General features: G+C 64.1%; 53 protein-coding genes, 1 tRNA gene, 1 pseudogene and 1 riboswitch. Of the genes and pseudogenes, 51 read left to right on the top strand and 4 right to left on the bottom strand.

Annotated elements, in window-relative coordinates; genetic code table 11:
- The 12 genes and pseudogenes from QCE69_RS13470 to ugpQ all read left to right on the top strand — a co-directional run.
- Nucleotides 1-383 (top strand): annotated as a pseudogene (locus tag QCE69_RS13470) (hypothetical protein); the annotation flags it as partial.
- Complete coding sequence (locus tag QCE69_RS13465; protein ID WP_309931147.1) at nt 380-1,057, top strand: PilN domain-containing protein; 678 nt, start codon at nt 380-382, stop codon at nt 1,055-1,057. The pseudogene QCE69_RS13470 and the gene QCE69_RS13465, both read left to right, overlap by 4 nt.
- The gene (pilO, locus tag QCE69_RS13460) at nt 1,054-1,965 is read left to right on the top strand and encodes a type 4a pilus biogenesis protein PilO (protein WP_309931146.1); all 912 of its coding nucleotides are present in this window, start codon (nt 1,054-1,056) and stop codon (nt 1,963-1,965) included. The genes QCE69_RS13465 and pilO overlap by 4 nt, the downstream gene beginning before the upstream one ends.
- Nucleotides 1,962-3,500, top strand: a complete 1,539-nt coding sequence (locus tag QCE69_RS13455; RefSeq protein ID WP_409021184.1) for a type IV pilus secretin PilQ — start codon at nt 1,962-1,964, stop codon at nt 3,498-3,500. Before pilO ends, QCE69_RS13455 begins: the two co-directional genes overlap by 4 nt.
- Nucleotides 3,501-3,685: 185 nt before the next feature.
- Nucleotides 3,686-4,192 carry a shikimate kinase gene (locus tag QCE69_RS13450; protein WP_309919847.1) on the top strand — a complete coding sequence of 169 codons (507 nt, stop codon included), beginning with the start codon at nt 3,686-3,688 and terminating at the stop codon, nt 4,190-4,192.
- Entirely contained in the window at nt 4,192-5,289 is a 1,098-nt protein-coding gene (aroB, locus tag QCE69_RS13445; RefSeq protein ID WP_309918804.1) for a 3-dehydroquinate synthase, read from the top strand. The genes QCE69_RS13450 and aroB overlap by 1 nt, the downstream gene beginning before the upstream one ends.
- Nucleotides 5,290-5,333: 44 nt before the next feature.
- A complete protein-coding gene (locus QCE69_RS13440; protein ID WP_309931143.1) occupies nt 5,334-6,554 on the top strand; it encodes a deoxyguanosinetriphosphate triphosphohydrolase in 1,221 nt (406 codons plus the stop codon).
- A 47-nt stretch (nt 6,555-6,601) separates the two neighbouring features.
- On the top strand, nt 6,602-7,933 hold the full coding sequence (gene ugpB, locus QCE69_RS13435; protein ID WP_309918799.1) for a sn-glycerol-3-phosphate ABC transporter substrate-binding protein UgpB: 1,332 nt from the start codon (nt 6,602-6,604) through the stop codon (nt 7,931-7,933).
- A 59-nt stretch (nt 7,934-7,992) separates the two neighbouring features.
- Nucleotides 7,993-8,877, top strand: coding sequence for a sn-glycerol-3-phosphate ABC transporter permease UgpA (ugpA, locus tag QCE69_RS13430; RefSeq protein WP_309810293.1), 885 nt, complete (start codon nt 7,993-7,995; stop codon nt 8,875-8,877).
- The gene (ugpE, locus tag QCE69_RS13425; RefSeq protein WP_309931141.1) at nt 8,874-9,719 is read left to right on the top strand and encodes a sn-glycerol-3-phosphate ABC transporter permease UgpE; all 846 of its coding nucleotides are present in this window, start codon (nt 8,874-8,876) and stop codon (nt 9,717-9,719) included. The genes ugpA and ugpE overlap by 4 nt, the downstream gene beginning before the upstream one ends.
- 17 nt (nt 9,720-9,736) lie before the next feature.
- Nucleotides 9,737-10,822 (top strand): sn-glycerol-3-phosphate import ATP-binding protein UgpC, encoded by a 1,086-nt coding sequence (locus QCE69_RS13420; RefSeq protein ID WP_309931139.1) that lies wholly within the window; start codon nt 9,737-9,739, stop codon nt 10,820-10,822.
- Nucleotides 10,823-10,832: 10 nt separating this feature from the next.
- Nucleotides 10,833-11,588, top strand: coding sequence for a glycerophosphodiester phosphodiesterase (ugpQ, locus tag QCE69_RS13415; protein WP_309931137.1), 756 nt, complete (start codon nt 10,833-10,835; stop codon nt 11,586-11,588).
- Nucleotides 11,589-11,592: 4 nt separating this feature from the next.
- Here ugpQ and QCE69_RS13410 read toward each other — a convergent pair whose 3' ends face one another.
- Entirely contained in the window at nt 11,593-11,970 is a 378-nt protein-coding gene (locus QCE69_RS13410) for a DUF883 family protein (RefSeq protein ID WP_309810280.1), read from the bottom strand.
- 303 nt (nt 11,971-12,273) lie between these two features.
- Nucleotides 12,274-12,999, bottom strand: a complete 726-nt coding sequence (locus QCE69_RS13405) for an OmpW family outer membrane protein (RefSeq protein WP_309811703.1) — start codon at nt 12,997-12,999, stop codon at nt 12,274-12,276.
- Between the two features lie 205 nt (nt 13,000-13,204).
- Here QCE69_RS13405 and QCE69_RS13400 point away from each other — a divergent pair, with 205 nt between their 5' ends.
- The 3 genes from QCE69_RS13400 to QCE69_RS13390 all read left to right on the top strand — a co-directional run bounded on the left by QCE69_RS13400 (nt 13,205) and on the right by QCE69_RS13390 (nt 20,493).
- The gene (locus QCE69_RS13400) at nt 13,205-13,912 is read left to right on the top strand and encodes a transposase (protein ID WP_309810277.1); all 708 of its coding nucleotides are present in this window, start codon (nt 13,205-13,207) and stop codon (nt 13,910-13,912) included.
- A gap of 330 nt (nt 13,913-14,242) precedes the next feature.
- Complete coding sequence (locus QCE69_RS13395; RefSeq protein ID WP_309918789.1) at nt 14,243-18,946, top strand: glutamate synthase-related protein; 4,704 nt, start codon at nt 14,243-14,245, stop codon at nt 18,944-18,946.
- A gap of 80 nt (nt 18,947-19,026) precedes the next feature.
- Nucleotides 19,027-20,493: a glutamate synthase subunit beta gene (locus QCE69_RS13390; protein ID WP_309918786.1), complete on the top strand. Its 1,467-nt coding sequence runs from the start codon at nt 19,027-19,029 to the stop codon at nt 20,491-20,493.
- Nucleotides 20,494-20,664: 171 nt separating this feature from the next.
- Here QCE69_RS13390 and QCE69_RS13385 read toward each other — a convergent pair whose 3' ends face one another.
- A complete protein-coding gene (locus QCE69_RS13385; RefSeq protein ID WP_309931135.1) occupies nt 20,665-22,407 on the bottom strand; it encodes an ABC transporter ATP-binding protein/permease in 1,743 nt (580 codons plus the stop codon).
- 276 nt (nt 22,408-22,683) lie between these two features.
- Nucleotides 22,684-22,808: riboswitch (TPP riboswitch) on the top strand.
- 224 nt (nt 22,809-23,032) lie between these two features.
- On the opposite strand from QCE69_RS13385, the gene QCE69_RS13380 reads away from it, so the two are divergent.
- From QCE69_RS13380 to tatC, 29 genes are all read left to right on the top strand, one after another.
- A complete protein-coding gene (locus QCE69_RS13380; RefSeq protein ID WP_309931134.1) occupies nt 23,033-24,193 on the top strand; it encodes an FAD-dependent oxidoreductase in 1,161 nt (386 codons plus the stop codon).
- Nucleotides 24,194-24,208: 15 nt separating this feature from the next.
- Nucleotides 24,209-24,406: a sulfur carrier protein ThiS gene (thiS, locus tag QCE69_RS13375; protein WP_309918776.1), complete on the top strand. Its 198-nt coding sequence runs from the start codon at nt 24,209-24,211 to the stop codon at nt 24,404-24,406.
- A gap of 38 nt (nt 24,407-24,444) precedes the next feature.
- Nucleotides 24,445-25,251: a thiazole synthase gene (locus QCE69_RS13370; RefSeq protein WP_309918773.1), complete on the top strand. Its 807-nt coding sequence runs from the start codon at nt 24,445-24,447 to the stop codon at nt 25,249-25,251.
- A complete protein-coding gene (thiE, locus tag QCE69_RS13365; protein WP_309931132.1) occupies nt 25,248-26,342 on the top strand; it encodes a thiamine phosphate synthase in 1,095 nt (364 codons plus the stop codon). The genes QCE69_RS13370 and thiE overlap by 4 nt, the downstream gene beginning before the upstream one ends.
- Nucleotides 26,343-26,439: 97 nt before the next feature.
- Nucleotides 26,440-27,255 (top strand): ABC transporter ATP-binding protein, encoded by an 816-nt coding sequence (locus tag QCE69_RS13360; protein WP_309918766.1) that lies wholly within the window; start codon nt 26,440-26,442, stop codon nt 27,253-27,255.
- On the top strand, nt 27,252-28,019 hold the full coding sequence (gene mlaE, locus QCE69_RS13355; protein ID WP_309918763.1) for a lipid asymmetry maintenance ABC transporter permease subunit MlaE: 768 nt from the start codon (nt 27,252-27,254) through the stop codon (nt 28,017-28,019). The genes QCE69_RS13360 and mlaE overlap by 4 nt, the downstream gene beginning before the upstream one ends.
- Before the next feature lie 92 nt (nt 28,020-28,111).
- On the top strand, nt 28,112-28,687 hold the full coding sequence (gene mlaD / locus QCE69_RS13350; RefSeq protein WP_309918760.1) for an outer membrane lipid asymmetry maintenance protein MlaD: 576 nt from the start codon (nt 28,112-28,114) through the stop codon (nt 28,685-28,687).
- Between the two features lie 10 nt (nt 28,688-28,697).
- Complete coding sequence (locus QCE69_RS13345) at nt 28,698-29,639, top strand: VacJ family lipoprotein (protein WP_309931129.1); 942 nt, start codon at nt 28,698-28,700, stop codon at nt 29,637-29,639.
- 124 nt (nt 29,640-29,763) lie between these two features.
- Nucleotides 29,764-30,393 (top strand): ABC transporter substrate-binding protein, encoded by a 630-nt coding sequence (locus QCE69_RS13340; RefSeq protein WP_309931128.1) that lies wholly within the window; start codon nt 29,764-29,766, stop codon nt 30,391-30,393.
- Nucleotides 30,390-30,677 carry an STAS domain-containing protein gene (locus tag QCE69_RS13335; RefSeq protein WP_309918751.1) on the top strand — a complete coding sequence of 96 codons (288 nt, stop codon included), beginning with the start codon at nt 30,390-30,392 and terminating at the stop codon, nt 30,675-30,677. Before QCE69_RS13340 ends, QCE69_RS13335 begins: the two co-directional genes overlap by 4 nt.
- 207 nt (nt 30,678-30,884) lie before the next feature.
- The gene (locus QCE69_RS13330; RefSeq protein WP_309931127.1) at nt 30,885-31,811 is read left to right on the top strand and encodes an ABC transporter ATP-binding protein; all 927 of its coding nucleotides are present in this window, start codon (nt 30,885-30,887) and stop codon (nt 31,809-31,811) included.
- Complete coding sequence (locus QCE69_RS13325; protein ID WP_309833534.1) at nt 31,808-32,563, top strand: ABC transporter permease; 756 nt, start codon at nt 31,808-31,810, stop codon at nt 32,561-32,563. Before QCE69_RS13330 ends, QCE69_RS13325 begins: the two co-directional genes overlap by 4 nt.
- Before the next feature lie 16 nt (nt 32,564-32,579).
- Nucleotides 32,580-32,819 carry a BolA family protein gene (locus QCE69_RS13320; protein ID WP_309810225.1) on the top strand — a complete coding sequence of 80 codons (240 nt, stop codon included), beginning with the start codon at nt 32,580-32,582 and terminating at the stop codon, nt 32,817-32,819.
- A 132-nt stretch (nt 32,820-32,951) separates the two neighbouring features.
- Entirely contained in the window at nt 32,952-34,223 is a 1,272-nt protein-coding gene (gene murA, locus QCE69_RS13315) for a UDP-N-acetylglucosamine 1-carboxyvinyltransferase (protein WP_309918748.1), read from the top strand.
- Nucleotides 34,220-34,912, top strand: a complete 693-nt coding sequence (hisG, locus tag QCE69_RS13310; protein ID WP_309810219.1) for an ATP phosphoribosyltransferase — start codon at nt 34,220-34,222, stop codon at nt 34,910-34,912. The genes murA and hisG overlap by 4 nt, the downstream gene beginning before the upstream one ends.
- A 45-nt stretch (nt 34,913-34,957) precedes the next feature.
- Entirely contained in the window at nt 34,958-36,280 is a 1,323-nt protein-coding gene (hisD, locus tag QCE69_RS13305) for a histidinol dehydrogenase (protein ID WP_309918744.1), read from the top strand.
- 71 nt (nt 36,281-36,351) lie between these two features.
- Nucleotides 36,352-37,434 carry a histidinol-phosphate transaminase gene (hisC, locus tag QCE69_RS13300; protein ID WP_309931125.1) on the top strand — a complete coding sequence of 361 codons (1,083 nt, stop codon included), beginning with the start codon at nt 36,352-36,354 and terminating at the stop codon, nt 37,432-37,434.
- Nucleotides 37,435-37,466: 32 nt separating this feature from the next.
- The gene (gene hisB / locus QCE69_RS13295; RefSeq protein WP_309810210.1) at nt 37,467-38,054 is read left to right on the top strand and encodes an imidazoleglycerol-phosphate dehydratase HisB; all 588 of its coding nucleotides are present in this window, start codon (nt 37,467-37,469) and stop codon (nt 38,052-38,054) included.
- A 39-nt stretch (nt 38,055-38,093) separates the two neighbouring features.
- Nucleotides 38,094-38,714: an NAAT family transporter gene (locus tag QCE69_RS13290; RefSeq protein ID WP_309810208.1), complete on the top strand. Its 621-nt coding sequence runs from the start codon at nt 38,094-38,096 to the stop codon at nt 38,712-38,714.
- Nucleotides 38,711-39,352, top strand: coding sequence for an imidazole glycerol phosphate synthase subunit HisH (hisH, locus tag QCE69_RS13285; protein WP_309931123.1), 642 nt, complete (start codon nt 38,711-38,713; stop codon nt 39,350-39,352). The genes QCE69_RS13290 and hisH overlap by 4 nt, the downstream gene beginning before the upstream one ends.
- Nucleotides 39,353-39,509: 157 nt before the next feature.
- Nucleotides 39,510-40,262 (top strand): 1-(5-phosphoribosyl)-5-[(5-phosphoribosylamino)methylideneamino]imidazole-4-carboxamide isomerase, encoded by a 753-nt coding sequence (hisA, locus tag QCE69_RS13280; RefSeq protein ID WP_309810203.1) that lies wholly within the window; start codon nt 39,510-39,512, stop codon nt 40,260-40,262.
- An 84-nt stretch (nt 40,263-40,346) separates the two neighbouring features.
- Nucleotides 40,347-41,120, top strand: a complete 774-nt coding sequence (gene hisF, locus QCE69_RS13275) for an imidazole glycerol phosphate synthase subunit HisF (protein WP_309810200.1) — start codon at nt 40,347-40,349, stop codon at nt 41,118-41,120.
- Nucleotides 41,121-41,123: 3 nt separating this feature from the next.
- Nucleotides 41,124-41,528 (top strand): phosphoribosyl-AMP cyclohydrolase, encoded by a 405-nt coding sequence (hisI, locus tag QCE69_RS13270; RefSeq protein ID WP_309810197.1) that lies wholly within the window; start codon nt 41,124-41,126, stop codon nt 41,526-41,528.
- Nucleotides 41,525-41,893 (top strand): phosphoribosyl-ATP diphosphatase, encoded by a 369-nt coding sequence (locus QCE69_RS13265; RefSeq protein WP_309810192.1) that lies wholly within the window; start codon nt 41,525-41,527, stop codon nt 41,891-41,893. The genes hisI and QCE69_RS13265 overlap by 4 nt, the downstream gene beginning before the upstream one ends.
- A 34-nt stretch (nt 41,894-41,927) precedes the next feature.
- A complete protein-coding gene (locus QCE69_RS13260) occupies nt 41,928-42,311 on the top strand; it encodes a hypothetical protein (RefSeq protein WP_309810190.1) in 384 nt (127 codons plus the stop codon).
- A 14-nt stretch (nt 42,312-42,325) separates the two neighbouring features.
- Nucleotides 42,326-42,688: a histidine triad nucleotide-binding protein gene (locus QCE69_RS13255; protein WP_309918737.1), complete on the top strand. Its 363-nt coding sequence runs from the start codon at nt 42,326-42,328 to the stop codon at nt 42,686-42,688.
- Between the two features lie 155 nt (nt 42,689-42,843).
- Complete coding sequence (gene tatA, locus QCE69_RS13250; RefSeq protein WP_309918734.1) at nt 42,844-43,080, top strand: Sec-independent protein translocase subunit TatA; 237 nt, start codon at nt 42,844-42,846, stop codon at nt 43,078-43,080.
- A 36-nt stretch (nt 43,081-43,116) separates the two neighbouring features.
- Nucleotides 43,117-43,656 (top strand): Sec-independent protein translocase protein TatB, encoded by a 540-nt coding sequence (gene tatB / locus QCE69_RS13245; RefSeq protein WP_309931120.1) that lies wholly within the window; start codon nt 43,117-43,119, stop codon nt 43,654-43,656.
- 41 nt (nt 43,657-43,697) lie between these two features.
- Nucleotides 43,698-44,474, top strand: coding sequence for a twin-arginine translocase subunit TatC (gene tatC / locus QCE69_RS13240; RefSeq protein WP_309918725.1), 777 nt, complete (start codon nt 43,698-43,700; stop codon nt 44,472-44,474).
- Between the two features lie 104 nt (nt 44,475-44,578).
- Here the strand turns inward: tatC and QCE69_RS13235 are convergent, their stop codons facing one another.
- Complete coding sequence (locus tag QCE69_RS13235; RefSeq protein WP_309810178.1) at nt 44,579-45,805, bottom strand: Do family serine endopeptidase; 1,227 nt, start codon at nt 45,803-45,805, stop codon at nt 44,579-44,581.
- 20 nt (nt 45,806-45,825) lie between these two features.
- Here QCE69_RS13235 and QCE69_RS13230 point away from each other — a divergent pair, with 20 nt between their 5' ends.
- The 7 genes from QCE69_RS13230 to QCE69_RS13200 all read left to right on the top strand — a co-directional run bounded on the left by QCE69_RS13230 (nt 45,826) and on the right by QCE69_RS13200 (nt 50,946).
- Complete coding sequence (locus QCE69_RS13230) at nt 45,826-46,572, top strand: Nif3-like dinuclear metal center hexameric protein (RefSeq protein ID WP_309810175.1); 747 nt, start codon at nt 45,826-45,828, stop codon at nt 46,570-46,572.
- Nucleotides 46,573-46,798: 226 nt separating this feature from the next.
- Nucleotides 46,799-47,419, top strand: a complete 621-nt coding sequence (gene petA / locus QCE69_RS13225) for a ubiquinol-cytochrome c reductase iron-sulfur subunit (protein ID WP_309833512.1) — start codon at nt 46,799-46,801, stop codon at nt 47,417-47,419.
- Nucleotides 47,420-48,802: a cytochrome bc complex cytochrome b subunit gene (locus QCE69_RS13220; RefSeq protein WP_309810173.1), complete on the top strand. Its 1,383-nt coding sequence runs from the start codon at nt 47,420-47,422 to the stop codon at nt 48,800-48,802.
- A 23-nt stretch (nt 48,803-48,825) separates the two neighbouring features.
- Nucleotides 48,826-49,584, top strand: a complete 759-nt coding sequence (locus QCE69_RS13215) for a cytochrome c1 (RefSeq protein WP_309918722.1) — start codon at nt 48,826-48,828, stop codon at nt 49,582-49,584.
- 92 nt (nt 49,585-49,676) lie between these two features.
- Nucleotides 49,677-50,288 carry a glutathione S-transferase N-terminal domain-containing protein gene (locus tag QCE69_RS13210; protein ID WP_008344155.1) on the top strand — a complete coding sequence of 204 codons (612 nt, stop codon included), beginning with the start codon at nt 49,677-49,679 and terminating at the stop codon, nt 50,286-50,288.
- Nucleotides 50,289-50,354: 66 nt separating this feature from the next.
- Nucleotides 50,355-50,852 carry a ClpXP protease specificity-enhancing factor gene (locus QCE69_RS13205; protein ID WP_309918717.1) on the top strand — a complete coding sequence of 166 codons (498 nt, stop codon included), beginning with the start codon at nt 50,355-50,357 and terminating at the stop codon, nt 50,850-50,852.
- A gap of 18 nt (nt 50,853-50,870) precedes the next feature.
- Nucleotides 50,871-50,946: transfer RNA gene (locus tag QCE69_RS13200), tRNA-Thr, on the top strand.
- Nucleotides 50,947-51,240 lie beyond the last annotated feature (294 nt).

The following is a 51,240-nucleotide window of genomic DNA, read 5'->3' as shown; positions in this document are numbered from 1 at the left end:
GCTCGGTGGAGCTCGATGAAGACGCGCGCTATATGGTCTGCTGGCTGGAGAACTCAGGATTGCATGGCTGGCTCGTCGGCGCGCGGGGTGTCGAGAACGAGGCGCGCTATCCTGCGCTCGAATATCGCAGCATGGCCGAGGCGCTGCAGGATCTGGCGGGTGACGGCGCGCCGCTCGACTGCGTTTATGCGGGCGGCCGGATCGAACTGTTGGGTCATGCGGGTCTGGCGCTGCCCGTTTTGGGCAAGAGCCTGGGCTGTCCCGCGCTGCCGTTCGAGGCGGCGCCGTATTGCAACGGCGCGTCGGCGATCGTCGCGGCGCACCGGCATTCGCCACGCTTCGCGGCGGCGTTCGGACTGGCGTTACGCGAGGTGATGCAATGAGCGCCGCCATGCTGGACGGATTCAATCTGCTGCCGTATCGGGCGCGGCGGCGGCGCGAGGTGAGGCGCCGGCGGCTCGCGCTGCTGGCGGCTGCGAGCATCGCGGGATGCGCCGCAGTGGGCGTGGTCGCGGGACGCGATGCCTTCGAGCATGCGCGGCTGACCGAGCGCCGCGCGGCGCTGGAGGCCTCGCTGCTGGCATCGAGCGCACCGGTCGACGAACATGCGCGGTTGGTGCGTGCCGCCGAGGAACGGCGGCGCGCCCGTGAAAGCGCCCAGCCGCTTGCTGCGCCGCGCGAACGCTTTCTCGCGCTGCTGGAAGCGCTTGCCGACGTGCCGGCGCAAACCGGCGTGGCGCTGCAACGCGTCTCGCAGCGGACGGACGAGGTCGAACTCGCGGCGCGGGCGCCTGATTCGCAGGCTGCGGCGCACTGGCTCAAGCGGCTGGAACAGGTGCGCGGGGTGGAGGCGGTGGAGGTCGTCGAGATGAAGCGGCGCAGCGCTGTGGCTACGCGAGGGGTTCGTGGCGCGCCGCCGTCTGAGGGAGCAGGGCACTACGAGTTCGTCGCGCTCGTGCGTTACGAGTCGGACCGCTCCGGCCATGAGGACGCTTCGCGTCGTGCCCGGCCGGTACTCACGGCGGGCCGCCCGGGCGCGCAAGGGAGGCGCCCATGAACGCGATGCCGATGAATCTCTTGTTGCACCGGGATAAACGCCGGAACATGCGCGTGGCTGCGCTGCTGCGGCCGCTCGATGCCTGGTCGCGTACCCGGCTTGCGGCAAGCGCGCTTGCGCTGACTCTGCTCGTGGGTGTGGCGGGCACGACTGCGTGGCGAATGTCGGATCCGGGCGGACTCGAACTCGCACGCGCCGAATTGACGGCGGCACAAACCCGCGAGCACGAAGTCAGGCGCATCAGGGCGGAGTTGCCTGGCCTGAAGGCGCGCGCGCTTTCTGCCCGCCTGCAGCCGGAGCAGTGGAGCACGGCGGATGCGCTGCGTGCCGTCGTGGAACTGGCGGCACAGAGCGGGCTCCGCGACGTGTCGATCGAGCCGGCCGCGCGCGCGGGCGCCGGTCCGGAAGCGCCGTCGCAAGTTGAGTCCGGGCGGCCGCTCAAGCTTCGCGCGGAAGGTTCTTTCAACGAGATTCACCGTTTCCTGGAGGCATTGGCCGGTTTGCCGCGGCTCGTGGTGCCGGAAGGCGCGCAGATCAGGCAGCCCGCCGGCGTGCGTTCATCGGGCGGGCTCGCGGATGCGCTCGCGGTCGAGGCGTCGCTCCGGGTGTTCGAGAATCAGCCCGGTATTCCGCTGACCGTCGCTGCGCCGCGCGCCAGTTCGTTCGTCATCGATCCTTTTGGCGGCGGGGATGCGCTCGCCCAGGGTGGCGATATCCTGCTGGTGGGCACGCTGGTCGGCACCCGGCGCGCGATGGCGCTTCTGCAAAGCGGCAGCGAAGTCAGCGGCTACGCGCCGGGGCAGAAGATCGGCGCTGAACGGCTTGCGTGGGTCGTGCCGCGTGTCGTGGAGCTCATGCCCGACCGCGGTCCGTCGCGGAAACTGACGATGGCGGAGGATCGCAAGTGAACCCGCGCGCGCAGTTCTTTCGCGGCGTCGCCAGGCCGGTCCTGTCCGTAGCGGCCGTCGCGTGTCTGTTCGCTCAGGCATCGCTTGCCGTGGGAAGCGATGACGCGCCCGTCGCACCGCTGCCGCCGCTACCGGCCGCGTTCGACGAATTGACCACGGAGCAGGCGACGACCGACGCGAATCTTCCGTCCGAACCACCCGCTCCGGATGTGCCCGCCGCCAAGCCCGTCGCCGAACCTCCGGCTGCGCCCGACGCGCCGCTCGAAGGACCGCCGGTGCCGTTGCGGCCCGTCGAGCGCCTGAGCGACGCCGATCCGGTTCCCGGCGGCGACGGCAAGACCATCACGCTCGACCTGAAGAACGCGGAACTGCGCGCCGCGCTGCACACGTTCGCGCAGTTCACCGGCCTGAATATCGTCGCGAGCGAGAAGGTGCGCGGTCAGGTTTCTCTGAATCTTGCCGGCGTGCCGTGGCGGCGCGCGTTTGACACGCTGCTCGAAGTGAACGGTCTCGCGATGGAACAGCACGGCAACGTGATCTGGGTCGCGCCGCTGGCCGAACTCGCGGCGCGCGAGAAACTGCGCTACGAAGCGCACGCCCGCGCCGCCGACCTGGAACCGCTCTCTAGCCGTACATTCGTACTGCGCTATGCCCGCGCCGAGGACATGCGCAAGATGCTGAGCGGCTCCGGCAGCCAGCGCGTGCTGTCGAAACGCGGCTCCGCCATGGCCGACGCGCGCACCAACCTGCTGTTCGTCACCGATCTCGACGCGCGCGTGCGGCAGATCGCGGATCTTCTCGCGCTGATCGACCGGTCGACGCCGCAAGTGATGATCGAGGCGAAGATCGTCGAAGGCGAGGCCGGGCTGTCGCGCAATCTCGGCGTCAAGTTGAACATTGCGGCGCAAAACGATCCGGCGAGCGGTTTCGCGGGCGGCAAGGACGGTGTGGTATACGATTTGTCGGCGGGACCGCTCAACGGCTTCGACGCCGCCACGGCCGGGCTCACCCTGTTCGTCGCGCACGCAACGCGGTTGCTCAATCTGGAACTGAGCGCGCTCGAGGCGGAAGGGCGCGGGCAGATCGTGTCGCGGCCGCGCGTGGTCACGGCGGACCGGGTCAAGTCGATCGTCGAGCAGGGCATGGAAGTGCCGTACCAGGCGAAAGTGGGCAACGGCATGTCGGGCGTGCAGTTCCGGCGCGCCACGCTCAAACTGGAGGTCGAGCCGCAGATCACGCCGCACGGGCACGTCATTCTCGATCTCGACATCACGAAAGACAGCCTGGGCGAGCAGACCGCGAACGGGCCGGCGATCCATACGAAGCACGTCCAGACGCGCGTCGAAGTGGAGAATGGCGGGACGGTGGCGATCGGCGGCATTTATTCCGACGACGAGCGCGACGACACGACCGGCGTGCCGGGATTGTCGAAACTGCCGCTGCTCGGCTGGCTGTTTCGCCATGAGGCCCGGCGCCGCTCGAAAAGCGAGCTGGTCATCCTGATCACGCCGCATGTCATCGCAAGCGGCGGATGAGCGGATGAGCGCCGATGAGCACACGACACATGCCGGACCCGCGCCGGACCCGCGCCACGGCTGGCGCGACTCGACAAAGCGGGCGGTTTGCCCTTAAGCTGCCGCACGAACAAATTGCATCGGACTGGAAGGAAAACGAGTTGCAGGAAGGGCACGCGAACGCGAACATCTTTTTCGTCGGACTCATGGGAGCGGGTAAAACCACCGTGGGCCGTGCGGTTGCGCGCCGTCTGCAGCGCTCGTTCATCGACTCGGATCACGAGATCGAAGCACGTACCGGCGCGCGCATTCCGGTCATCTGGGAGCTGGAAGGTGAGACCGGCTTCCGGCAGCGCGAGGCGAACGTCATCGACGACCTGTCGCAGCGCAGCGGCATCGTCCTCGCCACGGGCGGCGGCGCGGTGCTGCGGCCCGAGAATCGCGAACATCTGAGGAATCGCGGCATCGTCATCTATCTGCGCGCCAATCCGCACGATCTCTGGCAGCGCACCCGGCGCGACAAGAACCGTCCGCTGCTCCAGACCGAAGACCCGCGCGGCAAGCTCGAAGCGCTGTTTCAGTCACGTGATCCGCTCTATCATGAAACCGCTCATTTCGTTGTCGAGACCGGGCGGCCGACCGTCAACGCGCTCGTCAACATGGTCCTGATGCAACTGGAGGTGGCCGGCGTCGTCAAACCGGCTCAGTCATAATGTCCGCCATGAATGCCCCAACCATTACCGTCAGCGTCGACCTGGGCGAGCGCGCCTATCCCATCCACATCGGTGCGGGCCTGATCGGCCGCACGGAGTTGTTCGCGCCGCACATCAAGGGTGCGTCGGTGGCCATCGTCACCAACTCCACCGTGGATCCCTTGTACGGCGAGCAGTTGCGCGCGGCCCTCGCGCCGCTTGGCAAGAAGGTGACCACCGTCGTGCTGCCCGACGGCGAGGCGTACAAGAACTGGGAAACGCTCAACCTGATCTTCGACGCGCTGCTGACCGGGCGCGCCGACCGCAAGACCACGCTGATCGCGCTCGGCGGCGGCGTCGTGGGCGACATGACCGGCTTCGCCGCCGCCAGCTACATGCGCGGCGTGCCGTTCATCCAGGTGCCGACCACGCTGCTTTCGCAAGTGGATTCGTCCGTGGGCGGCAAGACCGGCATCAATCATCCGCTCGGCAAGAACATGATCGGCGCGTTCTACCAGCCGCAGGCCGTGATCGCCGACATCGGCGCGCTGCGCTCGCTGCCGGAACGCGAGATGGCGGCGGGCATCGCGGAAGTCATCAAGACCGCGGCGATCGCGGACGCCGCATTCTTCGACTGGATCGAAGCGAACGTCGGCGCGCTCAACCGTCGCGACCTCGACGCGCTCGTGCACGCCGTGAAGCGTTCGTGCGAGATCAAGGCATCGGTCGTCGCGTCGGACGAACGCGAAGGCGGCCAACGCGCCATTCTCAACTTCGGCCACACGTTCGGCCACGCCATCGAAGCCGGCTTGGGCTACGGTGAATGGCTGCACGGCGAGGCCGTCGGCTGCGGCATGGTGATGGCGGCGGATCTTTCGGTGCGGCTCGGCCGGCTCGACGAAGCCGCACGCCAGCGTCTGGTGCGCGTGATCGAGGCGGCGAAACTGCCCGTCAAGGCGCCGAAGCTCGGCCCCGACCGCTACGTCGACCTGATGAAGGTCGACAAGAAAGCCGAAGCCGGCGAGATCAAGTTCATCTTGCTGACGCGCTTCGGCGCAACTGAGATCACCAGCGCGCCTGACGGGACCGTGCGCGAAACCCTCGCGGCCAGCGTCTGATCCACGCGAGCGGCGGCGAGAATCAAGACGATGCGGAGCAGCCGGTGAGCGAACAAGAATTGAATCTTCCGGCGAGCGCGCCCTCGTCGCTGGCACTCGAAGCGCATCTCGCGCCGTACGCCGCGCATTCGTCGCAGTCGCGCGGACGGCGCTTTGCCGAGACGCCGCCCGCCGCGCGCACCGAGTTCCAGCGCGACCGCGACCGCATCGTGCATTCCACCGCGTTCCGCCGGCTCGAATACAAGACGCAGGTGTTCGTCAATCACGAAGGCGACCTGTTCCGCACGCGTCTCACACACAGTCTCGAAGTGGCGCAGATCGCGCGGTCGGTCGCACGCAATCTGCGGCTCAATGAAGATCTCGTCGAAGCCATCTCGCTGGCGCACGATCTCGGTCATACGCCGTTCGGCCATGCCGGACAGGACGCGCTGAACGAATGCATGCGCGATCACGGCGGCTTCGAACACAATCTGCAGAGCCTCGCCGTTGTCGACCAGCTGGAAGAACACTATGGCGCGTTCAACGGACTGAACCTCTGCTTCGAAACGCGCGAAGGCATTCTCAAGCACTGTTCGCGGGACAACGCCCGCAGGCTCGGCGATCTCGGCGAGCGTTTCCTGACCGGCAAGCAGCCGTCGCTGGAAGCGCAGATCGCCAATGTCGCCGATGAAATCGCCTACAACAATCATGATGTCGACGACGGCCTGCGCTCCGGCCTCATCACGCTCGAACAGCTGTCCGAGGTGAGCCTCTGGCATACGCATTTCGACGCCGCGCGCAGCGAGTATCCGGACATCGAAGGGCGGAGGCTGATTCACGAAACCATTCGCCGGATCATCAATACGCTGATCGTCGATCTGATCGATTCCACGAGCCGCAATCTGCAACGCGTGATGCCGCAGTCGCTCGACGACGTGCGCGCGGCGCCGACGCTCGTCGCGCACAGCGACGAGGTCGCCGCGCAGGCCGCGCAGCTCAAGCGCTTCCTGTTCAAGAACCTGTACCGGCACTATCGCGTGATGCGGATGGCGAACAAGGCGCGGCGCGTCGTGGCCGGCCTCTTCGAAGCCTTCACCGAAGATCCGCGCCTGCTGCCGCCTTCCTATCAGGCGCGCGAGCCGGTGGCCGAGGAATCGGCGAACGACGCGCCTGCCGTCAGCCGCGACAGCGCCCAGGCGCGGCTCATCTCGCATTACATCGCCGGCATGACCGACCGCTATGCCTTGAAAGAGTATCAACGCCTGTTTGTCATCGACAACAATTAATATCGCGCGTTTCAGAGCGCGAACCCTGTCACAAAGGAGACTCATCGATGAGCTGCAAGCCCTTGTTCCGCACGATCTCCGCCGCGGCCGTTCTGGCCTTCGGCGCCAGCACCGCGGCGCACGCCGCCACGGAAATCCAGTTCTGGCACGCGATGGAAGCCGCGCTCGGCGAGCGCGTGAACGACATCGCCAACGATTTCAACAAGTCGCAGAGCGATTACAAGATCGTCCCCGTGTTCAAGGGCACCTACGACCAGGCGCTGGCGGCAGGCATCGCGGCGTATCGCAGCGGCAACGCGCCGGCCATCCTGCAGGTCTATGAAGTCGGCACGGCCACGATGATGCAGGCCAAGAAGGCCGTCGTTCCGGTGTACGACGTCTTCAAGCAGGCCGGCGTGCCGCTGGACGAGAAAGCCTTCGTGCCCACCATCTCCGGCTACTACAGCGATGCGAAGACCGGCCATCTGCTCTCGATGCCCTTCAACAGCTCGACGCCCGTGCTGTACTACAACAAGGACGCGTTCAAGAAGGCCGGTCTCGATCCGAACCAGCCGCCCAAGACCTGGGCCGATGTCGAAGCCGACGCGAAGAAGCTGAAGGCGGCCGGCTACTCGTGCGGCTATTCGTCCGGCTGGCAGAGCTGGATCCAGCTCGAGAACTACAGCGCGTGGCATGCGGCGCCGTTCGCGACGAAGAACAACGGCTTCGACGGCCTCGACGCGAAGCTCGAATTCAACAAGCCCTTGCAGGTGGCGCACATCCAGTTCCTGCAGAACATGGCGAAGGAAGGCACCTTCACGTATGTCGGCCGCAAGGACGAGCCGGTGTCGAAGTTCTATAGCGGCGACTGCGGCATCATCACGAATTCGTCGGGCTCGCGCGCGACCATCGCGAAGTTCGCCAAGTTCGATTACGGCGTCGGCATGATGCCCTACGACGCGAACGTGAAGGGCGCGCCGCAGAACGCGATCATCGGCGGCGCGAGCCTGTGGGTGCTGTCGGGCAAGGACCCGGCCGTGTACAAGGGCGTCGCGAAGTTCCTCGCGTATCTGTCGTCGCCGGAAGTCGCCGCGAAGTGGCACCAGGACACGGGCTATCTGCCGGTCACGCAGGCCGCATATGAACTCACGCAGAAGCAGGGCTTCTACGCGAAGAACCCGGGCGCGGACATCGCCATCAAGCAGATGTTGAACAAGCCGCCGCTGCCGTACACCAAGGGCTTGCGTTTGGGCAACATGCCGCAGATCCGCACGATCGTCGATGAAGAGCTGGAACAGGTCTGGGCGGAGAAGAAGACGCCGCAACAGGCGCTCGACGCAGCGGTCTCTCGCGGCGACGAACTGCTGACCCGCTTCGAGAAGGCCGGGGCCGGCAACTAGGCACGTGCAAGCATGTGCGCCCGCGCGCGGCGCGGGCGCCTTCGTTCAGGACACATCGCATGGAAAAACGGTCTCGTTTCGATACGAGCGTGTTGCCGTATCTGCTCGTCGCCCCTCAGCTCGCCATCACCGCGCTGTTCTTCCTGTGGCCGGCGGGCGAAGCGCTCTGGCAGGCCACGCAGAGCCAGGATGCGTTCGGCACGTCAAGCGAATTCGTCGGGCTGGCGAACTTCAGGCAGCTGTTCGCGGACCCGCTGTATCTGTCCTCGTTCAACACGACGATGATCTTCTGCGCGCTCGTCACGGTGTCGGGCCTCGTGATTTCGCTGCTGCTCGCGGCGTGCGCGGATCGCGTGACGCGAGGCGCGAAGGCGTACCAGACGCTGCTGATCTGGCCGTATGCGGTCGCGCCCGCCATCGCCGCCGTGCTCTGGTCGTTCCTGTTCAATCCGAGCATCGGGCTCGTCACGTATGCGCTGGCGAAGCAGGGCATCCAGTGGAATCATGCGCTCAACGGCACGCAGGCCATGTTCCTCGTCGTGCTCGCCTCGGTCTGGAAGCAGGTGAGCTATAACTTCCTGTTCTTCTATGCCGGCCTGCAAGCGATTCCGCAATCGCTGATCGAAGCGGCCGCCATCGACGGCGCCGGTCCCGTGCGACGCTTCTTCGGCATCGCGCTGCCGCTGCTGTCGCCGACAAGCTTTTTCCTGCTGGTCGTGAACCTCGTCTATGCGTTCTTCGATACCTTCCCGGTCATTGACGCGGCCACCGGCGGCGGACCCGCGCAATCCACCAAGACGCTGATCTACAAGATCTTCGCGGAAGGCTTCCAGGGACTCGACATCGGCAGTTCGGGCGCGCAGTCGGTCGTGCTGATGGTGATCGTCATCGTGCTGACCGTGGTGCAGTTCCGTTTCGTCGAACGCAGGGTGCAATACTCATGATCGAGAACCGTCGCGGCTTCGATATCTTCTGTCACGCGGTGCTGCTGGCAGGCGTCGCGCTGATCGTGTTTCCGGTGTATGTCGCGTTCTGCGCCGCCACGATGAACTCGAAGGAAGTGTTCAGCGTGCCGCTCTCGCTCGTGCCGAGCTCGCATCTGTTCGAGAACATCGCGCACGTCTGGACCTACGGCAGCGGCAACGCGGCGGCGCCCTTCGGGCTCATGCTGCTGAACAGTCTCGTGATGGCGCTCGTGATTTCCATCGGCAAGATCGCGGTGTCGATCATCTCGGCCTATGCCATCGTGTTCTTCCGTTTTCCGTTGAAGAACCTCGCGTTCTGGCTCATCTTCATCACGCTGATGCTGCCCGTCGAAGTGCGCATCTTCCCGACCGTGCAGGTCGTGTCGTCGATGCATCTGTCGAACACGTATGCGGGCCTCACGCTGCCGCTGATCGCGTCGGCGACCGCGACCTTCCTGTTCCGGCAGTTCTTCATGACGCTGCCCGACGAGCTGATGGAGGCCGCGCGCATTGACGGCGCCGGGCCGCTGCGCTTCTTCTGGGACGTCGTGCTGCCGCTGTCGAAAACGAACATCGCGGCGCTCTTCGTCATCACGTTCATCTACGGCTGGAACCAGTATCTCTGGCCGATTCTCATCACCAACGAGGTATCGCTGCAGACGGCGGTGGTCGGCATCAAGAGCATGATCGCGTCGGGCGACACCGCGACCGAGTGGCATCTCGTCATGACCGCGACGCTGCTCGCGATGCTGCCGCCGCTCGCCGTCGTGCTGACGATGCAGCGCTGGTTCGTGCGCGGCCTCGTCGACGCGGAAAAATAACCGGAGACTCTGGATAGATGGCTGCGCTGAATCTCAAGGGCGTGAAGAAGACCTACGACGGCTCGCAGTACGTGCTGCACGGCATCGACGTGGCAGTCGCCGATGGCGAGTTCGTCGTGATGGTGGGCCCGTCGGGCTGCGGCAAGTCCACGCTGCTGCGCATGGTGGCGGGACTGGAGAGCGTCTCCGAAGGCGCAATCGAAATCGGCGGCAAGGTCGTGAACAAGCTGGAGCCGAAGGATCGCGACATCGCGATGGTGTTCCAGAACTACGCGCTCTATCCGCACATGAGCGTGGCGCAGAACATGGCGTATGCGCTGAAGATCGGCGGCGCGGACCGCAAGACGATCGACGCGCGCGTGGCCAATGCAGCGCGCATCCTCGAACTCGAGCATCTGTTCGCCCGCAAGCCACGCGAACTGTCGGGCGGACAGCGGCAGCGCGTCGCGATGGGCCGCGCGATCGTGCGTGAACCGGCGGTGTTCCTGTTCGACGAACCCCTGTCCAACCTCGACGCCAAGCTGCGCGTGCAGATGCGTCTCGAGATCCAGCGCCTGCACGCGCGTCTCGCGACCACGAGCCTCTATGTCACGCACGATCAGATCGAAGCGATGACGCTCGCGCAACGCGTCATCGTGATGAACAAGGGCCATGCCGAGCAAATCGGCGCGCCGACCGAAGTCTACGAGCGGCCGGCGACGGTGTTTGTCGCGAGCTTCATCGGCTCGCCCGCGATGAACCTGCTCGAAGGGCGCCTTGCGGACGATGGCGCGACGTTTCATGTGGCCGGCGATGGGCCTGCACTGCCCGTGTCGGGAGCGAACGGCGTCACGCGCGAGATGCACGGGCGCGAGTGGACGCTCGGCATTCGTCCCGAGCACATGACGCCGGGCGTCGAAGGCGTGCCGAGTGCAACGCTGGAGGTCGATTCGGCGGAACTGCTCGGCGCCGACAACCTGGCCCACGGCAAGTGGGGCAAGCACGATGTGGCGGCGCGGCTGCCGCATGAGCATCGGCCGCGGCGCGGCGAGCAACTGGCGCTGTCGCTGCCGGCGCGCCATCTGCATTTCTTTGATGCAGCAAGCGGAAGGCGCGCCAACTGAAGGAGCCGCGATGAGAACCTGGCCTTATCCCGCCATCGTCGCGCATCGCGGCGGCGGCAAGCTTGCGCCGGAGAACACGCTGGAAGCCATCGACGTCGGCGCGCGTTACGGACACCGGATGATCGAATTCGACGCGAAGCTTTCCGCCGACGACCTCGTCTTCCTGCTGCATGACGACGATGTCGACCGCACGTCGAATGGCCAGGGCGCGGCGCAGGCGCTCAGCCTGGCGCAATTGCAGGCGCTCGATGCAGGCGCGTGGTTTGGCGCGACGTTCGCGCACGCGCGCATGCCGACGCTCGCCCAGGTTCACGAGCGCTGTATGCGTCATGGAATGGCGGCAAACATCGAGATCAAGCCGAGCACGGGACGCGAAGTCCGGACCGGCGAGATCGTGGCGCGCCAGGCGGCGAGCCTGTGGGCGGACGCCGATCCGGCGCCGCTGTTGTCGTCGTTCTCTTATGCGGCGCTCGAAGCCGCACGCGATGCCGCGCCCGACCTGCCGCGCGGCATGCTATACGAGCGCGTGCCGGCGGACTGGCACGCGCAGACGGCGGCGCTTGCATGTGTGTCGCTGCATGCGAACCATCGCGCGCTCGATGAAGCGCTGGTGGCGCAAATCAAGGATGCCGGGCTGCGCATCCTCGCCTATACCGTCAACGATCCAGCGCGTGCACGCTTGCTCGCGCAATGGGGCGTCGATGCGATCTGTACGGATCGCATCGACATCATTGGCGCGGACTTTCTGGAGGCGGCGTCGGACTAGAAGGTCAACGCACGCGGGCGAGCAGAATCCCGGCGACGAGCGCAAGGCCGCCGACCAGCGCGATCGTCTGCCAGGGCTTTTCGTGGATGAATGCGTCGGCATCTTCGAGCGCGGCACCCGCGCGCTGACGCAGCACGGCGTGGGTATCGTTGAGGCGTGCACGGGCGCTGTCGAGCCGATCGCTGATCTGCGCGCGCAACGCGGCGGCATCGGCCGAAGTGCCCTCAGACAGCGCGCTTTCCAGTTCGCTCAGCAATGAGCGCAGTTCCGAGCCGATATCCTCGGCTGCTTCACGGCCATGCCGCGCCATGCGTCGAGCCCGGCGGCTGGTCGTGGTCCATGAATCTCCGATGGCGTCACGCGTGTTGGGCAGTGCGTTCATAGATCGCTCCGTCGATGGATGAGTCGTGGATAGCCCGCCCTTGAATCAGCGGGAAAAACCCATGACTGAGCAAGTTCGGTGCCGGTGTTTCATAAACCGCTGACGGGACGCGTGGCCGCGCCCGACGAGACATGGTACATGCTCGCGACACGTAACATGTGCAAGCGATGCAATGCATCGAAGGTCACATTTACAAGCATTGCGCAAATGAAAACGCCAGCATGTGAAAACATGCCGGCGTTATCTTTGTTAATGCGCTTTCGCTTCGATCTTTTCAATCTCGCATACGCAGCAACACGCTTTTTAGAAGCGATAACCTACGCGCAAATACGTCACGATCGGATTGAGCGTGATTTTTGCCTGCGATTGCACATTGAGCGTACCCACCGGCGTTTGCGCGGCAGTGTTGAGCTTGGCGGTTGCCTTCAGCGGAATGAACGAAACCGAAAATCCGGCGAACCAGTGCTCCGTGAAGTTGTAGGTTGCGCCGACGTTAAAGACAGGCGCCCAAGAACTATCCGTGTCGACGCTGGTCGGACCATGCAGGACCGAGCCTTCGAACTGGTCATTGGTGATCTTGGCGTCGGTGAACCAGGTGCGCGTCACGCCAATGCCGACGAACGGACGGAACTTCGCTTGAGGAGCATTGAAGAAGTATTTGAAGAGCAGCGTCGGGCTCCACTGCTTCGCGCTGCCAAGCTTGCCGTAGCGCGAAAGCGTGCCGGTGCCTTCGAGGTCGAACGTGGGCGGGATGCCCATCTCGAGTTCAGCGGCGATGTGATCGGTTGCGAAGTAACCGAACGTGAAGCCGGCGGTATCAGCGCTTGAAATGCCGGCGCCCGTGCCGGGAACATCGATATTGACGGGAGATCCGCCTACACTTGTTTCTTTGAGCGGACCGCTGCTGTCTTGCGGGGCAAAATGAAACCAGCCTCCAGTGACATAGAAGGATCCGGCTGATTGCGCATGCGCCGCTGTGGACACACACGCCAATGCCGCGATCCCCGTGATGACCTGTTTTATTTTCAATTTGTGCTCCTCCGAAAAAGCACGCTCATTATGAACACAACATTTCAAAGTAACCATAGCGGTGCCGTAGAGCATTTGCCCTAGGGCACAGAGCGGCTTCGGATCCTCGTTGCACGGCATTTGCATGGCTTTTGCACATGATGCCGGAATGGCTCCCAAGGACCCCTGCCGGGGTAACACAAACGCGACCAACGGAATATCCAGAATGGCACGGCTTGCACGACTCTACGTTCCCGAACAGCCGCAGCATGTCATCCTGCGTGGTCTCGACCAGCAGCCCGCCTTCGTTGATGACCAGGACTATGAGCTCTTCATCGACTGCCTGAGAACGGCTTCGCGTGATCATCACCTCTCCATTCACGCCTATGCATTGATGCCGCAGGCGGTGCATCTGCTGGTCACGCCGCGCGACGAATCCAGCTTGCCCAAGGCGATGCAGGCAGTCGGACGTCGTTACGTAGCGCACTTCAATCGACGTTACATGCGACGCGGCACACTCTGGGAAGGCCGCTACCGGGCGACCGTCATCGAGGGCGAGCGCTACTTCCTGCTCGCCACGCGCGTTGTCGAAATGGCGCCGGTGCGTGCGCAACTCGTCGCGGCGCCGCAGGACTACAAGTGGTCGAGCTTCCGTCATCACATCGGCCTTACGCTCGATGGACTGATCACCGACCATCCGTTGTTCTGGTCGCTCGGCAACACGCCTTTCGAACGTCAGCACGCCTACAAGGAATTGTGCGAACAACCGCTCGACGAACGCGAAACCACGCGTCTCCTGCAAGCGACACTCAAAGGCTGGGTGCTCGGCAGCGATTCCTACCGGGAATGGGCCGCGCGGGCAGCCAATCGCCGGGTGTCGCCGCTGCCGCGCGGCCGGCCGCGCAAGGTTCGCGAGACTCCACAGGCCCAATAACGACCCGTCAATACAAAGCTGAAGGAAAAAACGAAACGGCGTCTCGGATTTCATCGAAACGCCGTTTTTCTTGGCGGTTTTTGAATGTGGCCCCAAATAAATGGGGCAACTTTGCACCATATCGATAATAGGTGCCAGACCACCACATTTTGTTTGCCATCTTTTTGATTCGTCGCGTATATTTCGATTTCCGGCGATTGCCGCGGTGCAGCGTGCCGCGCACGACCGTGCAGTGCGACCTGATTCGTTGAAACAAAACGGTCGCACAGCAACAAGAAAATGGTTCAACGGCCGCGTCAGTCGGCCCCTCACAGTAGAGACGGTGTCCCCATGAACGATCATCAGCAACCGGCAGTCGGTTCGCTTCCCGCCGCGCAGGGCATGTACGACCCTGCCAACGAGCATGACGCCTGCGGCGTCGGCTTCGTCGCCCACATCAAAGGGAAAAAGAGCCACGAGATCATTCAGCAGGGTCTCAAGATTCTCGAGAATCTGGACCACCGCGGCGCAGTGGGCGCCGATCCGCTGATGGGCGACGGCGCCGGCATCCTGATCCAGGTGCCGGACGGTTTCTATCGCGAGGAAATGGCCAAGCAGGGCGTGACGTTGCCGCCGGCGGGCGAATATGGCGTCGGCATGATCTTCCTGCCGAAGGAACACGCCTCGCGTCTCGCGTGCGAACAGGAACTCGAACGTACCGTGAAGGCAGAAGGCCAGGTGGTGCTCGGCTGGCGCGACGTCCCCGTCGACTCCACCATGCCCATCTCGCCCGCCGTCAAGGCCACCGAGCCGCTGATCCGCCAGATCTTCATCGGGCGCGGCAAGGACATCGTCGTGACGGACGCGCTCGAGCGCAAGCTGTACATCATCCGCAAGACCGCCAGCCACCGCATCCAGGCGCTCAAGCTCAAGCACGGCAAGGAATACTTCGTGCCGTCGGTGTCGTCGCGTACCGTGGTCTACAAGGGGCTGCTGCTCGCGGGCCAGGTCGGCGTGTATTACCGCGACCTGCAGGACGAGCGCGTCGTCTCGGCGCTGGCGCTCGTGCACCAGCGCTTCTCCACCAACACATTCCCGGCGTGGGAGCTCGCGCACCCGTATCGCATGATCGCGCACAACGGTGAAATCAACACCGTGAAGGGCAACGTCAACTGGCTGAACGCGCGCACCGGCGCGATCGCCTCGCACGTGCTCGGCGACGACCTGCCGAAGCTCTGGCCGCTGATCTACCCGGGCCAGTCGGACACGGCTTCGTTCGACAACTGTCTCGAACTGCTCGTGATGGCCGGCTACCCGCTCGTCCACGCGATGATGATGATGATCCCGGAAGCGTGGGAGCAGCACACGCTGATGGACGACAACCGCCGCGCGTTCTACGAATATCACGCCGCGATGATGGAGCCGTGGGACGGTCCCGCCGCGATCGCGTTCACCGACGGCCGTCAGATCGGCGCAACGCTGGACCGTAACGGCCTGCGTCCGGCGCGCTATCTCGTCACCGACGACGACCTCGTGATCCTCGCGTCGGAGTCGGGCGTGCTGCCTATTCCCGAGTCGAAGATCGTCCAGAAGTGGCGCCTGCAGCCGGGCAAGATGTTCCTGATCGACATGGAGCAGGGCCGCATCATCCAGGACAAGGAACTCAAGGACAACCTCGCGAACGCCAAGCCGTACAAGAGCTGGATCGAGGCCGTGCGCATCAAGCTCGACGAGATCGAGCCGAAGGCGGAAGACGTCGAGACGCAGCGCCGCGAAGCCGCCGTGCTGCTGGACCGCCAGCAAGCGTTCGGCTACACGCAGGAAGACCTCAAGTTCCTGATGGCGCCGATGGCGCAATCGGGCGAGGAAGCCATCGGCTCGATGGGCAACGACTCGCCGCTGGCAGTCATGTCCAACAAGAACAAGACGCTGTACAACTACTTCAAGCAGTTGTTCGCGCAAGTGACGAACCCGCCGATCGACCCGATCCGCGAGAACATGGTGATGTCGCTGGTGTCGTTCATCGGCCCGAAGCCGAACCTGCTCGACACGACCAACATCAACCCGACGATGCGCCTCGAAGTGTCGCAGCCCGTGCTCGACTTCAAGGACATCGCGAAGATCCGCGCCATCGACCAGTACACCGGCGGCAAATTCAGCTCGTACGAACTGAACATCTGCTACCCGGTTGCATGGGGCAAGGAAGGCATCGAGGCGCGCATCGCGTCGCTGTGCGCGGAAGCCGTGGACGCCGTCAAGTCGGGCTACAACATCCTGATCGTGTCGGATCGCCGCGCGGATCGTGACAATGTCGCGATCCCGGCGCTGCTCGCCACCTCGGCCATTCACTCGCATCTCGTTGCGCACGGTCTGCGCACGAGCACGGGTCTGGTCGTCGAAACCGGCTCGGCGCGCGAGACGCATCACTTCGCGCTGCTCGCGGGCTACGGCGCGGAAGCCGTGCACCCGTACCTCGCGCTGGAGACGCTCGCCAACATGGCCGAAGGCCTGAAGGGCGATCTCTCGGCTGAGAAGGTCATCTACAACTTCACGAAGGCGGTCGGCAAGGGCCTGCTCAAGGTCATGTCGAAGATGGGCATCTCGACGTACATGTCCTACACCGGCGCGCAGATCTTCGAAGGCGTGGGCCTGTCGGCGGATCTGGTCGAGAAGTACTTCAAGGGCACGGCGTCGAAGGTCGGCGGCATCGGCATCTTCGAAGTGGCCGAGGAAGCGATTCGCCTGCATCGCGATGCGTTCGGCGACAACCCGGTCCTCGCCAACATGCTCGACGCGGGCGGTGAGTACGCGTACCGCGTGCGCGGCGAAGAGCACATGTGGACGCCTGACGCCATCGCCAAGCTGCAGCACTCGGCGCGCAGCAACTCGTACCAGACGTACAAGGAATACGCGCACATCATCAACGACCAGACGAAGCGTCACATGACGTTCCGCGGTCTGTTCGAGTTCAAGGTCGACCCGGCCAAGGCGATTCCGCTCGAAGAGGTCGAATCGGCCAAGGACATCGTCAAGCGTTTCGCGACCGGCGCCATGTCGCTCGGCTCGATCAGCACGGAAGCGCACGCCACGCTGGCGGTCGCGATGAACCGTATCGGCGGCAAGTCGAACACCGGCGAAGGCGGCGAGGACGAAACGCGCTATCGCAACGAACTGCGCGGCATTCCGATCAAGAACGGCGACACGCTGCAATCGATCATCGGCAAGGAGGTCGTCACCGACATTCCGTTGAAGGAAGGCGATTCGCTGCGCTCGAAGATCAAGCAGGTGGCATCAGGCCGCTTTGGCGTGACGGCGGAGTATCTCGCGTCGGCGGACCAGATCCAGATCAAGATGGCGCAGGGCGCGAAGCCCGGCGAAGGCGGTCAGCTGCCGGGTCACAAGGTGTCGGATTACATCGGCAAGCTGCGTTACTCGGTGCCGGGCGTCGGTCTCATTTCGCCGCCGCCGCACCACGACATCTATTCGATCGAAGACCTGGCGCAGCTGATCCACGATCTGAAGAACGTGAACTCCGGTTCGAGCATTTCCGTCAAGCTGGTGTCCGAAGTGGGCGTCGGCACGGTGGCGGCCGGTGTCGCGAAGGCGAAGGCGGATCACGTCGTGATCGCGGGCCATGACGGCGGCACGGGCGCTTCGCCGCTGTCGTCGCTCAAGCATGCGGGCACGCCGTGGGAACTCGGTCTCGCCGAAACCCAGCAGACCCTGGTGCTGAACCGTCTGCGCGGCCGTATCCGCGTGCAGGCCGACGGCCAGATGAAGACCGGCCGCGACGTCGTGATCGGCGCGCTGCTCGGGGCGGACGAGTTTGGCTTCGCAACGGCGCCGCTCGTCGTCGAAGGCTGCATCATGATGCGCAAGTGCCATCTGAACACGTGCCCGGTCGGCGTCGCGACGCAGGACCCGGTGCTGCGCGCGAAGTTCTCCGGCCAGCCGGAACACGTCGTCAACTTCTTCTTCTTCGTGGCCGAGGAAGTGCGCGAAATCATGGCGCAGTTCGGCATCCGCAAGTTCGACGACCTGATCGGCCGCGCCGAGCTGCTCGACACGAAGAAGGGCGTCGAGCACTGGAAGGCGAAGGGTCTCGATTTCTCGCGCGTGTTCTATCAGGTGCCGGTGGAAGCCGATGTCGCGCGCAAGCATGTGGACGTGCAGGACCACGGTCTGGACAAGGCGCTCGATCACATCCTGATCGAGAAGTCGAAGGCCGCCATCGAGAAGGGCGAGCATGTGTCGTTCATCCAGCCGGTGCGCAACGTGAACCGTACGGTCGGCGCCATGCTGTCCGGCACGATCGCGAAGAAGCATGGCCACGACGGCCTGCCCGACGACTCCATCCACATCCAGCTGAAGGGCACGGCGGGTCAGAGCTTCGGCGCGTTCCTCGCGAAGGGCGTGACGCTGGATCTGGTCGGCGACGGCAACGACTACGTCGGCAAGGGCCTTTCGGGCGGGCGCATCATCATTCGCCCGACCAACGACTTCCGCGGCAAGTCCGAGGAAAACATCATCTGCGGCAACACGGTGATGTACGGCGCGATCGAAGGCGAAGCGTATTTCCGCGGCGTCGCGGGAGAGCGCTTCTGCGTGCGCAACTCGGGCGCGACGGCGGTCGTCGAGGGCACCGGCGACCACGGCTGCGAATACATGACCGGCGGCACGGTGGTCGTGCTCGGCGAGACTGGCCGCAACTTCGCGGCGGGCATGTCGGGCGGGATCGCCTTCGTGTACGACCCGGATGGCAGCTTCGCGGGCAAGTGCAACAAGTCGATGGTCGCGCTCGATCCGGTGCTGCAGCAGGCCGAACAGGAGCGCACGGTGGATCGCGCGCTGTGGCACGCCGGCAAGACCGACGAAGCGCTGCTCAAGGGGCTGATCGAGCGTCACTTCCAGTTCACCGGCTCGCCGCGCGCGAAGGCCTTGCTCGAAAACTGGGACGCGTCGCGCCGCCAGTTCGTCAAGGTCTTCCCGACGGAGTACAAGCGCGCGCTGGCTGAAATTGGCGCGAAGAAGTCGAAGGACGCCATCGCGGCTTGACGCCTCGTTCACACAGAAACAAGCGCGCTCTGCCGCAAAGACGTCGGAGCGCGTGATCCTCACCAAATACAGAGAAAGAAATGGGCAAGGCAACCGGTTTTCTCGAGTTCGAGCGCCAGCACGAGGCGTACGAAGCACCGCTGACCCGCGTCAAGCACTACAAGGAATTTGTTGCGGCGCTGACCGATGAAGACGCGAAGGTTCAGGGCGCGCGCTGCATGGACTGCGGCATTCCGTTCTGTAACAACGGCTGTCCGGTCAACAACATCATTCCGGACTTCAACGATCTGGTGTTCCAGCAGGACTGGAAGAGCGCGATCAACGTGCTGCATTCCACCAACAACTTCCCGGAGTTCACGGGCCGCATCTGCCCGGCGCCGTGCGAATCGGCGTGTACGCTGGGCATCAACGACGATCCGGTCGGCATCAAATCGATCGAGCACGCGATCATCGACAAGGCCTTCGCCGAAGGCTGGGTCGTGCCGCAGCCGCCGAAGCACAAGACGGGCAAGAAGGTTGCCGTGGTCGGTTCCGGTCCCGCGGGACTCGCTGCCGCGCAGCAGCTGGGACGCGCGGGACATGACGTCGTCGTGTTCGAGAAGAACGACCGCATCGGCGGCCTGCTGCGCTACGGCATTCCCGACTTCAAGCTGGAGAAGTGGCTGATCGACCGCCGCATGCGCCAGATGGAAGCGGAAGGCGTGTCGTTCCGCACCAATGTGTTCATCGGCAAGGAAGCGATGCCGGAATACATCGCCAACACGGCGAAGGAAACCATCACGCCGGACGAGCTGAAGGAACAGTTCGACGCCGTGGTGATCGCGGGCGGGTCGGAAACGCCGCGTGATCTGCCGGTGCCGGGCCGCGAGCTCCAGGGCATCTACTACGCGATGGAATTCCTGCCGCAGCAGAACAAGGTCAATGCCGGTGACAAGGTCCCGGACCAACTGCTGGCCAAGGGCAAGCATGTGGTCGTGATCGGCGGCGGCGATACGGGTTCGGATTGTGTCGGCACGTCGAACCGGCATGGCGCGAAGGGCGTGACGCAGTTCGAACTGCTGGCGCAGCCGCCTGAAGAAGAGAACAAGCCGCTCGTGTGGCCGTACTGGCCGATCAAGCTGCGCACGTCTTCGTCGCATGAAGAGGGCTGCGAGCGTGACTGGTCGGTGGCGACGAAGCGCTTCGAGGGCAAGAACGGCAAGGTCGAGAAGCTGATTGCGGTGCGCGTCGAGTGGAAGGGCGGCAAGATGCAGGAAGTGCCGGGTTCGGAGTTCGAGATGAAGGCCGATCTCGTGCTGCTCGCGATGGGCTTTACGCAGCCGGTGTCGCCGGTGCTGGAAGCGTTCGGCGTCGAGAAGGATGCGCGCGGCAACGTGCGTGCTTCGACCGAAGGCGACAAAGCGTATTACACGTCGGTGGACAAGGTGTTCACGGCGGGCGATATGCGGCGCGGCCAGTCGCTGGTGGTGTGGGCGATTCGCGAGGGACGCCAGTGCGCGCGGTCGGTCGATGCGTTCCTGATGGGGAGCAGTGAGCTGCCGCGTTAAAGGGTCGTCTTGTCAGGCTTGAGAAAGGCGGATGGTCGAAAGGCTGTCCGCCTTTTTGGTTTTCAGGAGCGCAGGCGCTGTTGACTACTGCGCCAGATAGCAAAGAAAAAACCGCACCAGCAATCCCTCACCGATGTGGTCCTCGCGACCCACCCGAAACCGAAAACCGCCTCAAGCTTCCGCCATCGTCCTCTCGATCTCGATCTTGTAGTCATGGAACATCGCGACCGACTCACGATGCGCGACGCTCAGAATCGCCGCCTTCGGCAGCTTCTCCAGCACCGTGTTGTAGATATGCAGTTCGTTCTCCGCGTCGAGCGCGCTGGTCGCTTCATCGAGGAACAGGAAATCCGGCTTGTGCAGCAGCACGCGCGCCGCGGCCAGACGTTGCTGCTCGCCCGGCGACAGACTCCGCGCCCAATGCGCACTTTCCTCCAGCCGATCCACATACGACCCGAGATTGCAGAGACGCAGCGCCTCGCGGGTTTCTTCGTCGCTGAACGTGCCGCCCGGCGACGGATACGCGAGCGCCGCACGCAGCGTGCCGATCGGCAGATAGCTCACTTGCGGGATGAACATCATCTTCGCGTCGACGGGAGCGTCGATGGTGCCGTCGCCGAACGGCCACAGTCCCGCGAGCGCCCGCATCAGGGTGCTCTTGCCCGAGCCCGACGGTCCGACCACCAGCCAGCGCGAGCCCGGCTCCACCGACACGTTCGCCACCCGCGACAGCGGCGTGCCGTTCGGCAGCGCGAGCGTCAGGCCCTGGGTCGTGAGCGACGGCGTGCTCGTGTAGTGCAGGTTGATGCCGCCGCGCGCGGTCGCCGGCGAGTTTTCCTCGCGGATGTGGGTGGAGCGCATCACGCGCTTGAATTCACGCAGACGATTCACCGTGGCGCGCCATTCGACCAAGGTCGAATAACTGTTGATGAACCAGGAAAACGAGTCGCTGACCGTGCCGAACGCCGATGAAATCTGCATCAGCACGCCAAACGAGAACGCGCCCGCGAAGTAGCGCGGCGCCGCGACCATGATCGGAAAGATGATGGCGATCTGGCCATAGAAGCTCAGCACGAAGGTCATGCGCTTCGTGTACTTCATGATCAGCCACCAGTTGTCGCGAATGCGCTGGAAAATGGACTTGGCGGTCGCCGTTTCGGTCGTGATGCCGTCGTAGAAGGCAATCTGTTCGGCGTTCTCGCGCACGCGGATCAGCCCGAAGCGGAAGTCCGCTTCCACCTTCTGCTGCTGGTAGTTGATCGATACCAGCGGATGCCCGACCTTCTGGATGATCAGCGAGCCCAGGATCGCGTACAGCGCGGCGGCCCAGACCATGTAGCCCGGAATCGTGATCGGCGTGCCGCCGAGCGAGAAGGTCAGCGCGCCCGCGATGGTCCACAGGATCGTGATGAACGTGACCAGCGTGACGAGCGTCGAGAGCAGATCGAGCGAGAGCGAAAGCGTCGTGGTCGCGAAGGATTGCAGGTCGTCGCTGATACGCTGGTCGGGGTTGTCGGCGAGCCGGTCGCGTTCAATGCGATAGAACGCCTTGTCGCCGAACCATTGTTCGAGATACTTGTTCGTCAGCCATTGGCGCCAGCGGAACGCCAGCATCTGCCGCAGATACCGTCCATAGACCGCGAGCAGGATGTAAGCGAATGCCAGGCCGGTGAAGATCAGCAGCAGGTGCGGGAAATCCTTGACGTTCTTGTTCTGCAGCGCGTTGTAGAAGTCCGCGTTCCAGCTGTTGAGCCGGACGTTGATCCACACGACCGTCATGTTGATCGCGATGATCGCCACGAGCAGGCCCCACGCGAAGCCGCGTTCCTCGGAAACCCAGTAGGGCTTGATGAGGCTCCACGCCGAGACTTCGTCGGCCTTTTGCTGAGTATTTTCGGTGCGTGTGTCGATCATGAGCTTCCTGCCGATGCGCCCTTCGGGCGGCGGATTGTTGCGTGGTCGCGCGACGGACGTGCTGCGCGGTGCGGCCGGCTGCGGCCTGCGGTGGTGTTCAGGGCAGCCAGTTTCGGGCCTGCAAATTGTTCCGAACTTGCCTTAACGCTCACTTAATTTCGCGCGCTCGCCGGCTGAACCGTGTTCGCGGCATTGTGCCAGAGTGCCGCCGCACAGGAAAAAAGCAGGGCGCAATCCCGGTTTGCAGCGCCTTTGCCTTTCATGTTCTAATGACCTTCGACGAAACAGGGGTGCTTTGCATGCATCGACGGCCGGAACCGGCCCTCACGCAGCGAGGCTGAGAGAGACCCTTTGCACCCGATCCGGGTAATACCGGCGAGGGAAGTTTCCGGAGAACGCGCGCCACCCGCGCCATTCCTCCAGTTTCTTCCGCACCTTGTTCTTTCCGTCCGGCGCGCGTCCGCAGCCGGGCCGGTCTCTCCGCCCATGTCGTCCTTGTGATGTGCCGCAGCGCCTGCACGGACGGATCGGGCCAATTCTGCCTTCCTCCTTTCTGACGCAGCGTGAGGCATGAGCCTCGTGCGCACGCTTTATGTGCCCGCGCCGGCCGATAGGAGACATCGAATTGAACAGCATCCATCAGACCGCCGACCCCCAGGCGGATTTCGCCGTGATCGGCGGCGGGCTCGTCGGCCGGCTCGTGGCCTGGCAGCTGGCAGGCGCGGGGCATCGAGTGAGTCTTTTCGAGCGCGGCGACGCGCTCGGCTCGCAGTCAGCCGCCTGGGTTGCCGCCGCGATGCTGGCGCCGCTCGCCGAAGCCGCCAGCGCGGAACCGCTTGTGGTCGGGCTCGGCGCGGCATCGCTCGAACGCTGGCCGGGGCTCATCGCGCAATTGCCCGAGCCGGTCTTTTTCCAGCGCAACGGCACGCTTGTCGTCTGGCATGGCGCGGATCGCGCCGAGGCGCCCTTGCTCGAACGCCGGCTGCGCGCCAATTCTCCGGCCGGCCTGCTCGATGGCGGCTTCGTCAAGCTCGCCGGCGCCCAGGTCGCGCAGGCGGAACCGGCGCTCGGCACGCGTTTCGCGCAAGGCTGGCTGCTGCCGAACGAAGGACAGCTCGACAACCGCCAGGCGCTCGCCGCATTGGCCGCGGGACTCGCCGCGCGCGGCGTGCGCACGCACTGGAACACGACGGTCGAGGCGATGCCCGACGCGCGCTGGATCATCGATTGCCGCGGCCTCGGCGGCAAGCCCGCCTGGCCTGCGCTGCGCGGAATTCGCGGCGAGGTGGCGCGAGTGCACGCGCCGGGCATCGGGCTGTCGCGGCCGGTGCGGCTGCTGCATCCGCGCTATCCGCTTTATATCGCGCCGAAGCAGGACGATCTCTACGTGATCGGCGCGACGGAAATCGAAGGCGAGGACATGTCGCCGGTGAGCGTGCGGTCCGCGCTCGAACTGCTGAGCGCCGCGTTCGCCGTGCATCCGGGTTTCGGCGAGGCGCGCATCCTCGAGCTCAACGCCCACTGCCGGCCGACCTTGCCGGATCACCGGCCCGCCATCGTCTGGGACGGGGCACGGACGGTGCGCGTGAACGGGCTGTATCGGCATGGCTTTATGATTGCGCCCGAAGTCGCGGACGCCGCGTGCCGGCTGGCGGAAGCGCTCATCGCCGGCAATGTAGCCAGCCACGCGAGCTTCGATGAACATCGCCGCGCCGCCCGCTGGCCGGAACTGCTGCATGGCGCGGCCGACACTGTTGCGACACCGGCGCCGGCGCTGTCGCACTAGACAAGAGACAAAGCCATGAACATCCACATCAATCAGCGCGCCTTCGAGCTGCCCGACGCCGCCACCGTCAACGAGGCGCTCGCCGCCTTCGGCGCGAAACCGCCGTTCGCCGTCGCGCTCAACGGCCAGTTCGTCGCGCGCGGCGAGCACGCCATCCGTACGCTTTCCGCCGGCGACCGGCTCGACGTCGTGTCGCCCGTCGCGGGCGGCTAGGTCGCATGACGCATTCCGAAGAATCGAAGGATCCCATCATGACCACACAGACCGCCGACGTGCTCACGCTCTACGGCCAGTCGTTCCCGAGCCGGCTCTTGCTCGGCACGTCGCGTTATCCGTCGCTGCAATCGCTGTCGGACGCCATCGACGCCGCGCGTCCCGGCATGGTGACGGTTGCGCTGCGGCGCCAGTCCGAGACTGGCGAGGCCGGCTTCTTCGACGTGCTCAAGCGTCACGGCGTCGCGCTGCTGCCGAACACGGCGGGCTGCCAGAGCGTCGACGAGGTGCTGACCACGGCCTGCATGGCCCGCGAAGTGTTCGAGACGCCCTGGATCAAGCTCGAACTGATCGGCGACGACTACACCTTGCAGCCCGATCCGATCGGTCTGGTCGAGGCGGCGTCGAAGCTGATCCGCGATGGCTTCAAGGTGCTGCCCTATTGCACGGAAGACCTCGTGATCGGCCGGCGCCTGCTCGACGTGGGCTGCGAAGCGCTGATGCCATGGGGCGCGCCGATCGGCACCGGTCGCGGCGTGACCAATCCGTACGGGCTGCGCACGCTGCGCGAGCGTTTGCCGGACGTGCCGCTGATCGTCGATGCCGGGCTCGGCGTGCCGTCGCACGCCAGTCAGGTGATGGAATGGGGCTTCGACGGCGTGCTGCTCAACACGGCGGTGTCGCAGGCGACCTTTCCGCCGCAGATGGCGCGGGCGTTCGCGCTGGGCGTCGAGGCGGGACGCACCGCGTTTCTCGCCGGACCGATGGCCGAGCGCGACAGCGCGCAGGCGAGCACGCCGGTGGTCGGCATGCCGTTCTGGCATCAGGAAGGAGGTGCGGCATGAGCTTGCTGAATCGTGAAGTGTTCTGGCCGCCGGCGGACGAGCTGATCGAGGTCGCGGAACGGATCCGCGCCCGGCTGGGCGACTGGCCCGTTGCGGAAACGCGCTGGCGCATTTGCCTGACCGCGCCCGAAACGCCGCAGGCGAACGACCTGATCGTGTTCACCGAGGCGCACGACGCCGACGCCGGGCGCCTGACGGAGCAGGGCGCGGCCGTGCTCGAAGCCCATGAGGAGCGCGTGGTGCTGCATCGGGGCGACGAGCGTTTCGCACTGGAAGGCGCACGCAGCGACGACTGGCTCGCGGCGCTCGCGGCGTTCCTTGATTGCAACTTCGAGCCGCACGACGCGCTGGTGCTCGCGCTCGCGTGGCGTGCCGGCGACGAGGCGCGCGACGACGCATGGCCCGTCGATTTCGCGACCTTCCCGCGCGTCGCGGACTTGCCGCCCGCACCGGAAGGCGGCTTCGCGCCGTGTCCGGACCGGCTCGGGCTGTATCCGGTGCTGCCGGATGCCACCTGGGTGGAACGGGTCCTCGATCTCGGCGTGCGCACGGCGCAGCTGCGCCGCAAGTCGACCGCCTCCGACACGCCCGCCGTTTTGCGCGAGCAAATTTCGCTTTCGGTCGAAGCGGGGCGCCGGCACGGCGCGCAGCTGTTCATCAACGATCACTGGCGCGAGGCGATCGCGGCGGGCGCCTATGGCGTGCATCTCGGCCAGGAAGACGTGCAGACGGCGGATCTGAACGCGATCGCGCGGGCCGGCGTGCGGCTCGGCCTGTCCACGCACGGCTATTACGAGATGCTGCGCGCGCTGCATTTCCGGCCGAGCTACCTGGCTCTCGGCGCCGTGTTCCCGACCACGACCAAGGTCATGCCGACCAAACCGCAGGGCCTGGCGCGGCTCGCGCGCTACGTGCAGTTGCTGTCGGGCCGCGTGCCGCTGGTGGCGATCGGCGGAATCGATGCCCAGGCGATGCCCGGCGTGCTCGCGACGGGCGTCGGCAGCGGCGCGGTAGTGCGTGCCGTCACCGAGGCGCCGGACACCGCCGTAGCGGTTTCGACATTGCAACAAATGTTTGCTGGTCAACCGTGAAAACTCTCAAAAAGGCCGACGCACGGCCCTAGGCAAAGCACCGATTGCGCGCAGGCCCTATAATTCGGCCTCTTGCGTCAACGGAATCTCTTACCCAGTGCCTGCTTCCTCCGAGACTCTGCTGGAGCTGCGCGACGTCGATTTCGGCTACGGCGACCGGCTCGTTCTATCCAACCTGAACATGCGTTTCACGCGTGGGCAGGTGGTCGCCGTCATGGGCGGCTCCGGCTGCGGCAAGACCACTACCTTGCGTCTGATCGGCGGCCTCGTGAAGGCGAGCCGCGGCCAGGTGATGTTCGGCGGCCAGGACGTCGGCGCGCAGACGCGCGAAGGCCTGTACGCACTGCGCCGCAAGATGGGCATGCTGTTCCAGTTCGGCGCGCTGTTCACGGACCAGACCGTGTTCGAAAACGTCGCATTTGCACTGCGCGAACACACCGATCTTCCGGAAGATCTGATCCGCGACCTCGTGCTGATGAAGCTGAACGCGGTCGGCCTGCGCGGCGCGCGCGACCTCGCGCCGTCGGAGATTTCCGGCGGCATGGCGCGGCGCGTGGCGCTGGCGCGCGCCATCGCCCTGGATCCGCAACTGATGATGTACGACGAGCCCTTCGCCGGCCTCGATCCCATCTCGCTCGGCATCACGGCGCAGCTCATCCGCACGCTCAACGACGCCCTCGGCGCCACATCCATTCTGGTCACGCACGACGTGCCCGAATCCTTCGCCATCGCCGACTACGTGTATTTCATCGCGAACGGCGGCATTCACGCCGAAGGCACGCCGGCGCAACTGCGGGCCTCGGAAGACCCGACCGTGCGCCAGTTCATCGACGGCACGCCGGACGGCCCGTTCAAGTTCCACTACGCGAGCACTCCGCTTGCTGAGGATTTCGGCATCGGAGGGCGCGCATGATCAGCGCAATCGGACGCTGGGTGCTGGACGGCTTCGGCACCGCGGGCTACGCCACGCGCATGTTCGCGCGGCTCGTGCTCGAATTCTTCCCGCTGCTGCGCCGTCCGCGGCTCGTCACGAAACAGATTCACTTCGTCGGCAACTATTCGCTCGTCATCATCGCGGTGTCGGGCCTGTTCGTCGGTTTCGTGCTCGGCTTGCAGGGCTATTACACGCTGAGCCGCTACGGTTCCGAACAGGCGCTCGGCCTGCTGGTCGCGCTGTCGCTGGTGCGCGAACTCGGCCCGGTCGTCACCGCGCTGCTGTTCGCCGGGCGCGCGGGCACGTCGCTGACGGCGGAAATCGGCTTGATGAAGGCCGGCGAACAACTCACGGCCATGGAAATGATGGCCGTCGATCCCTTGCGGGTCGTCGTGGCGCCGCGCCTGTGGGCGGGCATCATCGCCATGCCGGTGCTGGCGGCCATTTTCAGCGCGGTGGGCATTCTCGGCGGCTATGTGGTCGGGGTGATGCTGATCGGCGTGGATCCGGGCGCGTTCTGGTCGCAGATGCAAAGCGGCGTGGATGTCTGGCGCGACGTCGGCAACGGCGTCCTCAAGAGCGTGGTGTTCGGTTTCGCGGTGACGTTCATCGCGCTGTTCCAGGGCTACGAAGCGAGGCCGACGCCGGAAGGCGTGTCGCGCGCGACGACGAAAACCGTCGTGTACGCGTCGCTGGCCGTGCTCGGGCTCGATTTCCTGCTGACCGCGCTGATGTTCAGCTAGAACCCGGTGCCAGGCGCCGGATCCGGCGCGGGCGTTGTGAAGGCCACAGACCGTCACGCGCCATCTGCGAAAAGATTCTCTTTGGGAAGACGATGAAAAAGACTGCTCTCGACTTTTGGGTCGGCCTGTTCGTGGTGCTCGGTTTCGTGGCGCTGCTGTTTCTCGCGCTGAAGGCGGGCAACATGAGTTCCCTGTCGTTCCAGCAAACCTATGCGGTGAAGCTCAAGTTCGACAACATCGGCGGACTGAAGCCGCGCGCGCCGGTCAAGAGCGCGGGCGTGACCGTGGGACGGGTCGGCAGCATCGGCTTCGACCAGAACACGTACCAGGCCGTGGTCACCATCGACATCGACAAGCAGTACCAGTTTCCGAAGGACTCGTCGGCGAAGATCCTGACCTCGGGCCTGCTCGGCGAGCAGTACATCGGCCTCGATCCCGGCGGCGACGACCAGATGCTCAAGAACGGCGACACCATCACGATGACGCAGTCCGCCGTGGTGCTCGAAAACCTGATCGGCCAGTTCCTCTATAACAAGGCGGCGGATTCCGGCGCATCGAAGGCGCCGGCTGCACCGGCTCCCGCTGCACCGGCCTTCCCGGGCGCGGCGAGCGCAATGGGGGCTTCGGGGGCTTCGGCTGCGTCGCCTGCATCGGGCGCGGCTCAATAAGGAGAAGAACATGCAGGCCATGGGGATGCGGTGTGCGGCGATGATCGTGTGCGCAGCGGCACTCGGCGGGTGTGCCACCGTGACGACGCCCAGCAAGGGCGATCCGTTTGAGAGCTACAACCGCACGATGTTCACGATCAACGACACGGTGGACCGCTACGCGCTGAAGCCGGTGGCGAAGGGCTACGTGTGGGCGGTGCCGGAGCCGGTGCGCAACAGCGTGACCAACTTCTTCTCGAACATCGGCGACGTGTACATCGCCGCGAACAATCTCATGCAGTTGAAGATCGCGGACGGCGTGTCGGACATCATGCGCGTCGCGATCAACACGGTGTTCGGCGTCGGCGGCCTGTTCGACGTCGCAACGCTCGCGAAGCTGCCGAAGCACGTGGGCGATTTCGGCCTGACCATGGGCCATTACGGCGTGCCGCCGGGGCCGTATGTCGTGCTGCCGCTGCTCGGCCCGAGCACCGTGCGCGATTCCGCCGGCCTGGTGGTCGACTATTTCGGCAATCCGCTGACCTACGTCAGCCCGGATTCGGTGAGCTGGGCGCTGTACGGCGTGAACCTCATCAACACGCGGGCGAATTTGCTGGACGTCTCCGACCTGCTCGCCGACGCCGCCCTCGACAAATACACGTTCGTGCGCAACACGTACCTGCAGCGCCGCCAGTTCCTGATCACCGGGGGCGGCAGCAGCATGTCCGACTATGAAACGCCGCCGCCGAATTATTCCGACAGCGAAGGCGCGGCCGCTGCGACCGGGGCATCGGAAACGGCAGCACCCGCCGAGCCCGCGTCGGCAGCATCAGCGGCAGCGGAGGGCGCCGCGCCGGCATCAGGCACGGCGGCTGCACCTGCTCCGGCGAGCGACGTCAACGGCACCGTGCCCGGCAACCAGTACGTACCACCGCGCGCGCCGCCCGGGTTCCCTTCGTTCCGCCTGCGTTGAGCGGTGGTTTGCTAACGCGCGGTAACATAGCTGACGTCATTTCTTACGATTTGGAGCGTGTCTCGCCTGAACTCGATTCAGGCAGCACGCTCAAACTGAAGCCTCTATCTCTGCAGGGTTTGCGATGAAAAAACTATTGCTTCTTCCCATTTTCGCCATGTTGGTGGCTTTCTGCGGTTCGGCGTCGGCGCAGTCGGTGGATGCGAATTCGCCGGAACAGCTGATCAAGACCGTGACCACGCAAGTACTCGATCAACTCAAGTCCGACAAGCAGATCCAGTCGGGCAACATCAACGAGATCACCAAGCTCGTCAACGAAAAGATCCTGCCTTATACGGATTTCACGCGCACCACGCGTCTCGTGATGGGCCGCAACTGGAACACGGCCACGCCCGAACAGCAGAAGCAGATCGTCGAGCAGTTCAAGATGCTGCTGATCCGCACCTACGCGGGCGCGCTGGCGCAAGTGCGTAACCAGACCATCCAGTACAAGCCGTTCCGCGCGTCGCCGGAAGATAACGATGTCGTGGTCCGCTCGGTCGTGATGAACAACGGTTCGCCGGTCGAACTGGATTACCGCCTGTACAAGACCACGCAAGGCTGGCGCGTGTACGACATCAACGTGCTCGGCGCGTGGCTGATCCAGGCGTATCAGCAGCAGTTCAACGAGCAGATCCAGCAGCATGGCGTGAGCGGCCTCCTGCAGTTCCTCACGCAGCGCAATCAGCAGCTCGCGAGCGGCAAGGCATCGTGAGTACGCCGGCCACGGGCGGCCGTTTTCAGGCGGCCGCGTCGCTGACGCATGAGAGCGCGAAGGCCGCGCTCGAAGCCGGCCTGTCGCGCATCGCGGCGGGCGCGAGCGAGGTGGATTGCGCACCGCTCACGCAGTTCGATTCCTCCGCGCTCGCCGTGCTGCTCGCATGGCAGCGCGCCGCGTCGGCGCGTGGCGCCGCGCTCGGCGTCTTCAATCTTCCCTCCGGGCTCGAGAGTCTTGCGCGAGCCTATGGCGTCGATACGCTTCTCTCCTTCCGACATTGATCCAGCACTGAACTCGCAGCGGCCCAGGTGGCCGCTGCGTTCACGCCAGCAGGATCGCCGCAAGGTCGGCCCAGGCCGCTTTGCCCTATAATCAAACGTTTTTTCGGGCGTTGCCCCGGCCCTCTTTATGCGAGCCGGTTCGAGCGGGCCCGAAAGCGCCATCCCCGCACAATCGAGGCGCGGCCGAACGTGGCCCGCGCACAGTCCATGTCAGCGATAGAAATCCGAAACGTCAGGAAGCGCTACAAGGAGCTCCAGGCGCTCAAAGGCGTGAGCCTCACGGTCGAAGAGGGTGAATTCTTCGGCCTGCTCGGCCCGAACGGCGCGGGCAAAACCACCTTGATCAGCATCCTGGCCGGCCTCGCCCGTGCCGATAGCGGCACGATCTCCGTGCGCGGACACGACGTCGTCAGCGACTTTCGCGCGGCGCGCCGCGCGCTGGGCGTAGTGCCGCAGGAACTCGTGTTCGATCCTTTCTTCACCGTCCGCGAGTCGCTGCGGATCCAGTCGGGCTACTTCGGCCTGCGCCGCAACGACGACTGGATCGATGAAGTGATGGCCAACCTCGATCTCACCGAGAAAGCCGACGTCAACACCCGCGCGCTGTCGGGCGGCATGAAGCGCCGCGTGCTGGTGGCGCAGGCGCTGGTGCACCGGCCGCCGGTGATCGTGCTCGACGAGCCCACCGCCGGCGTCGATGTCGAATTGCGCCAGACGCTCTGGAAGTTCATCTCGCGCCTGAACCGCGAAGGTCACACCATCGTGCTGACCACGCATTACCTGGAAGAAGCCGAATCCCTGTGCGACCGCCTCGCGATGCTGCGGCGCGGCGAAGTCGTCGCGCTAGAACGCACGAGCACGCTGTTGCAGCGCTTCGCCGGCATGCAGCTTTACCTGCGTCTGGCGAATGGCCCGTTGCCCACCGAACTGCGTGCGCTCGAAGTAGATCCGCAGGCCGTGTCCGGCGCCCAGCATCTGCTGCGGCTCACGAGCTACGACGACGTCGAGCCGATCCTCGCCAAATGCCGCGCGGCCGGCTGCACCTTCGACGAAATCGAAGTGCGCAAGGCGGATCTCGAAGACGTGTTCATGCAGGTGATGAACGGGCCCGAAGTGGTCGAGGGACTTTCATGAGCGGTTTCCAGACGTTGTTCTACAAGGAGCTGCTGCGCTTCTGGAAGGTGTCGTTCCAGACCGTGCTGGCGCCGGTGGTGACGGCGCTCCTGTACCTGACCATCTTCGGTCATGCGTTGTCGGGGCACGTGCAGGTGTATCCGGGCGTGGGCTACACGAGCTTTCTCGTGCCCGGCCTCGTGATGATGAGCGTGTTGCAGAACGCGTTCGCCAACAGCTCGTCGTCGCTGATCCAGTCGAAGATCACCGGCAATCTGGTGTTCGTGCTGCTGCCGCCCATCGCGCACTGGGAGATGTTCTTCGCCTATGTGCTGGCGTCGGTGGCGCGTGGGCTGTGCGTCGGGCTAGGCGTGTTCATCGTGACGATATGGTTCATCCCGATGTCTTTTTCCGCGCCGTTCTACATCATTGCGTTCGCGGTGCTCGGCTCGGGCATCCTCGGTACGCTGGGTCTGATCGCGGGCATCTGGGCCGACAAGTTCGACCATCTGTCCGCATTTCAGAACTTCCTGATCATGCCGCTCACGTTTCTTTCCGGCGTGTTCTACTCGACACATTCGCTGCCGCCGCTGTGGCGCGCGGTGTCGCATCTGAACCCGTTCTTCTACATGATCGACGGCTTTCGCTACGGCTTCTTCGGCGTCTCGGACGTGAATCCGCTGGTGAGCCTGTGCATCGTCGGCGCATTCCTGGCCGCGCTGGCGTTGATCGCCGTGCGCATGCTCGCGAGCGGCTTCAAGCTGCGTCATTAAATTCAAGGAGACTTCCATGCAACCGACTCCGGAGCAGGTGAAAGGCTATATCGCAGCCGGTCTCGCCTGTCAGCATCTCGAAGTGGAGGGCGACGGCCAGCACTTCTTCGCGACCATCGTGAGCGACGCGTTCGCCGGCAAGCGGCCGATCGCACGCCATCAGCTCGTCTATGCCGCGCTCGGCGAGCGCATGCGCGAGGAAATTCACGCGCTCAGCATGAAGACGCTCACGCCCGAGGAGTGGCAAGCGGCCTGAACCCGGCCGGCCATGCCGGCATCGCCGGGAGAATCACGCAGACATAGGCAGTAGACAGTGCGAATCATCAAAGACAACCGCGGCGTCGAAAGCGGCTCCGCAGCAGGAAGCTCGGTCGAAGGACACGTCATCATGGATAAACTGGTCATTACGGGAGGCACCCCGCTTTCCGGCGAAATCACCGTCTCGGGCGCCAAGAACGCGGCGCTGCCGATTCTTTGCGCAAGCCTGCTCACCGCGGACGACGTTCATCTGTCGAACGTGCCGAACCTGCAGGACGTGCGCACCACGCTCAAGCTGCTGAAACAGATGGGCGTGCAGTCGGAAGTGTCGGCGGACGGCCGCGTGACGCTCAATGCATCGAAGGTCGACAACCTCGTCGCGCCGTACGAGCTCGTGAAGACGATGCGCGCGTCGATCCTCGTGCTCGGGCCGCTGGTCGCGCGCTTCGGCGAGGCGAAGGTGTCGCTGCCGGGCGGCTGCGCGATCGGCGCGCGTCCGGTCGATCAGCACATCAAGGGCCTGCAGGCGATGGGCGCCGAGATCAACATCGAGCACGGCTTCATCGAAGCGCGCGCGAAGCGTCTGAAGGGCGCGCGCATCATCACCGACATGATCACCGTGACCGGCACCGAGAACCTGCTGATGGCAGCGGTCCTCGCCGACGGCGAGACGGTGATCGAGAACGCCGCGCGCGAACCGGAAGTGACGGACCTCGCGCAACTGCTCGTGAAAATGGGCGCGAAGATCGACGGCATCGGCACGGACCGGCTCGTGATCCAGGGCGTCGAGAAATTGCACGGCGCGCGGCATGCGGTCGTGCCGGACCGTATCGAAGCGGGCACGTTCCTGTGCGCGGTCGCGGCGGCGGGCGGCGACGTCACGCTGCGTCACGTCAGGCCGCATCTGCTCGATGCCGTGACGGCCAAGCTGCGCGAGGCGGGCGTGAGCATCGAGGAAGGCGACGACTGGATGCGCGTGCGCATGGCGCAGCGCGCCGAAGCGGTGAACATCCGCACCTCCGAATACCCGGCGTTCCCGACCGACATGCAGGCGCAGTTCATGGCGCTCAACACCATTGCCAACGGCACCTCGCAAGTGGTCGAGACGATCTTCGAGAACCGCTTCATGCACGTGCAGGAGCTGAACCGTCTGGGCGCGAGCATCACCATCGACGGCAATACGGCGCTGGTCGCCGGCGTCGAGAAGCTGTCCGGCGCGAAGGTCATGGCAACGGACCTGCGGGCCTCGGCCTGCCTCGTGATCGCGGCGATGTGCGCAGACGGCGAAACCTTGATCGACCGCATCTACCACCTCGACCGCGGCTACGACCGCATGGAAGCGAAGCTGACGGCGGTCGGCGCCAACGTGCGCCGTATCGCGGGCAGCGGAGGCGAACAATGAGTTCGTTGCCGCAGACGTCGTCGTCGCTGGCGGCGAGCGCGCCGCTGACGCTCGCCTTGTCGAAAGGGCGTATCTTCGAGGAAACGCTGCCGCTGCTCGCGGCAGCCGGCGTGCAGGTGGCCGAGGATCCGGAAAGCTCGCGCAAGCTCATTCTGCCGACCACCAATCCGAATCTGCGCGTCATCATCGTGCGCGCAACCGATGTCCCCACCTACGTCGAATACGGCGCGGCGGACTTCGGCGTGGCGGGCAAGGACGTGCTGATCGAACATGGCGGCGGTGGCCTGTATCAGCCGGTGGATCTGGATATCGCGCGGTGCCGGATGTCGGTCGCGGTCAAGGCCGGTTTCGACTACGCGAGCGCGGTGCGCCAGGGCGCGCGCCTGCGGGTCGCGACCAAGTACACCGAGACGGCGCGGCAGCATTTCGCGTCGAAGGGCGTGCACGTGGATTTGATCAAGCTGTACGGCTCCATGGAACTGGCGCCGCTGGTCGGGCTCGCGGATGCGATCGTCGACCTGGTCAGCTCGGGCGGCACGCTCAAGGCGAACAATCTGGTCGAGGTGGAGGAGATCATGCAGATTTCGTCGCGCCTCGTCGTGAATCAGGCGGCGCTGAAGCTCAAGCGGGCGGCGCTGAAGCCGTACCTCGACGCGTTCGAGCGCGCCACCGGCGGGTCAGGCAATTAGGCGGGCCGCACGCGCGGCGCGCCATCAGCAAAACGGAAAACCGGCATGTCCATCAAGATTCGCAAACTCGATTCCAGCACCGACGGCTTCCAGCAGGCGCTGCGCGCGGTGCTCGCCTTCGAGGCCAGTGAAGACGAAGCGATCGAGCGCTCGGTCGCGCAGATCCTCGCCGATGTGAAGGCGCGCGGCGACGCAGCCGTGCTCGACTACACCAACAAGTTCGACCGCCTGAAGGCGGACAGCGTGGCTGCGCTCGAACTGCCGTTCGCCGAGATGGAAGCCGCGCTCGAAGGACTCGAACCGAAGCGTCGCGCGGCGCTCGAAGCGGCGGCGGCGCGCGTGCGCGGCTATCACGAGAAGCAGCGCATCGAGTGCGGCAGCCATAGCTGGCAATACACGGAAGCCGACGGCACCGTGCTCGGCCAGAAGGTCACGCCGCTCGACCGCGCGGGCATCTACGTGCCGGGCGGCAAGGCGGCGTATCCGTCGTCGGTGCTGATGAACGCGATTCCGGCGCGCGTCGCAGGCGTGAAGGAAATCGTCATGGTCGTGCCGACGCCCGACGGCGTGAAGAATCCGCTAGTGCTCGCGGCGGCGCTGCTGGGCGGCGTGGACCGCGTGTTCACGATCGGCGGCGCGCAGGCCGTGGCCGCGCTCGCCTACGGCACGAAGACCGTGCCGGCCGTCGACAAGATCTGCGGCCCGGGCAATGCCTACGTGGCGTCGGCGAAGCGGCGCGTGTTCGGCACGGTCGGCATCGACATGATCGCGGGACCGTCCGAAATTCTCGTGATCTGCGACGCCACCACGGACCCGCGCTGGGTCGCGATGGACCTGTTCTCGCAAGCCGAGCACGACGAACTCGCGCAATCCATCCTGCTGTGCCCGGACGAGGCGTTCATCCGGCGCGTCGAGGAAGCGATCATCGAACTGCTGCCGGCGATGCCGCGCCGCGACGTCATCCTGCGTTCGCTGGAAGACCGTGGCGCGCTCATCAAGGTGAAGGACATGGCCGAAGCGTGCGCGATCGCCAACGACATCGCGCCGGAACACCTGGAAATCTCCGCGCTCGATCCGCATCAATGGGCCGCGCAGATCCACAACGCGGGCGCGATGTTCCTCGGCCGCTACACGAGTGAGAGCCTGGGCGACTATTGCGCCGGACCGAATCACGTGTTGCCCACCTCGCGCACGGCGCGCTTCTCGTCGCCGCTCGGCGTGTACGACTTCATGAAGCGTTCGAGCGTGATCGAAGTGAGCGCGGACGGTGCGCAGACGCTCGGCGAGATCGCGGCGGAACTGGCTTACGGCGAAGGCTTGCAGGCGCATGCGCGCAGCGCGGAATACCGGATGAAGAACGTCGGCTGAACGAGGCCGGCCCACTGAACGAGGCAACCTGAGAGTTGCCGTCTGACCGGCGAGAGAGACGCTGGAACAACATGACCACAGCACAAGACATCATTCGTCCCGACGTCCTCGCGATGGCGAGCTATCCGGTGCCCGACGCCACGGGCCTCATCAAGCTCGACGCGATGGAGAATCCCTGGACGCTGCCGGAGAGTCTCGCGAAGGCGCTGGGCGAGCATCTCGCCGGCGTCGCGCTGAACCGCTATCCGGCGCCGCGTCCCGCCGAACTGCTCGCGAAGATCAAGCGCACGATGCAGGTGCCCGATGCCTGCGACGTGCTGCTCGGCAACGGTTCGGACGAACTCATCAGCATGATGTCGGTGGCATGCTCGAAGCCGGGCGCGAAGATCGTCGCGCCGGTGCCGGGCTTCGTCATGTACGAGATGTCGGCGAAGTTCGCGCATCTCGACTTCATCGGCGTGCCGCTGAAGGCGGACTTCACGCTGGACATCGATGCGCTGATCGCCGCCATCGAAACGCACACGCCCGCGCTGGTGTATCTCGCGTACCCGAACAATCCGACCGGCACGCTCTACGACGACGCCGACATCGAGCGCGTCATCGCCGCGGCGAGCCGGAGTCTCGTCGTGATCGACGAGGCGTATCAGCCGTTCGCGGAAAAGAGCTGGATGCCGCGCGCGGCGGAGTTCGACAACGTGGTCGTGATGCGCACCGTATCGAAGCTGGGGCTCGCGGGCATCCGGCTGGGCTACATGGCGGCGCGTCCCGGCTGGATCATGCAGTTCGACAAGGTGCGCCCGCCATACAACATCAACGTGCTGACGCAGGCGACCGCCGCCTTCCTGCTCGATCACCTCGACGTGCTCGACGCCCAGGCCGCCGAGTTGCGCCGCCAGCGCACGCAGCTCGCGGCGGAAGTCGCGGCCTTGCCCGGCATGACGGTTTTTCCGAGCGCCGGCAACTTCCTGCTGGTGCGCGTGCCGGATGCCGCGGTGGCTTTCGAAACCCTTTTGACTTCGCGGGTTTTGATCAAAAACGTGGGTAAAATGCACCCATTGCTGGCAAATTGCGTGCGTTTGACGGTCGGAACGGCTGAAGAGAACGCGCACATGGTCGCGGCGCTGAAAAAGCTCGCACCGCTCGCCCCAAACTAACCCCCACATTCGATCAGTCTCAAGGAATCACCATGCGCATTGCGGAAGTCGTTCGCAACACCAGCGAAACGCAGATCCGTGTGAAGCTCGATCTGGACGGCACCGGCAAGCAGAAGCTCGCCACCGGCGTCCCGTTTCTCGATCACATGCTCGACCAGATTGCCCGTCACGGGCTCATCGATCTCGACATCGAAGCGCATGGCGACCTCCATATCGACGACCATCACACGGTGGAAGACACCGGCATCACGCTCGGGCAGGCGGTGGCGAAGGCCATCGGCGACCGCAAGGGCATTCGCCGCTACGGTCATTCGTACGTGCCGCTGGACGAGGCGCTGTCGCGCGTCGTCATCGACTTCTCCGGCCGGCCGGGTCTCGAGTTCCATGTGCCGTTCACGCGCGCGCGCATCGGCACCTTCGACGTCGATCTCACCATCGAATTCTTCCGCGGCTTCGTGAATCACGCGGGCGTCACGCTGCATATCGACAACCTGCGCGGCCTCAACACGCACCATCAGGTCGAGACCGTCTTCAAGGCCTTCGGCCGCGCGCTGCGCATGGCCGTGGAACTGGACGAACGCGCGGCGGGGCAGATTCCGTCGACCAAGGGCAGTCTCTAAGCGATCACGCTGTCCGGGAGCGCGCGTGCCGCGACCACGATGGATCTGTTCAAGTCGTTCATCTCGTTGCTCGCGCTGATCAATCCGATCGGCGCGATCCCGTTTTTTCTCAGCCTGACCTCGCAGCAATCCGATATCGAGCGGCGCAATACCATCCGCGTCGCGTCCATTTCGGTGTTCTGCGTGATCGGGGTGACGGCGCTGCTCGGTCAGCAGATCATCGCGTTCTTCGGCATCTCGGTGGGCTCGTTCGAAGTGGGCGGCGGCATCATCATGCTGCTCATGGCGATCAGCATGTTGAACGCGCAGGTCGGCAACGCGCGCTCCACGCCGGAAGAACGCATGGAAGCCGAGGAACGCAACAGCATCGCGGTCGTGCCGCTCGCCATTCCGCTTCTCACCGGCCCCGGCTCGATCAGCACGGTGATCGTCTATGCTGCCAATGCGCAGCACTGGTACGACCGCTTCGGACTGGTCCTGCTGGGCGCGATCATCGCGGGGCTGTGCTTCGGCGCGCTGAATCTCGCGGAGCCCATTGCGCGCTGGGTCGGACGCACCGGAATCAATATCGGGACGCGTCTCATGGGTTTGATGTTGTCCGCGCTGGCGGTGGAGTTCATCGTCAACGGTCTGAAGGCTCTGATGCCATCTTTGAAATGAAAACTTCGATTGCGATTGTTGATTACGGAATGGGCAACCTGCGCTCGGTCTACCAGGCGCTGAAGAAGGCGGCTCCCGAAGCGGAGGTGGCGATCGTCGCCCAGCCGGAAGGCATTCGCACGGCGGATCGCGTGGTGCTGCCGGGGCAGGGCGCGATGCGCGACTGCATGGCGCATCTGGGCGAATCCGGCTTGCAGGACGCGGTGCTGCAGGCGGCGCGCGAAAAGCCGATGCTCGGCGTGTGCGTCGGCGAGCAGATGCTGTTCGACTGGAGCGAGGAAGGCAACACGAAAGGCCTCGGCCTGCTGCCGGGCAAGGTCGTGCGCTTCCAGCTGGACGGCCAGCTGCAGGACGACGGCTCGCGCTTCAAGGTGCCGCAGATGGGCTGGAACCGCGTGCGCCAGACGCAGCGGCATCCGCTGTGGGACGGCGTCGCGGACGGCGCGTTCTTCTATTTCGTGCACAGCTACCACGTGGTGCCGGCGAATCCGGCGCATACGTCGGGCGAAACGGTCTACGGCGCCGCGTTCACGTCGGCAGTGGCGCGCGACAACCTCTTCGCCACCCAGTTTCACCCCGAGAAGAGCGCGGAGGCGGGCTTGCGCGTGTATCGGAACTTCGTTCACTGGAACCCGTAAAACCGTGCATACGCTTGCGTTTGCACGTATTGCTACGGGCGCATGACCGCTGCAAGACTTGTACTACACTAGCGAGACGGCGCGCGGGGCAGGCCTCCGCAAGGGCACCGGCCCGGCGCCGTTTTGATCAACTCCACCCAGAAGATACGCGATACCTATGCTGCTCATTCCGGCCATCGATCTCAAGGACGGTCAGTGCGTGCGCCTCAAGCAGGGCGATATGGACCAGGCGACCATTTTTTCAGAAGATCCAGCGGCCATGGCCCGACATTGGGTCGATCGCGGCGCACGGCGGCTTCATCTCGTCGATCTGAACGGCGCATTCGCAGGCAAGCCGCGCAACGGCGACGCGATCCGCGCCATCGTCGATGAAGTCGGCGGCCAGATCCCCGTGCAGCTGGGCGGCGGCATCCGCGATCTCGAGACCATCGAGCGCTATCTGGACGACGGCCTCGCCTATGTGATCATCGGCACGGCGGCGGTGAAGAATCCGGGTTTCCTGCGCGATGCCTGCAGCGCGTTCGGCGGACATATCATCGTCGGGCTCGACGCCAAGGACGGCAAGGTCGCCACCGACGGCTGGAGCAAGCTGACCGGTCACGAAGTCGTCGATCTCGCGCGCAAGTTCGAGGACTACGGCTGCGAGTCGATCATCTACACCGACATCGGCCGTGACGGCATGCTTCAGGGCATCAACATCGACGCCACCGTGCGGCTCGCGCAGTCGGTCAAGATTCCGGTGATCGCGAGCGGCGGCCTGTCGAACCTGGCGGACATCGAATCGCTCTGCGAGGTCGAGTCGGAAGGCATCGAAGGCGTGATCTGCGGCCGCGCGATCTACTCCGGCGACCTCGACTTCCAGTCGGCCCAGACGCGCGCCGACGCGCTGCGCGAGGCCGACGGCGCCTGACGCCGTTGCAGCGCGGACATGTTGAGAAGCGCATCGGGCGGCGCGAGCCGCCCTCACTTCGTACCGAACCAGTAGTGGCAGAACATGGCTCTCGCTAAACGCATCATTCCCTGTCTCGACGTGACCGCGGGCCGCGTCGTGAAGGGCGTCAACTTCGTCGAGCTGCGCGACGCCGGCGATCCCGTCGAAATCGCGCGCCGCTATGACGACCAGGGCGCCGACGAACTCACCTTCCTCGACATCACCGCCACCTCGGACCAGCGCGACCTGATCCTGCCGATCATCGAGGCCGTCGCGTCCCAGGTGTTCATTCCGCTGACCGTCGGCGGCGGCGTGCGCGCCGTGGAAGATGTGCGGCGCCTGCTCAATGCCGGCGCGGACAAGATCAGCATGAACTCGTCGGCGGTCGCGAACCCGCAGCTCGTGCGCGACGCCTCGGACAAGCACGGCTCGCAATGCATCGTGGTCGCCATCGACGCCAAGCGTGTGTCGGCGGACGGCGAACCGTCGCGCTGGGAAGTCTTCACGCACGGCGGCCGCAAGGCGACCGGCATCGACGCGATCGAATGGGCGCGCAAGATGGCCGAGTTCGGCGCGGGCGAAATTCTCCTGACCAGCATGGACCGCGACGGCACCAAGTCCGGCTTCGATCTCGCCCTGACGCGCGCCGTCTCGGACGCGGTGCCGGTGCCGGTGATCGCGTCGGGCGGCGTGGGTTCGCTCCAGCATCTCGCGGACGGCGTCGTGCAAGGTCATGCGGACGCCGTGCTGGCCGCCAGCATCTTCCACTACGGCGAGCACACGGTCGGCGAAGCGAAGCGCTTCATGGCCGGGCAGGGCATCGCGGTGAGGACCTGAAGCATGACTGACAACGCCAGCTGGCTCGACCACGTCAAGTGGGACGCGAACGGCCTCGTGCCGGTGATCGCGCAGGAAGCCTCGACCAACGACGTGCTGATGTTCGCGTGGATGAACCGCGAGGCGCTCGCGAAGACCATCGAACTCAAGCGCGCGGTGTATTTCTCGCGCTCGCGCCAGCGCCTGTGGTTCAAGGGCGAGGAATCCGGACACGTGCAGCATGTCCACGACGTGCGGCTCGATTGCGACGAAGACGTCGTGCTGCTCAAGGTCGAGCAGGTGTCGGGCATTGCGTGCCACACCGGCCGCCATTCCTGTTTTTTCCAGAAATTCGAAGGCACGGCGGACAGCGGCGAGTGGGTTGCCGTCGAGCCCGTGCTGAAAGACCCCGAACGCATCTACAAATGACGCAAGCCACCACGCTGGACACGTTGTTGCGCCTTGCCGCCGTCATCGACGGCCGCAAGGGCGGCGATCCGGAACAATCCTACGTTTCGCGACTCTTTCACAAAGGTGACGACGCGGTCCTGAAGAAGATCGGCGAGGAAGCGACGGAAGTCGTGCTCGCCGCGAAGGACGCGCGACATGGCGGCGCGCCGAAGGCGCTTGTCAGCGAAGTCGCCGATTTGTGGTTTCATTGTCTCGTGATGCTGTCGCACTTCGACTTGAGCCCTGCCGACGTGATCGCGGAACTGGAGCGGCGCGAAGGTTTGTCGGGAATCGAGGAGAAGGCGCTGCGCAAGTCGCGCGAGCGCGAGCAGAACGGCGGCTGACGAGCTTTTCGCCTAGATGCGAAGGAGGGCAAGCATGAACCGGCCTTATGAACCGTATCCGCCGCCTGTCGTGCAGGATTCGAGCGATCCGCGCAACATGCGCACCTTCACCCATGTGCTGTATGCGCTGTACGCCGTCTACTGGCTGACGGGCGGGCTGACCGGCCTGATCGCCATCATTCTCAACTACATCAAGCGCGGCGACGCCGCCGGCACGCCGTACGAAGATCACTTCACCTGGCAGATCCGCACGTTCTGGTGGGCGCTGCTCGGCCATGTGATCGGACTCGTGACGATCTGGATCGGCGTCGGCTTCCTGATTCTTGCCGCGGTCAGCATCTGGACGCTTTACCGCGTCGTCAAGGGCTGGCTGTTTCTCTACGAAAACAAGACGATCGAACCGCGTGCGTGGTTCTGATCCACGGAACATTCATGAGCCAAGACAACTGCATCTTCTGCAAGATTGCTTCGGGCCAGTTGCCGAGCACGAAAGTCTACGAAGACGATGAATTCGTTGCCTTCAACGACATCAATCCGGCGGCGCCGGTGCACGTGCTGGTGATTCCGCGGAAACATATCGAGACACTTTCGCACTGCACGGAAAGCGATAGTCCGCTGCTTGGTAGAATGGTGAGCCTCGTCGGACGGCTGGCGAAGGAACTGGGCGTGGCCTACACGGGCGGCGAAACCGGCTTTCGCACGGTCATCAATACCGGGCCGGGGGGCGGTCAGGAGGTGTATCACATTCATGCGCATCTGCTGGCGGGCGACCGTCCGTGGCGCCGGATGGGATAAAACTGAAAGGTTTGTTGGCTTTCTCCTTTCCAATGAAATATTGGGCGAGCAAAATCGATAATTGATGCAGAGGCGACCTGTCTCGGCACGGGCTGAAAGGCCGACCTTCCGTCGCGGAATCCCAATCGGGGCGGAATTACGGAGAGTTTTCATTCATGGGTTCGTTGAGCATTTGGCATTGGTTGATCGTTCTGTTGATCGTGGCGCTGGTCTTCGGCACGAAGAAGCTGCGTAACATCGGCGGCGATCTGGGCGGCGCGGTGAAGGGCTTCAAGGAAGGCATGCGCGAGAATGAAACGGCTGCCACTCCGGCCGACCAGCGCGAACTGCCGCGTAACGGCGCGGTGGACGTCGAAGCGAAGGACAAGTCCCGTTCGGGCGACTACCGTTAATCCGTCCGCCGACCGCAACTCTTCACAGCTCGTTCAATGCTCGATCTCGGTCTGACAAAAATGGCGGTCATCGGCGTCGTGGCGCTGGTGGTCCTCGGGCCGGAGCGCCTGCCCGGCGTGGCCCGCACGGCGGGCGCGCTGTTCGGGCGCGCGCAACGCTACATCAACGACGTCAAGTCGGAAGTCGTGCGCGAGATGGAGCTCGACGAACTCAAGAAGATGCGCACCGAGTTCGAGACGGCGGCGTCCAACGTCGAAACGTCGATCCACGAGAATCTGAAGCGCCACGAAACCGAACTCAACGACGCGTGGAATCAGGGCACGTCGGTCGCGCCGAACATCGCGGGCGGTGCCGATGAAGCGGTGGACATGGCGTCGGCTGGATCGGACAAGCCCTGGGCGCAGTCGTCGTCCACTTCGGGCACGGCGAAGCGCAAGAACTGGCGCGTCAAGCAGGGCGCAATCCCCAACTGGTACAAACGCACCACCGTGCATCGCACGCGCGTGCAATCGGGCGCGGCGCGCGTTGCCCGCCATACGCCGGCCACCCTGCGCCGGCCGACGAAGTTCTTCTGAGAGCCGCACTTCCTTCACCGATGACTCCAACCGAGGGCGGCGTGAGCGACCCGCAAGAAACAAAGCAAGAGCCCGTCGAAGAGACGTTCATTTCCCATCTCGTCGAACTGCGTGACCGCATCATTCGTGCGGGCGCGTCGGTCATCGTCGTGTTCATCGGGCTGGTGTACTGGGCGCCGGACATTTTCCGGCTGCTGGCGCGCCCGCTGATGCAGAACCTGCCGCGCGACGGCAAGATGATCGTCACCGACGTCACCGGCTCGTTCTTCGTGCCGATGAAGGTGACCATGCTCGTCGCCTTCGTCATTGCGCTGCCGTTCGTGCTGTACCAGATCTGGGCGTTCGTCGCGCCGGGTCTATACCAGCACGAGAAGAAGCTGGTCGCGCCGCTCGTGTTCAGCAGCTATTCGCTGTTTCTGTGCGGCATGGCGTTCGCCTATTTCGTCGTGTTCCCGACCATCTTCCGCGTGATGGCGCATTACAACGCGCCGCTCGGCGCGGAAATGACGACGGATATCGACAACTATCTGAGCTTCGTGCTGACCATGTTCCTTGCGTTCGGCGTGACTTTCGAGGTGCCGATCGTCGTGGTGCTGCTCGCGCGCATGGGCGTCGTGTCCATTCAGAAGCTCAAGCAGATCCGCCCTTACGTGATCGTCGGCGCGTTCGTCATTTCGGCGGTGGTCACACCGCCCGACGTGTTCTCGCAACTGATCCTCGCCATTCCGCTGGTGATTCTCTATGAGGCCGGCATCATCGCGGCGCGGATGGTGATCGGCAAGGATGGCGTCAAGAAGGACGAAGCGGCAACGGAATAGCCGAACGGGTGCGGCCGATTGTCGCGCCCCACGCGCTCATGCAAATAAAAAGGCAGCTTCGAGTCATCGAAGCTGCCTTTTTCGCTATTCAGACGCGGCGCCTCTTACTCGTCGTTCTGATCGCCCTGGTCGCCCTGATCGTCTTCCGGCATCTGCGGCGCGCGCGGCGGCGCGGGGCGCTTGCCGATCATCACGTTGACGTCGAGCTCCTTGTTCTTGCGCATCAGGTGAACCTTCACCGAGGTGCCCGGCTTGATCTGTGCAACGACGTTGAGCAGGCGCGTGGTGTCGGTGATCGTGTCGTCGTTGATGGACACGAGGATGTCGCCCGGCTTGATGCCGGCCTTGTCGGCCGGGCCGCCTTGCAGCACGCCCGCAACGATCGCACCGGCCTTCTGGTCCAGCCCGAACGATTCGGCGATCTCCGGCGTCACATCCTGCGGCTCCACGCCGATCCAGCCGCGCGTCACGCTGCCCGTCGTGATGATGCTTTCGAGCACGCTGCGCGCAGTGGACACCGGAATCGCGAAGCCGATACCGAGCGAACCGCCGCTGCGCGAGTAGATGGCAGTATTGATGCCGAGCAGGTTGCCGTTGACGTCGACGAGCGCGCCGCCGGAATTGCCCGGGTTGATGGCCGCGTCGGTCTGGATGAAGTTCTCGAACGTGTTGATGCCGAGGTGATTGCGGCCGAGCGCGCTGACGATGCCCATCGTGACCGTCTGCCCGACGCCGAACGGATTGCCGATCGCCAGCACGACATCGCCGACGCGCGTCTGGTCCATGCGGCCGAGCGTGATGGACGGCAGGTTGGTCATGTTGATCTTCAGCACCGCCAGATCGGTCTCCGGATCGACGCCGATCACCTTTGCGCTGGACGTGCGGCCATCGGCGAGCGCAACCTCGATTTGATCTGCGCCGTCGACGACATGCTGGTTCGTTAGAATGTAACCTTCCGAGCTGACGATGACACCTGAGCCGAGATTCGACGCCGGCGGCTCGTCGCTCTTGCGCTTGTTCTTGTCACCGAAGAAATAGCGGAACAGCGGGTCTTTCGCGCGCGGGTCGGGCGGCAGGTTGCCGTCCTTGCTGGAGAACACGTTCACGACGGCCGGCATCGCCTTTTGCGCGCCTTCCGAATAGGACGATTGAACGGGGCGTGAGCCGATGCTCGGCGCCACTTCCTGCAACGCGACGATCGGCTCGGCAAGCTGCTTGCCGAACTGGCCCTGGCGCTGAAGCCACTGCGGTTTCAAGGTCGCAATGATGAACATCAGGGCCAAAAGCACGGTGACCGCTTGGGCAAAAAATAGCCAGAAGCGTCTAAGCATTTGAAGGGATAGAGGATTTCATGGATCGGATCGAACTCGAATTGTATCTGAACAATCTGCTGGAAATCGGCCGCTTCAAGGACTATTGCCCGAACGGTCTGCAGGTTGAAGGCACGCGCCGCGTGCAGAAGATCGCGACTGGCGTGACGGCCTCGCTGGCGTTCCTCGAGGCCGCGCTGGAATGGGGCGCCGACACCGTGCTCGTGCATCACGGCTACTTCTGGCGCAACGAGGCGCCGCAGATCACGGGGCGCAAGCATCGCAGACTGCGCACGCTGATCGCCAACGACGTCAACCTGTTCGCCTACCACCTGCCGCTCGATTCGCATCCGGAGTTCGGCAACAATGCGCAGATCGGTGCGCGGCTCGGGTTGATCGCGGACAACCGTTTCGCCGACCAGGACCTGGGCTGGATCGCGACGCTCGGGATGCCGCTCTCGCTCGAGCACTTCAGCGCGATGGTCGAGAATGCGCTCGGCCGCAAGCCGCTCGTATTCGGCGATGCGGACCGCGAACTGCGCCGCGTGGCATGGTGCACCGGCGGCGCGCAAGGCTATTTCGACGAAGCCATCGCGGCCGGCGCCGACGTGTATCTGAGCGGCGAAGTCTCCGAGCAGACCATGCACACGGCGGCGGAATCGGGCGTCGCGTATATCGGCGCGGGTCATCACGCCACCGAACGTTATGGCGTGCAGGCGCTGGGCGCACATCTCTCGGAGCAGTTCGATATCGAGCATCTTTTTATCGACATCGATAACCCGGTTTAATGCGCCATTAAGTCGCAGCATCGATTATTTCTGCTTGCAACCGCCTTAACAGCGTTAAAAGAATGCTTCACAAGATTGCGCGAAAAACGTGGGGAAAACCCTGAAGCATCAATTACTTCGAGTGATTTTTGCTAGTCAGCCCTTGTAAATGCCAAGTCCATTCGCGCACACTAACGGCGGAACACTGATGTGACGGTATAAATCCAACTCAGAAGTGGGGCGTGTGATGCGAGACAAGGATGAGAAACGCGTCGACGGCGGCCGCCGTACCTGGCTGATTGCGACGACCGTAGCAGGTGGTGTCGGAGGTGTGGCAACGCTCGTGCCCTTCGTGGGCTCGTTCGCTCCATCGGAGAAGGCCAAGGCGGCGGGCGCGCCCGTCGAGGTCGACATCAGCGGACTCAAGCCGGGCGAAATGATGACGGTTGCCTGGCGCGGCAAACCGGTGTGGATCCTCAACCGCACCGACGAGATGCTCGCGGACATCAAGAAGGCCGACAACGAAGTGGCCGACCCGAAGTCCAAGATGGAATTCTCGATGCCGTTGCCGGAGTACTGCAACAACGAGTATCGGTCCCGTGCCGATCGCAAGAACATTCTCGTGGCGGTCGCCGTGTGCACCCATCTGGGCTGCACGCCGACGCCGCGCTTCCAGGAAGGTGCCCAACCCAATCTCCCCGATAACTGGCCGGGCGGTTTCCTCTGCCCGTGTCACGGCTCCACGTATGACCTGGCGGGCCGCGTCTTCAAAAACAAGCCTGCGCCGCAGAACCTGGACATTCCCCCGTTCATGTTCACTTCCGCGACGCAACTCGTGATCGGCAAGGACGAAAAGGGAGAGGCGTAAATGGCGACCGCAGACAAGGAAGTGGAGACTACGGGCCTGATCGGCTGGATCGATCGCCGGTTTCCGCTGACCTCCACGTGGAAGAAGCACGTTTCCGAATACTACGCACCGAAGAACTTCAACTTCTGGTACTTCTTCGGCTCGCTTGCCATGCTGGTGCTGGTGAACCAGATCGTCACCGGCATCTTCCTGACGATGAACTACAAGCCCGATGCGACGCTCGCGTTCGCATCGGTCGAGTACATCATGCGCGAGGTGCCATGGGGCTGGCTCATCCGCTACATGCACTCGACGGGCGCCTCGATGTTCTTCGTCGTCGTCTACCTGCACATGTTCCGCGGGCTGATGTACGGCTCGTACCGCAAGCCGCGCGAACTCGTGTGGATTTTCGGCTGCGCCATCTTCCTGTGTCTCATGGCCGAGGCGTTCTTCGGCTATCTGCTGCCGTGGGGGCAGATGTCGTTCTGGGGCGCGCAGGTGATCGTGAACCTGTTCTCGGCGATTCCGTTCATCGGGCCGGACCTGTCGCTGTGGATTCGCGGCGATTACGTCGTCTCCGATGTCACGCTGAACCGCTTCTTCGCGTTCCACGTCATTGCAATTCCGCTGGTGCTGCTGGGTCTGGTGGTCGCGCATCTGGTCGCGCTGCATGAAGTGGGCTCGAACAATCCGGACGGCATCGAGATCAAGGCGAAGAAGGACGCGAACGGCATCCCGGTCGACGGCATTCCGTTCCACCCGTACTACTCCGTGCACGACTTCATGGGCGTGAGCGTATTCCTGCTGATTTTTGCGGCGATCATCTTCTTCGCGCCGGAAATGGGCGGGTATTTCCTCGAAGCGAACAACTTCGTGCCGGCCAATCCGTTGCAGACGCCGCCGGAAATCGCGCCGGTCTGGTATTTCACAGCTTTCTACGCGATGCTGCGCGCGACCACGGATCCGTTCAAGATCGTGCTGATGATCGTGATCGCGGTGCTTGGTTTGCTCGCGTTGCTGAAGGCGCGCGGCAAGTGGCGGCTGGGCCTGCCGGTGCTGGCGGTGCTCGTGCTGATCTTCATGGCGCTGACCGAATCGAAATTCTGGGGCGTGGTGGTGATGGGCGCGGCGGTGGTGTCGCTGTTCTTCCTGCCGTGGCTTGACCGCAGCCCGGTCAAGTCGATCCGTTACCGGCCGCTGTTCCACAAGGTGTTCTACGGGATCTTCGTGTTCGCCTTCCTGCTGCTGGGCTTTTTGGGAACGCGACCGCCATCGCCCGCCGCGACGCTGATCGCGCAGATCTGCGCGCTGATCTACTTCGCGTTTTTCCTCGGCATGCCGTTCTGGACGCCGCGCGGCAAATTCAAGACGCCGCCGGAGCGAGTGCACTACAAACCTCACTGAGCTCACGTCCGGAGACGAATACGATGAAAAAATGGCTCTCTACAATATCGATGATCGGTGCGGTGCTGTTTGCGTTCGGAACGGCGACGACGGTGCATGCCCAGGAAGGCGCGGTCCTGGATCGCGCGCCGGACAGTTCCGACAATCTTGCGTCCCTGCAGCATGGCGCCCAGATTTTTGTAAACTACTGCCTGAACTGCCATAGCGCGACGCTGATGCGGTACAACCGGCTGACCGACATCGGCCTCAGTGAGAAGCAAATTCAGGAAAATCTGCTCTTCACGACGGACAAAGTCGGCAATACCATGTCCATTGCGATGCGCCCGGAAGACGCGAAGGCGTGGCTCGGCGCGGCGCCGCCGGATTTGTCGGTGGAGGCGCGGGCGCGCGGCAAGGACTGGTTGTACACGTATCTGCGGAGCTTCTACCGTGATCCGACCCGGCCCACCGGCTGGAACAATCTCGTGTATGAGAACGTCGGCATGCCCCATGTGTTGTGGACGTTGCAGGGCATCCGGGACGCCAAGTTCGAGACCGACGTCGACGAGCACACTGGCGAAAAGGTAAGAAGATTCGTGGGTTACACTCAGGTTACACCGGGCGCCATGTCGTCCGTGGATTATGATTCTGCTGTAGCCGATCTCGTTTCGTACATGTCGTGGATGTCGGAACCTGCGCAGCAGACGCGCAAGCGGCTCGGCGTCTGGGTTCTGCTGTTCCTGGCGCTCTTGAGTTTCCTCGCGTGGCGCCTGAACGCGGCATACTGGAAAGATATCAAATAGCGCGCCTTCAACGGCGTGGGTCGGCGCGACGGCGTTTTCTGAGCAAAATGCCGCGGTCGGCCCTTCGAGTTTACTGAAGGAACTTTAAAAACATGATGGTTCTGTATTCCGGCACTACTTGCCCGTTCTCCCAGCGCTGCCGGCTGGTGTTGTTCGAAAAGGGCATGGATTTCGAGATTCGCGACGTTGACCTGTTCAACAAGCCGGAAGACATCGCGGTGATGAATCCGTATGGCCAGGTGCCGATTCTCGTCGAGCGGGACCTGATCCTGTACGAGTCGAATATCATCAATGAATACATCGACGAGCGTTTTCCGCATCCGCAGCTGATGCCCGCAGATCCTGTGCAGCGCGCACGGGCGCGGCTGTTCCTGCTCAATTTCGAGAAAGAGTTGTTCGTGCACGTCGGGACGCTCGAGAACGAGAAGGGCAAGGCGGCCGAGAAGAATCACGAGAAGGCGCGCAGTGCCATCCGCGACCGTCTCACGCAGCTCGCACCGATCTTCCTGAAGAACAAGTACATGCTGGGCGAAGAATTCTCGATGCTCGACGTGGCAATTGCACCGCTGTTGTGGCGTCTGGATCACTACGGCATCGAGCTGTCGAAGAATGCAGCGCCGTTGATGAAGTATGCCGAGCGGATCTTCAGCCGACCGGCTTATATTGAAGCGCTGACGCCTTCCGAAAAGGTGATGCGTCGCTAGTCTGAGAGCGTTGGGACGCGGCGGCGCGCACTTGTGCGGCGCGGCGCTCCCGGCGGAGGAAAGTTGATGCAAGAGATTTCCACCAAGCCTTATCTGCTGCGCGCGCTGTACGAATGGTGCACGGATAACGGGTTCACGCCACACATCGCGGTGCGGGTCGACGCGGCTACGCGCGTGCCGCGGCAGTTCGTCCGCAACGACGAGATCGTGTTGAACATCAGCTTCGAGGCGACGAGCCAGTTGCAGATGGGCAATGAATGGATCGAGTTCAGCGCGCGGTTCTCTGGCAAGTCGCACAAGATCGAAGTGCAGGTGGCGAATGTGCTCGCCATTTATGCACGAGAGAATGGGCAGGGCATGGCCTTCCCGGTCGAGCCGGCGGCGCATCCTGGCGCGGAACCGGTCGGTGCGCCGCTTGCGCCGCGTCCCGCCGAGCGCGCTCCTCGCCAGGTCGAGGAATCGCCGGGCGAGGCAGCCGATGCCGCGCGCGAAGAGCCGCAGTCCGGGCTCGGAGAAGACGCTTCGAAATCGGCTGTGAGGTCCCACCTCAAAGTCGTCAAATGAAGTAGAATCTCGTCCTTCGCCGGCTTAGCTCATCAGGTAGAGCGCTTGACTTGTAATCATGAGGTGGCGGGTTCGAGTCCTGCAGCCGGCACCAAGCTTGAGGTCGACGGGCCGTGTGAAGTCCACACGGCCCGTTTGCATCAAGTGAGGCGGATCGACGCAAAGCAGTTTTGGTCGATAAGGAAGTTTGAATTTCTTGTTGACAGACTTCAAAACGTTGTTCATAATCTCGTTTCTCTGCTGCTGATGCAGCGACGCAAGACGGAAGTGCAGTGGTTCTGTTCTGCGGTGTGCTCTTTAAAAACTAACAGCCGATAAGTGTGGGCGCTTGATGCGGGTGCGGCCGGTTCCTTGAATCGGTAATAGCAAAAGTATCAAGAGTCTCACA

The sequence above is a fragment of the Caballeronia sp. LZ032 genome, from assembly GCF_031451315.1.
Classification (GTDB): Bacteria; Pseudomonadota; Gammaproteobacteria; order Burkholderiales; family Burkholderiaceae; genus Caballeronia.
This window is presented reverse-complemented; position numbering and strand designations above follow the sequence as displayed.

Excerpts from the sequence above, each read along its gene's own strand:
- QCE69_RS13465 (WP_309931147.1), top strand. The coding sequence starts at position 380 with ATGAGCGCCGCCATGCTGGACGGATTCAATCTGCTGCCGTATCGGGCG.
- pilO (WP_309931146.1), top strand. The coding sequence starts at position 1,054 with ATGAACGCGATGCCGATGAATCTCTTGTTGCACCGGGATAAACGCCGG.
- QCE69_RS13450 (WP_309919847.1), top strand. The coding sequence starts at position 3,686 with ATGGGAGCGGGTAAAACCACCGTGGGCCGTGCGGTTGCGCGCCGTCTG.
- aroB (WP_309918804.1), top strand. The coding sequence starts at position 4,192 with ATGTCCGCCATGAATGCCCCAACCATTACCGTCAGCGTCGACCTGGGC.
- ugpB (WP_309918799.1), top strand. The coding sequence starts at position 6,602 with ATGAGCTGCAAGCCCTTGTTCCGCACGATCTCCGCCGCGGCCGTTCTG.
- ugpA (WP_309810293.1), top strand. The coding sequence starts at position 7,993 with ATGGAAAAACGGTCTCGTTTCGATACGAGCGTGTTGCCGTATCTGCTC.
- ugpE (WP_309931141.1), top strand. The coding sequence starts at position 8,874 with ATGATCGAGAACCGTCGCGGCTTCGATATCTTCTGTCACGCGGTGCTG.
- QCE69_RS13420 (WP_309931139.1), top strand. The coding sequence starts at position 9,737 with ATGGCTGCGCTGAATCTCAAGGGCGTGAAGAAGACCTACGACGGCTCG.
- ugpQ (WP_309931137.1), top strand. The coding sequence starts at position 10,833 with ATGAGAACCTGGCCTTATCCCGCCATCGTCGCGCATCGCGGCGGCGGC.
- QCE69_RS13410 (WP_309810280.1), bottom strand. The coding sequence starts at position 11,970 with ATGAACGCACTGCCCAACACGCGTGACGCCATCGGAGATTCATGGACC.
- QCE69_RS13400 (WP_309810277.1), top strand. The coding sequence starts at position 13,205 with ATGGCACGGCTTGCACGACTCTACGTTCCCGAACAGCCGCAGCATGTC.
- QCE69_RS13395 (WP_309918789.1), top strand. The coding sequence starts at position 14,243 with ATGAACGATCATCAGCAACCGGCAGTCGGTTCGCTTCCCGCCGCGCAG.
- QCE69_RS13390 (WP_309918786.1), top strand. The coding sequence starts at position 19,027 with ATGGGCAAGGCAACCGGTTTTCTCGAGTTCGAGCGCCAGCACGAGGCG.
- QCE69_RS13385 (WP_309931135.1), bottom strand. The coding sequence starts at position 22,407 with ATGATCGACACACGCACCGAAAATACTCAGCAAAAGGCCGACGAAGTC.
- thiS (WP_309918776.1), top strand. The coding sequence starts at position 24,209 with ATGAACATCCACATCAATCAGCGCGCCTTCGAGCTGCCCGACGCCGCC.
- QCE69_RS13370 (WP_309918773.1), top strand. The coding sequence starts at position 24,445 with ATGACCACACAGACCGCCGACGTGCTCACGCTCTACGGCCAGTCGTTC.
- thiE (WP_309931132.1), top strand. The coding sequence starts at position 25,248 with ATGAGCTTGCTGAATCGTGAAGTGTTCTGGCCGCCGGCGGACGAGCTG.
- mlaE (WP_309918763.1), top strand. The coding sequence starts at position 27,252 with ATGATCAGCGCAATCGGACGCTGGGTGCTGGACGGCTTCGGCACCGCG.
- mlaD (WP_309918760.1), top strand. The coding sequence starts at position 28,112 with ATGAAAAAGACTGCTCTCGACTTTTGGGTCGGCCTGTTCGTGGTGCTC.
- QCE69_RS13345 (WP_309931129.1), top strand. The coding sequence starts at position 28,698 with ATGCAGGCCATGGGGATGCGGTGTGCGGCGATGATCGTGTGCGCAGCG.
- QCE69_RS13340 (WP_309931128.1), top strand. The coding sequence starts at position 29,764 with ATGAAAAAACTATTGCTTCTTCCCATTTTCGCCATGTTGGTGGCTTTC.
- QCE69_RS13330 (WP_309931127.1), top strand. The coding sequence starts at position 30,885 with ATGTCAGCGATAGAAATCCGAAACGTCAGGAAGCGCTACAAGGAGCTC.
- QCE69_RS13325 (WP_309833534.1), top strand. The coding sequence starts at position 31,808 with ATGAGCGGTTTCCAGACGTTGTTCTACAAGGAGCTGCTGCGCTTCTGG.
- QCE69_RS13320 (WP_309810225.1), top strand. The coding sequence starts at position 32,580 with ATGCAACCGACTCCGGAGCAGGTGAAAGGCTATATCGCAGCCGGTCTC.
- murA (WP_309918748.1), top strand. The coding sequence starts at position 32,952 with ATGGATAAACTGGTCATTACGGGAGGCACCCCGCTTTCCGGCGAAATC.
- hisG (WP_309810219.1), top strand. The coding sequence starts at position 34,220 with ATGAGTTCGTTGCCGCAGACGTCGTCGTCGCTGGCGGCGAGCGCGCCG.
- hisD (WP_309918744.1), top strand. The coding sequence starts at position 34,958 with ATGTCCATCAAGATTCGCAAACTCGATTCCAGCACCGACGGCTTCCAG.
- hisC (WP_309931125.1), top strand. The coding sequence starts at position 36,352 with ATGACCACAGCACAAGACATCATTCGTCCCGACGTCCTCGCGATGGCG.
- hisB (WP_309810210.1), top strand. The coding sequence starts at position 37,467 with ATGCGCATTGCGGAAGTCGTTCGCAACACCAGCGAAACGCAGATCCGT.
- QCE69_RS13290 (WP_309810208.1), top strand. The coding sequence starts at position 38,094 with ATGGATCTGTTCAAGTCGTTCATCTCGTTGCTCGCGCTGATCAATCCG.
- hisH (WP_309931123.1), top strand. The coding sequence starts at position 38,711 with ATGAAAACTTCGATTGCGATTGTTGATTACGGAATGGGCAACCTGCGC.
- hisA (WP_309810203.1), top strand. The coding sequence starts at position 39,510 with ATGCTGCTCATTCCGGCCATCGATCTCAAGGACGGTCAGTGCGTGCGC.
- hisF (WP_309810200.1), top strand. The coding sequence starts at position 40,347 with ATGGCTCTCGCTAAACGCATCATTCCCTGTCTCGACGTGACCGCGGGC.
- hisI (WP_309810197.1), top strand. The coding sequence starts at position 41,124 with ATGACTGACAACGCCAGCTGGCTCGACCACGTCAAGTGGGACGCGAAC.
- QCE69_RS13265 (WP_309810192.1), top strand. The coding sequence starts at position 41,525 with ATGACGCAAGCCACCACGCTGGACACGTTGTTGCGCCTTGCCGCCGTC.
- QCE69_RS13260 (WP_309810190.1), top strand. The coding sequence starts at position 41,928 with ATGAACCGGCCTTATGAACCGTATCCGCCGCCTGTCGTGCAGGATTCG.
- QCE69_RS13255 (WP_309918737.1), top strand. The coding sequence starts at position 42,326 with ATGAGCCAAGACAACTGCATCTTCTGCAAGATTGCTTCGGGCCAGTTG.
- tatA (WP_309918734.1), top strand. The coding sequence starts at position 42,844 with ATGGGTTCGTTGAGCATTTGGCATTGGTTGATCGTTCTGTTGATCGTG.
- tatB (WP_309931120.1), top strand. The coding sequence starts at position 43,117 with ATGCTCGATCTCGGTCTGACAAAAATGGCGGTCATCGGCGTCGTGGCG.
- QCE69_RS13235 (WP_309810178.1), bottom strand. The coding sequence starts at position 45,805 with ATGCTTAGACGCTTCTGGCTATTTTTTGCCCAAGCGGTCACCGTGCTT.
- QCE69_RS13230 (WP_309810175.1), top strand. The coding sequence starts at position 45,826 with ATGGATCGGATCGAACTCGAATTGTATCTGAACAATCTGCTGGAAATC.
- petA (WP_309833512.1), top strand. The coding sequence starts at position 46,799 with ATGCGAGACAAGGATGAGAAACGCGTCGACGGCGGCCGCCGTACCTGG.
- QCE69_RS13220 (WP_309810173.1), top strand. The coding sequence starts at position 47,420 with ATGGCGACCGCAGACAAGGAAGTGGAGACTACGGGCCTGATCGGCTGG.
- QCE69_RS13215 (WP_309918722.1), top strand. The coding sequence starts at position 48,826 with ATGAAAAAATGGCTCTCTACAATATCGATGATCGGTGCGGTGCTGTTT.
- QCE69_RS13210 (WP_008344155.1), top strand. The coding sequence starts at position 49,677 with ATGATGGTTCTGTATTCCGGCACTACTTGCCCGTTCTCCCAGCGCTGC.
- QCE69_RS13205 (WP_309918717.1), top strand. The coding sequence starts at position 50,355 with ATGCAAGAGATTTCCACCAAGCCTTATCTGCTGCGCGCGCTGTACGAA.